The organism is Opitutales bacterium (assembly GCA_013215165.1).
In the GTDB taxonomy this organism is placed as follows: domain Bacteria; phylum Verrucomicrobiota; class Verrucomicrobiia; order Opitutales; family JABSRG01; genus JABSRG01.
In genome coordinates this window covers 1-43,710 of sequence record JABSRG010000027.1, presented here as the reverse complement: position 1 = coordinate 43,710, position 43,710 = coordinate 1, and the positions used below count along the sequence as shown (strand labels likewise).

Here is a 43,710-nt window from a genome sequence, read left to right as displayed (position 1 = left end):
AAGATCATTTCATGCTTCCAACACCCACATGCCAAATACGCCGCATGAAGTCACCTTTTGCATTAGCGGAGTAATAATTGGGCGAGCGGATCTCATTATCAACCGTTTGTTGGAGATTTCAACGGTGATGGCCTTATCGATGTAGGGTTACGAAATACTAGCAATGGCACATGGTATTTTGCATTCCGAAATGCTGGATCGTTTTCATTTTCAAATACATCCAATTTTAATTGGGCAAGTGGATCTCATTACCAGCCATTTGTTGGAGATTTTAATAATGATGGGAGGACAGATATCGGCCTTAGAAATACAAGCAATGGGACCTGGCATATCGCATTCCGTAGCTCCTCTTCTTTTTGGTTTAACAATACTAAAAACTTTAATTGGGTAAGTGGATCTCATTACCAGGCTTTAACTAAAGATTTTGATGGTGACGGCTACTGTGATATTGCCCTAAGAGATCCGAATAATGGTAGATTCTATTTTCGTGAGAACAATGGGAACAATTCGTTTCCGTCACAGTATTCATATCTTTGGAATGTTGGATCACAATATCAGCCATTCTTGATTGATGCGGACGGTGATAACAAGATCGACATTGGACTGCGCGCGACGGCAGATGGGGCCATTTCCCTCAAAAATGGATATAATAATTACCAATTTAATAACGAAGAAGTTTATAGATTTTTATCGGGTGGCAATTTGAGTATTTTCGCCCATTAGTATCATCTTGATCCATTCCGTGGATATCTTTTGCAATTGTATAAGGGTAGGGTCATCTGGCGGTTCTTTAGATCATGGCTTTGATGGAGGGTGTTCGTGAAGAATATCAGTCTCAGATATTCGAGTTAAGTGATTAGGAAGATCTTTGAAGGCACATGAAAATTGTGTGACATGACGTGGCGGATACGGGTGTCCTTATGAATGTCCATGCAATATTAGATCAACTTTAAATCATTGAAAAACAGTGATTGCTCTGTTCGGAAACGTTCAAATCCCTTCTAGTCAGACATTTATGATATAGCAATATGCCAGAATCGGCTTTCGTAGGCGCGATCCCAGCGATAAGAAACCTTAAACAAGATAATCAGCAGAATGCTAAATTCGCATCTTATATTTCTTCTTGACGCAAGGCCCTCAGAGAATTTTCAATTGAGCAGAGCTATAGAGGTCTATTTTGACTTTTATTGAGAAGGTTAAAGTTATCGAATAAAGTCAGCTTCTATTTACGCGCAGTATAGGGTTCTCAATCCGCAATTAAACCAAACTTATTCTAATGAAATATATTCTAGCTATATACATGCTTACTGTCAGTTTACTTCAGGGAGCAACTCATTACATATACACTTACGAAAATGCTACTAATGAGTTCAAAAGTGTGCGATCTGGAGATACAGTTGTATTTAAAAATGGAACACACATAGTAAGTGAAAGAATAGACTTGGTAAATCTGAACAGTGTAGTAATCAAGGGAGAATCTGGATCTAAGATAAATTTAGCCAAGGGAGGGAATAAGCCTGGTGTATTTTACATTCAAGGCTGCACCTCATTGAAGATAAGTAACCTCACGATTGACGGAGGGTTTTCGCCAACGAATGCATCAAACAGTGATCAGTCTACAAAGCACAACCTGCCCTTTATTGAGATTAAAGCTAGCACCGCTACAAGAATTGAAAATAGTTTATTCAGAAACCACTGGAAACCAGCAATTGTGGCGACTCAAGCAAACGGAGCTGTTAAAAATACTACGATTCACAATTGTGATTTTTATTTTGTTGGTAATGGCCATGACGTGACAGGAAATAAATCAGACAGAAAACAGGCGATTGCATTTTCTCGCTGGAATGGAAACGTGGGTGACTCCACAGGTAATGTAGTTTCGCACTGCTATTTTGAAGACATTGGTCTGGACTGCATCAGTTTTAGTGAAATTTATGACTCAGACATTTTACACAATGTTATTCGTGGAAATGATGCAGGGTCGATCTACGTATCTAGGTGTAATGACATCAATATCGAATATAATAATGTGCGAAACGATGAGCAGGGGGGTAATGGGATCGACATCATTAATTCTTCAAATATTCTTGTTTATAAGAATACATGTTACCGTAACGGTGCTGCGGGTATTTTGATCGCTGGTGCCTCTACTAACATCAGCTTAGAATATAATAAATGTTATAACAATTTCCGTAGTAGTCTAACAGCTACCCCATCGGTCCACCGCGGTGGAATAACCATTTCGAAACAGAAGGGTAATTCCTCTACTCCATACAATGTTACCCTTTCAGGTAACAATTCATTTAACACCTCTAGTATTAGCACAACAGCTTCGCAAGAGGCAGGTGTTTATTGGTATTCTGCAGATGGCTTCTCGTTATTTAACAAAATCCTTATCTTATCGGGAAATACGATATCGAATTTCAAAAGATCCGATGGAAAGAATTGCTCTAGCTTAATTGCTTACTAACTATATCTTATTGACTTTAATTTTATAAAAAGCGTGAACGGAATTGTCGGGTTAGGTTCAGAACCTTTTAATAGTCACTGTCTAGTCCGAAACATCGCACATTTCGGAGGGTTGCTGATCCATCACTATCGTGGACCTCTTGATGAAAATAAATCTGATCAGCATAAGGCCGCATGAAAAAGTATGACACGACATGTAAATCCCTGCCAAAAGCGGGTGTCCATATGAGTGTCCATTCGGTATTGATCTGACCTTAAACTATTGAATATTAGCTAGTTGCGGACCTGTAGAGTAAGGTTCAACTCCCGCCACCTCCACCATTTTAGGCTAGTTATAGAGCTTGACTGTCAATAGGATTCAGTGGAATTTTGCGCACAAATGCCAACAAAACCAAAGCGTGCTTCTTTACCCAAACCCTCTGTTTTCAAGCATAATGGGCGCTGGGTGTGCGAATATCATAGCTTTGGTGAAGTGGCCTGACTTTACTGGACAAAGGATTCTTTAGTTTTGTTATCTATTAGTTGTTGTGGATGCAAGCATGCAAGCATCCTCCCTTGCCCCCCATGGGGGGCGCGATTTTTTCCTCGAACTGAATGGGGTTTTGATAGCTCAGCGATGAGTGCTTTCTGTAGCGATTGTAGAACAGTTCGATATATTCAAAGACATGGCTGCGGACAGCCTCTTCGTCTTTGAAAACTACCCCTCTGACGCTGGAGCTCTTGTATCGTCCATAGAAGGACTCTTGAGCTGCATTATCATAGCAGTTTCCTTGGGCACTCATACTTTGAGTGATGCCAAAGCTTGTCAGCAGACGACTGTATTCGTAGCTCGCATACGTGCTGCCACGATCGCTGTGATGTATCAGTCCTTTGAGGATATCACCTCCACCTCCGCGTGTCATCACTGCTGAGTGCAAAGCTGCGCAGATCAAAGCGCTGTTGTTCGAGGCAGACACGCTCTAACCGATGATTCTTCGACAACACAGATCCATAACTGTTGCAAGGTAGCATCAGTGCGCAGATAAGTCGTATCGGCGACCCAAGCTTGATCACAACGATCGGGTTCACCGAGTTTACGCAGTAGGTTGGGGCTATATCCAAAGTCATGATTGCTATCGGTCATCATCGGCTTGAACCGCTTGGACTACTTACCCTCGATACCCATATCACCCATAAGCCTAAGAACACGATCTCGGCCGCAGTTGAAGCCCTCTTCTTGTAGGTGATGGTATATGGGGCGGTAGCCATACCGGCCGCGAGCACGCTTATGCACGCCACGAATCGCCTCTTTGTAAACTGCATCATCTTTAGCACGTCGGCTAGTTCCCCGCCCCCGCCAAGCGTAATAGCCACCACGACTCAGCCCTAGGCACTCGCACAGCTCATGCACGCTGCAATCAGCTTCATGTTCTTGTATGAAGCGATACTGCATCAGTCGGGATTGCTGAAGTAGCCCACCGTTTTTTTTAGAATCTCGTTCATGCGCTTCTGTTTGGCTAGCTCCTTACGAAGCTGATCCAGCTCGGCTGCCATAGCCTTCGGACTACGCTCAGTGCCCGCCAACTCGCCCGAGTGCTCCTCCAAAACATCCAGGTGTTTGCTTTTCCAAGCATACAGCAACCGAGGCGGCACACCCAGTTGCTCGGAAACTTCCTGCGCGCTATTGCCATCGATTAGCAACAGCTTCACCGCCTCACTTTTAAACTCCTTGGAGTATCTCGTTCGTTGTCTCATATCGGTATCCTCTGGTTAAGAGAATCCCGTGTCCATTTTTCTCAGGCCATATCAGATTTTTAAGGGACGACTAAAGTAATCACTTAATAGTTTATGGTTTTAAGCCTTTGCGCGTTGCTTGAAGAGCAGTGGTTGCAATCGACATCCTAGCAATCTATCCAAGCTGTGGAAGATTCACAAGGATGATGGCGGTTAATTTTTTCCAAAATCCACCACATAATATTACAAAATCCACCACTCGAAATTGCAAAATACACCACTTGTCTTGATTTTAAACTCATTTTAGGTCTAAAATGAGAAATATGTATGATCGGCACATTCAAAGCGCAATTTTTGATGCATTAGCAGATACCCCTGTCCTGTTAATCAATGGCGCACGCCAGACGGGTAAAAGCACACTCTGTCAAAGAATTGTAGAACAAAGTACGTTTGACTGGCGGTTTGTTACCATGGATGACCCTGCAACGTTGTCGGCTGCAAAGAATGATCCTATGGGATTCTTGGAAGATTTAGGCTCCCATGTCATCATTGACGAAGTGCAGCGCGCCCCCGAATTGTTTCTGCCTATAAAGAAACTGGTAGATCAGGATCGTGACAATCGCCGGATCATTCTTACAGGCTCCGCTGACGTTATGATGCTCCCTGAAGTTGGGGATTCTCTGGCTGGCAGAGTTGAAATTCATAAGCTGTGGCCACTATCGCAAGACGAGCTTCATGGGGAACCTTCCAGCTTCATAAAAACGCTGACAGATCCTGATGCCTCATTTGTGGCAACTGTTACGCATTGGCCAGATATCGCCGCAAAAATGAGAATTGGCGGATACCCTGAATCGCTTTCTCGAAAAGCTGCAAACAGACGAAGACGGTGGTTCGATGATTACCTAACTGCCATTTTGCAAAAAGATATTCGTGATCTGTCCAACATTGAAGGCCTTAATGATATACCCAATATCTTAAAGCTTTTAGCTACCCGAGTGGGAAGCACGTTGAATATGGCTGAAATCTCGCGCTTATCCGGAGTGAAGAATACGACCTTAAAGCGCTACATTACCATGCTGGAGCATATTTTCATCATTGTGCCAATTCCTGCATGGACGAGAAATGCCGAAGGTGAGTTCGTTAAATCCCCCAAAATCTTTCTTAATGATACGGGATTGCTGGTAAATCTTACAGGCCGAGAGGATGACACATTTCTGGCGCAAAGGGCGCATGCTGGCCCTTATTTGGAAAATTTTGTCGTCATGGAAATCATGAAGCAACTGAGCTGGTCTGAGCAGTCTCTCAAACCTTACCATTTCAGCATGCATCGAGGTGCTGAAGTGGATCTCGTATTAGAGGATAGACTTGGTGGCCTCTATGGTATTGAAATCAAATCGGCAGCCTCCTTGCAGAAGAACGATTTCAAAGGCCTGAAACACCTAGCCGACATCGCAGGTGATAAATTTCAAAAGGGCACAGTTCTTTATTCTGGCAGTGAATGCTTGAGTGGTTTTGGCGAAAAGCTGCAAGCCGTCCCGATTAATGCGCTATGGCAATGAGCCCAGAGATAGCGCTTAATCTTTGGTGCTATACGGCGGAATTGAGCCGGTCAGGAAAAGTTGGACAGTTTTGAGCGGCTGCTAAGATAAAATGCAGCTAGTGAAAAAAAGACGTAGATTTACGCCAGAGTTCAAAAGCAAGATTGCGTTAGAGGCGCTCCGTGAGCGTGAGCCAATCCACGAGATAGCGAAGCGCTTCCCGTATGAATCTATTTTTCACGATAATGAGGCTATTGTCGTGAAGGTAGGGCTGACCCCCTAAGCGAAGAGGGTCAAAGAATCTATTGAAAACCGTTAAGTGATACTTTATGGTTTATACATGAAGTGGAAAAAGCTCAGTGATAAAAAGGCGATATTGGATAGTCATAGACCCCTTCCAGCTGCCTTGGTTGATAATCTGGAACAGTGGTTCTTGATTGAGCTGACCTATACCAGTAACGCGATTGAAGGGAACACCCTGACGCGCAAGGAAACGGCGGTCGTGGTTGAGAAAGGCCTGACCGTGAGCGGCAAATCACTGACCGAGCATCTGGAGGCAACCAATCATGCTGAAGCGTTGCGCAGTGTGATGGCCTTGGTGAATGCGAAAACACAAGACCTTACAGAGCATTCAATATTAGACATTCATAATACGATTCTCAAAGGCATAGATGATGACAGTGCTGGGCATTATCGCTCGATCCCCGTGCGGATTTCAGGCTCAGAGGTTATTTTACCTAACCACCGTAAAGTGCCTGATTTGATGGAGAATTTCATCAAGGAAATGACCTCTAAAAGGTCTTTGCATCCTGTCGAACTTGCCGCTGACGCACATTATGAACTGGTGACGATTCACCCCTTTATTGATGGCAATGGCAGAACCGCACGCTTATTGATGAACCTTATTCTGATGCAGCAAGGGTTCCCGCCAGCGCTGATCCGCAAGCGGGATCGCCTGAAATACATCAAGGCTTTGGAGCAAGCACAGCTTGGAGGCAGTAAGGATGCTTATTACAAGATCATCACAGACGCGGTTAATCGATCTTTGGACATCTATTTGAGCGCCGTATCGGAAGACCAATCTTTTGCTCAAGAGGCTGAACCTTCGGCTGACAGTCTCTTGCGTATTGGTGCGCTCGCTAAAGCAACGGGGGAGAGTAATGCCACCATTCGCTTTTGGACGAAGGAGGGCCTTCTTGAAGTGGCTGAAACCACGGAAGCGAATTACCAGCTCTACTCACCGACTATGATTGAGCGCGTTCGCCGTATTCGTCAGTTACAGAGCGAACGCTTCACAATTAAAGAGATCAAAGAGAAGGTTTGATTCAAAAGTCGGCACAGCATCCCTTATCTACGTTCGTTTTTGCTTATCATAAGGCGCGATTAAAGCTGTCATTGCATCTTTGATATTGCTAGGGAGATGGCTCCTTGTACCGACAGTCTTACGCAACTTGTCCAACACTACGGGGACCAGCTCTTTTGAACGACTGCAATATTTTCGAAATCAGTGATCGAGTTAGCGAAACTGTCGCCATCGCTTCGGAAAGGTGACTTATTAGTTGGCAGAAGATTACCGGCGCTGGTTATGAAAAAGCACGAGCGTTATACCTACTAAATAGACGCCAAAGTGCACTGGACCTCTGCGTCTGGGCAAGAAGGGCGTTGCTAAGCAAATCTTTTTAGGTATCCGATCCTATGATACGGTGGTTGATTGTCTTGAGACATTTCTTAAAACTATTCGAGATTTTTACGAGAAGGCTGAGTCGTAAGCGATATCAGGAATCCTGCAGCCATTCAGCGAAACACTTAGAGCACATTGTGTTGTTTGGCTTGTGATGGGGTTGTTCCGAAGCGTTTACGGAATGCGGTTGCCAAATGTTGGGAAGAAGAGAAACCCAGCTGATGGGCAATCTCAGTGATCGACATAGTTTCATTGCCTAACATACTCGCGGCTCTAGATAAGCGTTGCTCACTAATATAGGCTTGTGGAGACACTGCTAAGTGTTTGGTGAACAACTTATGCAGATGTGCGCGGTGCGTATTTAATTTTTCTGCGAGGGATTCAACGGTAAGAAAAGCAGAGGGTTCGCGTTTGATGAGGTCTAGAGCTCGCACCAGTGTCGTGGGATAATGGTGACATCTGGGTACGCTTGGATATGACCTTATCAATTTGACTAGAAATGTGAGGAGCATGCCTTCCATTAAATGATACGATCCAAGGCTCACGTCTCGGCATTCGTGAATGATAGCTTCATGGTAGGGAATGAGTGTCGAGGCTGCTTGCTCGATTATAGAGGGAAGCTCTGATATTTGAAATTGTAGTTCGGGAGCCTCCAATCGATTGAAATCAATTTGTATCCAGCGAAGTGTGCAAGGATGTAGTCTTTTATCTGGAGTGCCATGGAGCTCGTCCGGCTTACTGATTTGGACGGCGTTGGGGTGAATGGTATAACGCTGCTGTTCGGTGAAATAGTCGATAGATCCATCACTTATCAGGCAGATCTCAAAACAATCATGACGGTGGCCTCCAAATGCTGCGCGCGACAACAGTTGATTGGATACGCCGATGTTCCGTATGGCTGGGTGTTGGGTGTCAGGATATAAAAAAAGTTCTCGCTGAATCGGTCTCTCCATCAAACAGGAACAGAAGCCATTTTGAGGGAACGGTGCAATGTATAAAAATGTCGCCTCTACATCGCTAGGCGCACAGTGGCGTATATTTGGTAGAGTATGGCTCATGGACACGATCAAAATACCCGCATGCGTTACTGAAGATGAAAAATCCCAGTTATTGGCCGATGGTTTTATCCGCCTCAATGACGTCATTCCTCACGAAGAATTAGAGTGGTATCGCTCAATCTATGACGATTGCTTTTCCGATGATTCGAAAATCAAGCAGTTGGGGGGGAGGATGAGCAAGGCCGGGCGTCGCTTCCGCAGATTTTAAGTCCCCACCGTTCGGTAAAAGGCATTAAAGACCAGCCTTATCTAGCTCGGCTAGAAGCCATTGCGCAGTTTATTTTAGGGCCGGATGCATTCTTTAAGACCGATCATATGATTTTAAAACCGGCAGGCCATGGTGCAGCCACCCCGTGGCATCAGGATCAAGCTTATCACGCGCCTGGTCAGCACTACCGAAATATTAATTTTTGGTTACCTCTTGAAGGTGCGACAGTTGCCGGAGGTACGATGCAATATGTGAGCAAGACGCATACCGGCACTCTCCTGCCGCATCGCTATTTGATTCCTGGTGACAGGCAAAGCGCGATGGTTGCTGATAATCAAGATTTCTGGTCGGCCAATGCCACGGCGCTGGATTGTCCAGTGGGGTCGGTCTTGCTTCATCACAGCTACTGTATGCACTACGCGGGGCCAAATCTCACAGATATTCCGCGCAGAGCGTATATCGCGGTGTTTGCCGCTCCAGCCCTGCCGTTAGATGAACCGTATGTCTTGCCTTGGCAGAAGAACCCGAAGTGGCCTAACTAATTTTTTCGAAAAGATCTCTACGAGCCACGACACCTGCCGCTGGATTGTGGACTGGGTTTCATTCCCCCAAAAATTCATACTCGGATGACTCGGGTCGCACGCATGGTGTCGTTGTTTCGAAATCAGGAAATGTGCTGGTGTTTCTTCAAGGCTCGCCCGCAGTCTTAGGTTATACTGCCTCTGGGGAACTCTCGGATGCCTCGGGCGATTTTCCGGGAGCCCACGGCATAACTTTGGTGGAGGAGGCGAGTGTTGAATATTTGTGATTGCTTGATGGGACCACTCAGCGCGTAGTGAAGACCGATTTTAAGGCAGCAGACATAGTCTACAAAGACAGTAAACGCCTTTATGACGAACAGATTATCCGTACTGAGTGATACAACATAAGGTGTAAACTGATGGAGACGAATTTACGCTCAGGTCCTTTTCACGTGTTTTTTCAGGGTCTTTGGTTAGTTGACCAAATTTGCAGTAACCGGGACTTCGAGCTTAATTTCCTTGCCTCCACGGGTTACGACCATGGTGACCACTTGATCGGGCTCGAGCGAGAGCCAAAGATTATGGAACGCGAGTGTGTCGAGCATATCAACATTTTCGATTTGAACGACGCGATCGCCGACCAAGAGTCCTGCTTCAGCTGCTCTGCTGTATTCGGCGAGGCGTCTGATTTCGTATTTGCTCAAAGCCAATTCACCCGGTTCCCATTGAATACCAAATGCCGCCTTTGGAATCAGGACTAGACTGGCCTTCATCGTAAGGGCAGGAGCTTCGATGATCGCTTCGGGCCCGTATGGAGGGAAGTTCACAACGGCTGCGTCCGCTCCGTGTTGTGCGGCGAGTGGACGCAAGGCATCGGCTAAATCGGCATCGCTGAGGAAGGGATTCTCGAAGTCTGAGACAATTCCGATTGGTATGGCTTCAAATCCAGCTCCGGTTGGATCCGTGTAGACGATTACGTCAGTTGTATCCTTCTCAGGGAGTTCGTTCATCCCAGGGAATAGCTGAGCTTTGAGTTCTACGGTGGAGGGATCAAATCTTGAGCTGGACGGGGATACTCCGAGTTCCCATCTTTGAATCAATGTAGCTGCAAGTTCATCTACTTGGAATTCATTTTCGAAAACGGGATGTGGATTGTGTAGAAGGGCGAAAATTGCTGTCGCTCCTTTTCCACCCCATTGAAAAGAAGTATCACCCCCCACGTCCTCACGATCGACGCCTTCAAGTCCTTCTGAGCCCAATATAGCCATATAGGCGTAGCCACGATCAATAGCTATTTCTGCTGCTCGGAGCATGACGAAATCACTCAGCTGGCCTCGTGGAGCGTTTGCGTTGCCCCTTGAAGATACGGCCAACACATTGTGTTCGATGATTTGATCTCGATAGCCTTCACCGCTCCAGACCGAGAATTCTGAATAGGTCGTTTGGCAACCACTCAATATGAGTGAACAGGCAATACATACGACAAACAGGTTTTTATTAGGGGATTTCATCAAAAATTTAGCTGTAGTCGGAATGTGTAAGAGTGAGTTGTCTCAACATGCAATCACTTTGAACGCTGTTTTTGACTTTTTCTCTCGACCCAAGCTTGCGATCTTCTTGCGCAATTAAGCACCGAGGATTTAGCCAAGTCGCTAACTATCTTAGGAGCACGGTCGGCTCTAAGATCCAACGCAGTATCTTGTTGGTCTTTGGTCCTGGAGTAGGCAAGACTGAGGCGATCTATGACTGCCTGGACGGATTAAAAGGGTGTGTGTGGAGCGCATCACCCAGCGATTTGAACGCGGGTCAGTCTTGTATTGGCTAAATCGAGCGCCGTGTCCGAGAAGGGATCGATCAAATTTGAGAGGGGCTCAAAAATGCCCAATAAATGAGATATAGTTATCAACGAAGCGTAAACAGAAGGGATATCTGCGTCTAAGCCAGAAATTCAACACCTAAACTTCGCTCTGCTATATGCCATTCTCTCCTTTCTACGCACAAACTATCAGCCACAATGGCCTTACAATAGCCTTCTATTTGGATAAGGGCCCCGACGATAATCTGAATCAGATATACTACCGGGTTTTTGATCCCAAACCAGGCTTACCCTCGCAGGAGGACGATTGGGATGAATTGATAGAATTGGATCTGGGCGATGACTATCGGTTGGTAGGGAATAGTGCGGCGGATGCATCCGATCAGAACGTAAGTTACTATCCGTATTTATACGCGCTTTCTGAGGCAGGACAGATTTACCTATTCCGTCATATTAAATCGGGTGCTGAAACTGAGAAAATAACCGTAAACCGTTTGCGTGTTTTCAATGTTCCAACGTCACAGGGTTTGGATGATTCCTTGGATGCTGAAGCGGTGACTCAGGACCCGCTCAGTTCCGATATTGCGGATGTCCAAGTCATTCATCGCATCGAGCGCGTTTGGGAAGCGCGTTTCAAAAAAAGCGAATCGCGGACGGTTCCGAGCGGAGATGAGGATTCAATGGATTTCAAGAATGTCCTGGAAAGTCCGTTTTACGAGCCGACGCTCGTGATGACTCATTTGCCCGCGGCGGATAATGGATTCTTTGCTGTAGATATTTTCACAACGGATGATCCTGATCAGAGCATTTGGCATTTCTATCTGAATCAAGAAAACGACAAGGATGAACGAGGGGGGACGGCGCCGCACGATGAGTTGCACATTTTCTACGTGAGGCAGTCGAATGACGGTCTTTTTGATATGCCGGTTCCAGACTTAATCGGGCAATCAAGTTTGAAGCCCGAGTCTCGTATCTTTTTCAAGATGCCTGATAATGGCAGCAATCAGTGCTGCACCATGAAGTTTGGCATGACGTGTCAGCGCTACGGTTATCAGGAAAAAAATCCCGGGGATCCTTGAGCCGAATGCGAGTGAAGACAAACAGGTCAAGAGGCAGCTCCGACAGTTTATTGCATTTTGCGCAGCGCCAACTACGAACTCGGACAAGGACCGCGTGGTTTTCCTTGATTTTGCGGTGACGCGGCGTGGAAAACTTGCACAAGTCTCGCTCCAAACAGGGAGTGACGGTAAACCTAAAGTCGCACCTGCTCCGATCAATCTCGTTCCGATAACGCTCACCAATAACGGAGTTTTGAGTAATAATGGAGAGCCTGAAATTGTAAACTCACTGCGAGAGAATCCTTCCCTCACTGTGACGGCTGGATATTTTGAAAACGGTTACAATGCCGACACCCCCAACCTGATAGCCCCAAAGGCGTCCCCAGTTCTTTTGGATGGTAGCGATGGCTTATTACATTTGTATTTTAGAAACAAGGACGAGCGAATATCGGCAATTCAGTACAGTGCTACAGCCAAACAGTTCGAGTGTCACTTCGAGATCAGTGAGCAGCAGTCTATCGGTGGAGATGATAAGACATTTGAAATGGGCAAACTCGTGTTTGTTGCGAAACAGCCGACAAAGAGCGTGGGAGGCACAGCTACCCCTGTAATTGAGTTCGCATACGCAGGGTCTACAGATGCTTTTGGGCTGCCGGGTCTGCAGCAAATCGGTTGGCGTGATAAGGCAGATACTGTGAGTGGTCTTTATATAGCGAGAATTCGCGATATGAAAAACACCCCAGCTTACTGGTATGGTTTGCCGCGATATTTGCCAAACCTCGTGAAGAGCATCAACGGGCTGTCGAAAAGTGACCCGACGGATGATCAATATTATCTTTCGGAGCAGGCATCTTACTTTGATGGAAGCAACGAGCGCTTTCAGTTATTGGTTCCAGAATATATTGATCCATCGAAGGGCGCTTCGTCGCGTAAAACCTTACTCCTGTCGCCCAAAGCGAAAAAGGAATTTATCAACGTCGCCGAAACCAGTGTGCTACTCGAATCTTCAAGTGCAGCATGTAATCCGTATGCAACGGGTAGATTGACCCTTACAAGTACCTACACGCCTTGGTTCGCCGGGAGTTTTGTCAAAAATGAACAGATAAAGTATACTCAAGATGCAAGTGAGTCTGTTGACTATATTGGGATGGATTTCGATCCATTAGGACACTTGATTTGGGCATATGCTGGGTCTTTGTTTCGCAAGTCGAGCGAGACTGGAGAAGTGAGTGAGACAACGATTAAAACGGATTACACCATTAGTTCTTTTGTTATGAGCAAAGGGGGGAGCGGAACGGTATGGTTGGGAGCGAACAAGGCCGGTTCTGATGGGCGTCTTTACCAATTTGGAAATGATCCGCAATACGGGAGTATTGTAGTGGAGCGCAATCAGATGAACGTTCCAGATGGAATCGGTGATATCACAGCACTCGCTTTTGATGAACGCACTCAGACTCTGTGGGTGGCCTCAAAGAAGGATCAAGTTGCTGCCTTAAGGAAATATTTGATACGCGATGGTCTGAGTTCTCCGGGAGAGTCGGTTGCGGATCCCGAGTTGGCATCTATTGATGCAATGGCAGTGGATGACAATAGTATGCTCTGCATAGCTGGTCTAGACTCAGATGGCGCGGGATACGCGAAACTATTCAATATGAGTTCAGAACAATTTTGCAGCGCGACTACAATTGATATTCCTAATGAGGGGAGTGGTGACGGCGATGGCGATGGTGGCGGTGACAGTGATGGCGTGGATTGTGCCATTGGTGCTGGAGCGATGATATCGTCTGCTTTGGGTATCTTCTATATTGGTCTGAAGAATCAGATACAGATGATCAGTTTTATAGATCCTGAAGCTAATTCCGTGTTACCTATTCCAGGTTTGGCAGAAGGCGCCGCTTGCATTGTTCAAGCCCTTCAAATGGATGAGGATTCGGGACAGCTTTGGTTTGTAGCTGGTAGCTCGTCTGCAGATAGTCAACTGTATGTGCTCGAGCAAGATACAGTAAAATCGGTGGATACTTATCTAGACGACGATACGGTAAGTAATCCTCTGAATAATACGTTTTCCAAGGCCTTGGCTCTTCATGAAAATGGAGGGCTCTGGGTCATGAATACGAGTGGAAACTCTATAAACGCATACCGATTCTCGAAGGACATGTATGGGAAGTTCCAAGAGGTCTGGGATAATATCCCTATGAATGCGCGCGCTTTCACGCGCGTTCTCTCCGGGAAAAGCGCTGAGCCCGGTAAGCTGAGTCTCGATTACGACTACACGCAAAGTAGCATCAAGAGAATTAATGAGGCTGGCACTCCCGTCTCTATGAAAAATCACCTAGGGATCACTGGGAACGAGACCGGGCTGGATCAAGGATCAGTCTTGTTTTCGGTGATACCCATAGATGCTGAAGGCTTTCTACAAGCAGGCACATACGATCAAACACACGGGTATTATAAATCTCAGTCTCCATACTACTGTTATGGGGCGTGTCGTGATTATACGGCGCATCTAGGGCAGGTGAGTGAGGATGCTTATAATGTTGATTTAACTCCAGATGTGGACGGTGACAGACATGGACCGGCCTTCAAAGTAAGCCAGACGGACGGGCAAGCACCTAAATTTTTGCCAGGGCCCAAGGATATTCATAGTATAAGATTTTCGGATACATCAACGGCAGGCCACTCCTATGCAACGAGTGTCGATGCTGTCGTCTCAGATGATGACTTTCCGGTAGGTGAAGATCTTACCATGGAAATGTGGCTGAAGCCTGACGATTCCTCCGAACCCTATGCAAATCTTTTGTCGCGGGGGAATATTGTGACGTCCGCGGACAAAAGAATCGCCTATGGACTCCAGCCGGGAGTCATGGGGCTTGGATTCGGAATGCGGAAAACACTTAATGACGACCCATTCTTGAGTTATGTGGTGCTACCGAGTTTTTCTCTCCCTGAGACCTTTACCATGGAATTTTGGGCACGTCTGAAAGAAACGGCAGAAGGGAGTAACAAGCGTACGATAATCGGCCTGGCCGGTATCGAGAATGATAATAAACAACGGTTTGTCCTTACCTGGCAATATTATAACAATTTCAGGGTTATTCTTTACGGGAAAGAACACGACTTCAATTTCAATGAAGTCATTAAGAGTTCTGACGACCTGATAGGGTATGATTACCGTTACAGAGTTTCAGTGAAGCCGAAAGCTGGTGATTCGAAGAAAGCAATAGTGACTTGCACAATTACTCGAGACGGCGCTCATGCGGACGATCCAGATCGCCCTGCTTCGCAGACGCCTCCCGATAAAGAATTCAGCCTCAGTAATCAATATACCGGCGTGACTCCGTATTATTCCGATGATGGCTCCTCCGAATTCGATCTCAGGGATCATCGGCGACAGGTTTGGCGTCTCGGCATGGACTATCACAATGAGCAGATTGATGATAACTTTATTGGTATTCTGCAGGAATTTCGAATCTGGTCTGGTTTACGTTTGGACGATTTAGATGAGAATAAAGATTTGGAATATGATACCGAACTCCTCAATGGAAATGGGTCTGGCTTGATCGCTTATTATCCGTTGTTTGATGGGCCGGGAGCCAAGCGTATTTATGATGCGTCTGGAAATGGGTATCACGGATTACCCCAGGGACCTGCTGATAAGAAAACTAACAAGGTCAACGTGTATGATTTCGGGGCTGGCTTTGTGTGGACTACGCCTTTGGTTCGATCAAAAGGAACTAGTGATAGTCATAGTCTATATGCTGGTAGTATAGATGCTCCCGGATTTGGCCATGCTCCCATCCTACGTAAGCCTTTCGGTGACTGGAGCCACTTGTCAGCTGTGTGTAAGATGGGCTATCAGTTAGATTTAGGGGCTGGTTCGGAGACCTACATAAACTTCGGCAACCATAGTTCCCTCAACCCGCGAGACAGCATCACGCTGTCGGCGACGGTGCAGGTGAATCTTTCGGAAGTCAGTGATCGGGAAGTCATCGTCAGTAAAATGGGAGATGAACAACAAGGTAGAAGTTACGAATTGTATATCACTCCAGATGGTCGCTTCGGGGCGAAAGTCTACACTCGCTTGGCGGGCACTGCGCCTTCGGACCCGATTCAGGTAGAGACCGAAGATCAGATTCCTTCAAATCAAGATGTAAACCTCGTTGCAACCCTATGGACAGACTCGGAAATTACAGCCGATAGAAAAACCATTTATTCTAAGGTGAGATGGGAGATGGTTCTCTATGTGAATGGAAACGTAAAGAATAGTTCATTAATTAATCGCTCGGTGGGCGGATCCGTAATTCCATCGATAATTCCGTCGTCCGCGAATTTGATTGGAGGTGCGTATTATAATGCCATTACAGAAAAAGCGGAAGATGTCTTCTCGGGTAAAATCTTAGACTTAGCCTATTGGGATCGTGGGTTGAGTCACATGGAGATCGAAAATCTAGCTTATTTTGAGGACTTCGCGGAGGAAGGGCTCGTTTCTCGTTGGCGGTTTAACGAAGGTAACGGGGACGCCGTGCACGATTCAGTCTCTAATAATGAGGGCAGTATTATTCGCGGTGGCATTGATGAGGAGGTCGACTTCTGGTCGAGTTGTCCGCAGAAATCTGAGTGGCAGTTTTATGTAAATGGAGAGGCCATTCGAACTACGAAGATGGATACTCGTGTGGCGGGTGCGACCAACTATGGGAGTGTCAATTCTTTCAACCCGTGGATTGATGATAAGCTCCATGTGGGAGATATAAGATTAGATGAAAAGCTGGGAAAAAAGCTGGTTGGTAATGTGGATGAGATCAGGCTCTGGTCGACCGCACGAACCCAGGAAGAACTCTATACCTATGCTCAAAAACCCCTAAACATAAGTAATCTGCCTGAATCCCTGATCGTCTATTGGAATTTTGATGGGACTCCTGGCTTGCAACCCTCGGACGGAATATACGAGGTCCCAGATACTGGAGAGTGGTATATTCGAAATTGGGCGAGCGAAGATGCAAAGGACGCGGACGAAGATACAATAGAAGCGAGCGAAGATGCAAAGGACGCGGACGAAGATACAATAGACGCGCGTAAAGATGCAATGGACGGACGTATTGCTGGAGATCTATCGTCAGGAAGTCCAGGCGTATTGGAGCTGAGCGGCCCTGCCTCTCCAGAGTCTCCCGATTGTATTATGGCACTGGGTACGCAGTCTTTGGATCAGCTCACGTATCCTCTACCGAAGACAGCAATATCGCCCTTGGTCTATGAATACGGCGATCTAGTTCTTGGTGGTGACTTGAGTGTGAGTAAGGGCTTGATGAAACGTGGATATTTAGCGTTTCCGAACGAGCACCCTCTAGGCAAAGGAAATAATATAGTAGTTGGAGATCTAGAGGTGATATATGTCGGACAGGCTCAGATGAATCCTACATTAATCGGATATATTGAGGGGCCCCCACCGTTACCGAGTGAAAATTTAACGGTTATGGAGCGGACTCCTCGACCGGATGACTATACGGGTACTGCTTCTATTGAACTCTCTGAGTCTAAGAATGTAGACTATTCTTTTAGTGCGAATCGTGACTCTGGATTTACCCTTGATTTCTCCGGGAAAATTGGAGAAGCCACTAAAAGTGAGATCAGTGTCATCAAGTTTTTCATTGAAAAAGAGTTACATGATCATGACGCAGGCCATGGAATAAAGGCGAGTCTAAGCCATGTATTATCCACTCAGAACTCCGCGAGTAAATCGGCGAACTTTAATCAGAGCCAAAGTACGTATTTGGAAAACGTAGGAGCCTATGAAGATGTCGACGCGGACGGAAATGGCTCGGTCCCGTATGTAGGGCGTCGATATGTTCCGAGTAATGTCGGATCTGCACTCGTTAAATCTGCGACGGGTAACTTATACGGCTTACGACTCAAGGATACGGGAGCCTTAGTGAGTTATGAACTCGTTCCCAATCCTGATATTCCAGTTGATTGGAACATTATCGTCTTTCCGATCAATCCGGATTACACGAAGAACGGTACTCTCGACGGAATGATAGGCTTCACGCCGGATCCGAACTATCCGGGTGCGCGTATCGGGAATTTAGGGAGTTATTTTAAGCCCAAAGAAGCCTACCAATTGAAGCGTGAAATTGAGCGCGAGACGAAGTCCTTTCAAGCAGCCTATGAACAGTACGACGCTGTAAAAGTAGGGCAACGTATGGCGAATGGTGGGGTGGCTCATTACCAGGAAGGCGACCCAGGAGATACCGGGCAAAAAATCAGCGAGAGTTTGCCAGATAGCAAAGAACTTGGCTATGACTTCGACCAATCTTTAGCGAGGAAGAGCTTAGTGAATACCTATGTCTGGACTGCGGACGGTGGACTTTTTGCAGAGGAAGAGCAATATCACGCGAGCCGCGTCGAATCGTTTGGAGGTGGATATAGCCTGAGGGGAAGTGCAGGTTATTATTTTGCAATAGATGTTGCCTCCGGATCGGTCGGTGCTGAGGTAGGCTTCGATCTTCTCTTCGGGGGGATACCTGAATGTCAATGTGAGCAAATCTCATGGAAGCTCAGTCACCTTCGGTATTAAGTCCAAAGTTGAGGGTGAAGGTTTTATTAATCAACGGATGACTACGGCTGAGATTGGGGATAAGAAATGGAATGAAGTCTACCCATATACCTCGAAGCTTCAGCCCGGGAAAGTGCGTGGCTACCGTTTTCTATCCTACTACCTGTCGCCAAAATCTGAATACTTTGACGACTTCTTCAATTCGGTGGTCGACCCAGATTGGTTGCGGTTTAGTAATGATCCTGATGCCGCTGCTCTTCGAAACGCGCAACCGCATAGTGTTGGGGTCTGGAGGATGCTACACCGAGTGACTTATGTCTCCCGAGTGCTCCCAGACATCGACGATAAGGATTTTTGGAGCCAGGTGATACCTTCCAAAGAACTTTGGTATCCCGATGCTACTTCAGTGGAAGAGAATGACTGGATAATTTACGCGGTAGAGAACAAGACAAGTCCTACGGTAAATCCTTTGAGCCCAGATTTGGTTTCCATTGGGTATGCCGTGGATAGCTATATTGCTACTTACTTGGAGCCAAAGATGCCTGGATCATTGTCTGACACGGAGAAAGAGGTCTTGCGTGCACGTTTGGTGTTCTTCCTCCAGCGATACTACGGCGTCGAAAGAGAGAAGTTTTCGCGATCGTGATGGCGATTGAAGACTCGTTTGGTTTGGGATCAGTGGCCCTAGTGAGATAGCCAGCCCTGTGCGACTGCGTCATTAATCAGTCCCTGGGCGAATTCCCAAAGCTTCGGTGATCCTTCAGCGATTTTACTATTCACCTCAATAACCTGATCGTAAACAACCCCATGTTTCTTCCAAGCTGCTCCCTCATTGAAGTAGTTATGGAGCAGTGGCATGAGGCGATCGATCGAGCGGGCGAATATGGCTTCAGGGGTTTTTCCGTGCTCAAACTCCTGCCAGAGCGCTTTAAAGTGCTGGGCCTGATCATCGGGGAGCAGGCCAAAAATGCGTTCACATGCGGCCTCTTCGTCATCCGTTTTATTGGCCTGACCCTCTGAGTCGTAGATGAAGACATCGCCCGCGTCGATTTCTACTATATCGTGTATGAGTAAAAGTTTAACGGTATGCTGAGTATTAAGTTCCTCTGGGCAATACTCGGTCATGATCATTGCCAAGAGTGCAATATGCCAACTGTGCTCAGCTGAGTTCTCGTAACGTTCACGACTCAGCAGAAGCGATCGACGGGTGACTCCTTTGAGAGCATCGATCTCTTTGATAAAGGCGATTTGCTGCCTGAGACGTTCCGAAGAATAGAGCCGCATTTGGAAGATCTATCTAAAACCAGTGTTGTCTCAACTGATTTGCCCATAAAGTCATGCGAACGACTCACTCCCAATCCATCAAATCCTTCAGTCTTTCTTTGCGGAAATTGTTCAGTTCGGTCCGGATTTCGGCGGCCGTATCCATATCCATCGCCTTTTTCGCGAGTGCGAGTGTGTCATCGAAGTGTATGGTCCGGACGAGGTATTTGACCTCAGGCAATAAAGCGGGGGTGATGCTCAGCTCATCGATACCCAAGCCCATCAATAATCCTGTGTATAGCGGATCACTAGCCATTTCACCACATACTGACACGTTCAGGTTCCGCTTTTTAGCGTTGTCAACAATGGTCCGGATCGTGCGGAGAACAGCCGGATGACTGGGCTGGTAGAGATGGGCGATCTGATCATTTAAACGATCTGCTGCCATTAGGTATTGAATCAGGTCGTTGGTCCCGATGCTAAAAAAGGAGCAGTGCTCTGCCAGGATATCTGTGGTGTAAGCGGCACTGGGAATTTCGATCATTGTGCCAACAGGAAGATCTTTGCTGTGGGCTTCACCGCGTTTTTCTAGGTCTTGTTTCGCATCTTCCAGGAGTTCGTTGGCTCTCTTGAGCTCTTCGATTCCACTGATCATGGGATACATGATCCGCACCCGACCATGAGCGCTCGCTCTCAAGATCGCACGGAGTTGTTCTTTAAAGAGATTGGTATATTGCAGGCAAAAGCGAATCGCTCGGAAGCCCATAAATGGGTTTTCTTCATGGATGTGATGGATGCCGACACCATGCTTGAGGCTTTTATCACCACCGAGATCCAGGGTGCGGATCGTGACCATGCGGCCCTGGGCGCCCTCGACTACAGCTCGGTAATCCTGGTATTGTTCTTCTTCGCTGGGAAAGCTGTTGGACTTGAGGAAAATACCCTCGGTTCGGAACAAGCCAATACCCCGTGCCCCGTTGCGGTTCACCAGGTCGATGTCCTGGGCACTCTCTACATTTGCACTAAGGATGAACTCGCGACCGTCGGCTGTCTGAGAAGGGAGCGGAATCGTCTTCGAGAAAGTATCTACGATGCTCTTTCGTTTGTCCTTGAGCTTACCGTATTTGAACAGGGTTTCCGCAGTTGGGTGGATGATGACGATGCCATCGTAGCCATCGATGATGACATCATCACCTGGATCGATCTGATCGGTAGCATCATGCAGGCCCACGACAGCTGGTATTCCCAAAGATCGTGCCATGATCACTGAATGACTCGTGTGCCCGCCTTTATCTGTGATGAGACCCAATACTCGGCCCTGGTCCAAGTTGGCCGTATCAGAAGGGGTGATGTCTTCAGCGACGAAGATTCGATCTTCGCTGAATGTGATCATCGTGTCGAAGGCTTGGCCCAGTAAAGTGTGCAACAAACGACGCGCGACGTCGCGGATGTCCGAAGCGCGTTCCTTTAGATAATCATCGTCGATGCTGTCAAAGAAGTCGATGTAGCGCTGAGCGACAGCTTGAAAACAGTGTTCGATGTTGAATCCGGTGTCTCGAAGCTCTCTGATCGTTTCGTCGATGAGCGCTTTGTCTTCGAGGACAAGTTGATGAGCATCAAATATTTGTGCTTCTGCCTCTCCCAGGTTATCCGCGATTTCAACGCGAATTTTTTGAATTTCTTTCCGCGTGGCGATTAAGGCTTTTTCAAAACGATCAATCTCATGATCAAACTGATCTGTCTCGATGGTATATGCCGGAACATCGAGCTCGGAATGCAGGAAAACAAATGCGGGCCCGTGGGCAACACCGGGCGATGCGGGTATGCCAGTTAGGGTCCTTTCTTCCTGTGGGTTCTCAGACATTTAGGTGATTGATATCGGATCGGATACTATGGAAATTTTCGTTGGGGTTTTATGCAAGTGTCGTTTGGGCGATGATCGCGTTCTCTCCGAAAGCCGCTTTAATGACGGCTTCGACGGAGTTTCGTTCAATTGTTTTGGGGATTGTGCAGAAACAAGCTGAACCGCTTCCACTGAGGAGTGGATGGACACCCAGTCGCCTGAGTGAAGAGAATAATGGAGCGTAGATCCGATATTTTTCAAAAATCGGAGTTTCGAAGTCATTGTGTCCGCCGGTGTGAAATAGATACTCAGCGTTTAGTTCGATGAGGCGCGCAGCAGCTTCAGCTTCTTTGGTAGGTGTATGTGCATTCGATTGAGCTAACTTTTGGTAGGCCCAGGGTGTCTCAATGGCAAAAGATGGTTTAAAGATGATGACTGCTTGATCATGAAGGCAGCTCTTAAGCTGCTCTCCAGCCGGTTCAAGGAGTTCACCGCGACCTCGCATCCAGCAGGGCCCTGGGCTCAAAAACAAGGGACAATCTGAACCGAGCTGGGCAGCAATTTTTCTCAATTCCTCTTCTTCAAGAGGCTCCTGAGTCATCCAATTCAATATGCGCAATGTCGTAGCTGCGTTACTAGAACCACCACCAAGACCAGCGCCCATGGGAATTTTCTTGGCGACATGGGCTGATACCGAAGGTAATTCGGGGAAGGCTAAGCGAAACGCGCGGATTGCCTTAAGAATGAGATTGCTCGAGTCGACTGGACAATCTGGATGAGAGGTAGATAGCACGTCCGCGTCGCCTTGGAAGCGCAGGGAAATATGATCTCCGAATCCGAGTTGTGCTACAAGAGAAAGCAACTCGTGAAAGCCATCATCTCTTTTGCCAGTGACCGCAAGATAGAGATTTATTTTGGCCGGCGACAGACCGGACCACTCAGTTGTCCAATTGGATTTCAAGAAAAGCAGAGAAGGTCCTCTTTGCGAAAGTGCAAACGATATCCACAGGCTGCATGGATTCCTCTCATAGCAATCACTACTAGAGCTTATCAGTGTTGCGAACTACGCGGCTATCTCCCTTGCATTTGCGAAGACCCCACATACGTTTCCGAAAATGACACTACCGGCGGCAGCAGCTCAGGCCATTCCGAAAGGGGCTCAAAAGTTAGGTTTCGACCAGCTCTACGCTCCTATCGCTCCGGCGATGGAGACATTGTCTAGACTGCTCGAATCTCAAAAAGATGATTTTGAGCCGGAGATCCGGGAGTTAGTTACCTACACGCTTGCAAATAGTGGAAAGCGGCTGCGCCCGATATTACTGTTCTACACGGGAATGTCGCACGAGGGGCAGATTAGCGGGGAGCTTGTGAAAGCAGCGGCTGTGGTAGAAATGGTCCACGTTGCAACCTTGGTACATGATGATGTCCTCGATAGCGCTGAACTACGGCACCGAAAGGCAACTGTAGCCCAAAAAAACGGTAATGCTGTGGCGGTGCTTTTGGGTGATACGCTCTTTGCTCATGCATTGAAACTTGCATCAGAATTCTCATCCGTTGCGGTGTGTCGCTTAGTTGCTTCTGCTACACAGCAAGTATGCTCGGGTGAGATCAGCCAAACCCTACAGCGTGGCAATCCTGAGATCAGTCGAGCGGGCTATTATCGTATCATCGAATTGAAAACCGCTGAACTCTTCCGAGCTGCATGTGCTCTGGGAGCGGAGCTCGGTGGGTATGGAGACCTCGACGTTCGAGCCGCATCGGATTTTGGGAAACACCTGGGTGTAGCTTATCAAATCTTTGATGATTTTGCTGATCTCTTCGGGCAAGAGTCCAAAATTGGCAAAACCCTGGGCACGGACCTCAGTAGCGGTAAGGTGACTCTGCCGATGATCCTGCTCAAAGAGCAACTTTCAGACGAACGCTTTGTCAGTCTTTTCGATAATGCGCGTAGAGGTGTCGATAGCGCCCAGTCTGAATTTCTTGACGCGTTGCGATGCGACGCGGTCATGACGGGCGTCATCGAGGAGTTCGAAGCTCACATCCTTTCAGCGAAGATAGCTCTCAATCGCTACGACGGACGTTACGCCAGTGATTATCTGAATCTTATCTGTGATTTGGTAACCACCCAAGTCCAGAGCATGGTGGAATAGAGTCCAGGGTCTAATTGAGGGAATGGACAATTCTTCGGGCTGTCGTTTGGACTGGATCTACAACAAGCGTCGCAAAAGATCTTTCAGATCTCGCTTGGGTTCTGCATGTTGAAACTAGGGAATGAACCTATCCAGGACTTTGGCACTCGAGACGACCCCTGGCAGGCCGGCTCCGGGGTGCGTGCCGGCACCTACGAAGTAAAGGTTATCAACGTCCTCGCTTTTATTGTGCGGTCGGAAATAGGCGCTCTGAAGCAGGACGGGCTCAAATTGGAAGGCTGTGCCCATATAGGCATCGAGGTCTGTTTCAAAATCCTTGGGAGTGAATATCCGTTTAGTCACCAGGTGCTTGCGGAGGTCTGGAACGAGGTCTTCACGCTCAAGGGATTCGAAGATGCGGTCGCAATAGGCTTCTTTAATATCTTCCCAATCCTGACCGCCGCCAAGATGGGGCACAGGGCTGAGGACGTAAAAGCTCTCACAGCCTTTAGGAGCTAGGGACGGGTCGGTGCGCGTCGGTGCGTGAAGATAGAGCGAGAAATCTTCCGCAACGATTTTGTTATGGAAGATGTCTTTCAAGAGCCCCTCATACCGAGGCCCCAAGACGATGCTGTGATGCGGGAGGTGCTCATAGGTGCGGTCGGTCCCAAAATAAACGACGAACAGGCTCATGGCATAGCGCATTTTTTCCAGGCGCCGGTCAGTCCATTTTTTACGGTGTTGTGGTGCGATGAGCTTGCGGTAGGTATTGGCCACATCGCCATTCGAAATGACTATGTCGGCTGCAAAGTCGCGACCATCTGCAGTCTTCACACTGGAAACTGCACCTTTGTCGACTACGATATCGGATACACGAGCGTTGAGTTCGATCGTGCCGCCCAGATCTTGGAATAGTTTTACAAGGCCATTCACTAGGGCTCCAGTACCACCCATTGCGAAGTGCACACCCCAAGTCTTCTCCAAGTAATGGATCATGGCGTAGATTGCGCTCGACTCTAGAGGATTTCCGCCGATCAGCAGGGGTTCAAATGAGAAGACCTGGCGAAGATTGGGGTCCTTGATGAATTCACCGACTTTGGAGAAGACTGATTTGTCAGCACGCAGTTTGATGAGATCTGGGGCGACCTTCACCATTTCCCAGATGGAATGGAACGAATGGTCGGCTAAGTCTGTAAACGCACGCCCAAAGATATCCTCACTGTATTTGAGGAAGCGGCGATATCCCTCGACGTCGTTTGGATTGAATTTCGCAATCTCTGCTTCGATGGCTTCTTGCTCACCCCGGTAATCAAATATGCGGCCGTCATCGAAATAGATACGATAGTAGGGGTCGCAGGGAACGATGGTGACGTAGTCTTCTAGCTTGCGCCCTGCTACTTCAAACAGCTCCTCGAAAATGAAAGGGATGGTTACGATAGTTGGCCCAGCATCAAAGACAAAGCCTTGATCTTCATACACATAAGCGCGGCCGCCTGGCTTGTCTCGCATCTCCAAAATAGTGGTTTGGTAGCCCTTAGCTTGTTGTCGAATCGCGGCGGCCAGCCCACCGAATCCGCTTCCGATCACCACGACATTTCGCTCTTTGTTTGGCGCTATCATGGGGGGGAACTAAGCGCGTGATCTGCGACTTGCAAGAAGCTGTGGCGACTAATTTAACTCAGTTATAAGGGCTATGAGCAGAAAGCCTTGTTCACATGATACCAATCGCTGACTCTATCTGGTGGCATGTAGGTATATGCGAAGGTCTCTTTGCGGTCGTTAGCATTGGTTGGGTGCGTCGAAGGTTTCTGCGAGATTTTCTCGTGCAGCAAATTGTGCCTCAGTTGCCGCGATCTATTGCATAATTCGGGTTAGACCTCAGAGGAACCAGACTGCTTCTTACTAGATTATGCGTATGTTCGACATTATGAGTTAGCTCGCAAGAGGGGCGACGCGATTTTGTGGGCGTGGGCGCGTTGAATAGCTTCGGTGAGCGCGCCGGCAAAGATCGGTTTGGTGATGTGATCGTTCATTCCGGCATCCATACATGTCTTGCGGTTTGCCGCATGGACTTCGGCCGTTATGGCGCAGACATAGGTTGTCGCGACCTTGTCGAATTTGCTGTTTCGCATGAACTCAGTTGTCTCAAGGCCATTCATGTGTGGCATGTTGATATCCATGAATACGAGGTCATAGGCTTGCTCATGTATTTTCTCGAGAGCTTTGGCGCCATTTGAGACGATCACCGGTGCGTAACCGATTTTCCTTAAGAGGCGCTCAAGAAGGATCTGATTGTTTTCATCATCTTCTGCGACCAAGATGGAGAGAGGATATTGATCACCCATGTGGGTGATTTCATCTACAGTTGAGCGGGGCGGTAGATTATCAGGGACAGCAGCGTTAAAGCTGATAAGGAAGATACTGCCCTCTCCGTCTTCGGATTCTAGGCTCACCGAGGCATTGATCAGATCGCAGAGCCTACGACAGATGGCTAAACCGAGTCCGATCCCCTCATGTTTGCGTGTTGCTGTTCCGTCTGCCTGAGAGAAAACCTGAAAAAGGCTCTCCATCTTTTCCTGAGAGATCCCAATGCCGGTGTCTTCTACGCCAATCGTGAAATGCCAATCAGAGCCTGTAATCTTTGGCTCTCCCTTTATGAACACACGGATCTGACCCGAGTCAGTAAACTTGATCGCATTGTCGAGAATCTTGTCGATGATCGTGCGGAGATGATCCCAGCAATGGTGAACCAATTCGGGGAGAGAATCATCTGCCTCAAACTCTAGGGTAATTCCCTTTTCTTGGGCTTTTTGCCCAAAACTCTCCGAGAGCTCAAAAACCAGAGCGACTAAATCCATTTCGCTATAGTGAGTTTCAACTTCTCCGGACTCGATCCGTGAATAGGTGAGGACGCTCTCGATAAGCTGCAAGAGTTCATGACTATTCGAATGGATTGCCTCGAGACTCTCAGTTTTCTGGGGGTCTTCCTCAATGGAATGAAGCAGGTCGGTGAAACCGATAATCGAATTGAGCGGGGTGCGTATTTCGTGACTCATCACCGCCAGAAAGTCGTTTTTCAAGCGATTTGCCGCCTCGGCAGCCTCCTTGGCGCGTCGCATCGAGCGTTCACTTTCCACGCGTGCAGTGATATCCTGAACTAAAGACGCGAATCCGATGATGGTCTTATTCTCGTCGATCAGCGGTGTGTTCATCCATTCGCAGGTAATGCGTCGGCCGTCCTTTGATCGGTTTTCGGTAATGTGCTTACTTCGGGTCCGTAACTGTTCAAGGCGGTTCCCTGCTGGGAATAAACTACGACTTTTGGGCTGATCATTATCAAGAATGTCAAAGTCTTCGCCCACCACTTCCTTGGCTTGGTATCCAAAGAGTTTTTCAGCGGCTGGGTTCCAGGCTGTAATTTTGAAATCCGTATCCCATTCGATGAAGGCTAGGGGAGCGCGGTTTATATGGAAGGCGAGACGCTGTTGCGCCCGTCGTTCACGCGCCTCGGCGAGCTTCTTTTCAGTAATGTCGGTGCAGCAGAAGATGATGCCCACGATGTTCCCGCGACTATTCTTCTCCAGAGATATGTTAGACAGGCAATAAATCTCTCTACCACTCCGATGCTTCAGCCTAATCTCAGTTTGATGGAAGCTGCTTACGAGCACGGGCGCGATGATCTTTTGTCGCATCTCTGCATGGCTAGAATCTGCCATGATGTTACGCAGAGAGGCACCCACGAGTTCATTCGAGGTGTAGCCAAAGAGCTTCTCTGCCTGCGGGTTCCAGTTTGTGATCGTACCGTCCAAGTTGGCAGTGAACACGCCCTCATTGATCTGCTGGAGAATACTTGCTTGGGCTTTCAGCTCTTCATTGACCTTTGATCGTTCAATCTCGTTGGCGATACGCGAAGCGAAAATTTGAATGGTCGACTCGATGAGACGTCGGTTCCGCATCGGCTTGGTATCCATCACTGCTATAATACCGACGACTTGTTTGCGCGAGTCACGGAGGGGGATGCCAAAAAAGCTCTTCGCTCCGGTTTGCTGGATATAGAGATCGCTCGGAAAGGCTCTTTCCAAATCGTCTTTTACAAATAGCGATTCGGCGTCCTCATAAATTTTCTGGAAGGGACTGTCTGCCAATGGGATCTCTGTATTCATCGAGGAGAAACCTCGGATCGAAACGGCAGTGGTTTTCAGCGCCAAGGTGCGCTGCTGAATATGTTTGAGTGATTTTTGGGACGACTCACCGATGCGGCCCACCATGGCGATCTCGATTTGTAGGGTATTGGCTAGGTGGTCGGTGATCATCCGCACGAATGTCTCAGCTGCAGTAGTGGCGACCTCACTTGCAGCATTATGCAATGCGGTTTCAGCCGCTTCGCGTGCTTCAGAATTTCTGCGGTATTTGAGAGCGCGATCTAGATAGGCGCTTAAGAGCCCCATGCCGCTATTTGGATGGGTGGCGTCGACACAATAGTCGGCTCCTTTGTCGAGCAGTTGCAACTGATCCACTTCAGATAAGCCCTCAGTAATGACCACTAGGGATACGTAGGGAAATCCAGCCCGAAAGCTTTTGATTTCATTGAGTATTTTGGATGCGTCGCCGCTAAATATAGCCGCGGATCTATGGTCGGTTTCTTCATCCAGAATTTCTGCCAATTGGTCCAAATCGCACGGTTTCAGAGACCAGGAGCCCTGGTCACTGTTGCATCCGCGTGTGTTGCGTAATGGGTCGAGCGTTGTCGGGCTGAGGGAAACCCAGTATGCCCAGTGCCGGGATGGCGATGGCGGCTTGTAGTGCATGCACCCATAAAACTCGGCTACGTCCCCAAAAATTGAGCAGTCGCTCGGGTAAAAGACGCAGTTTTGGCAAGTTTCTACTGCTTGGCACAAGCGATGCTAAAATCCGAAATGTAACAGGAATGTATGGGTTAACATTGGAGTAACTTACTTATCTGCTCTCTTCGGAGAGATAATACGAGAATAGAGCCGGGTGTTTTGGGTTTCGCCCGGCTCTATTTTCGTTACTAAAGGGTTCTGATGTCTTAACCCGGTAACATTTCGATGTTCGTCGATTGTTCCCCGTGGCGAAAATATGCTTCAAACCAAACTTACTCGAACGGCAAGGTGTCCAGGCGATTTGCCCCTAACAAAAAGACCATTGATTACTCGGATTTAAAAGGTAAAGGCGTTTTGGCAAACCGTCTGCGTTCGGAGGATCGACCTGCCTGTGTTTCAGATAGGTTCTCCGATCAAAATCAAAGAACTTTGGCCAAATTGCATATAACACGTTCGATGCCATCCCAAAATGTGGGAAAACTTCTACGTCGTAAGAAATTGCCCAGTGCCCAGACAAAACACATCTGTGCCCATCCGTGTAATCTGAGGTCGCGCTGTGGGTCTTAGAAATGAGCAAAGATTTCTCAGATATATACAGATGTAAAATGAAGTTGAGCCCGACGTGGACACAGAATCCGGGTTTAACTACTTGCTCGCCTCGAGCGCTGCATGCTGTTGAATCTGTTCAAGAAAAGGGGGCAGCATCGTCTTGGCTTTGTAAGGACCGATGCCAGGAAGATCGATCGCATCATCGCGCGTCATTGGTTTTTTGAGTGCGAGTTCGACCAAGGTGGCATTACTGAAGATGGATGGGAGTGGCCGTCGCTTTGCTTTCGACAGGGCGAGACGAATTTCTCGAAGCCTTTCATAGAGAGCATGGTCGTCTGAATTGAGCACATTCTCAGGGGACTCTTTCGCTGAAACAGGTCCCTTTTTTGAGCGTATTGAAGGCCAAAGCATGTTCGGGGGCGCTTCTCCCAACATGACGCGGCTGCCCAATTCGGAAAGCGTGAGCATGGGAAATTTCGGATCCTTTGATTCAGGAACAGCCATCCCGAGTCGTTCGATTTCATCGAAAAGCTGTTTGATGAATGGTTGCGATAGCTCTGAAAGAAGACCAAAGGTGGATTGTTCGCTCAGGCCGCTCTCGGCGAGATCTGCGGAGTTGGAGCCCATCAGCATGCGGATGATTTTACCCTTGCCGAAACGGGCGCGCCATCGGTGTTGATCGAGGCGATAGGATGCGCGTGCTATGCCGCTCAGCGCTTTGCGGAGTATTAGGCTTTGATCTTGGCTCAAGGTGCTGCGTGCACTCAGGTCGATTGTCCGATTGCTGCAGCGATCACAGGTTCCGCAGTCTTCACAGTCCCGTTCTCCGAAGTAGTGGAGGATGAAAGTCTGTCGACATTGGTTGCTTGTCGCGAATCGAAGTATGGTTTCGAGCTTGGCTTCGTCCCTCAGACGTTTGTCTCTCAAGGCACTTTCATCGAGTTGAAGCGCCTCGGGAGCCTCGAAAGGACGAAGTAGGCGCGTGCCTCGGCTGCGACTTCCCGGAATATCATAACGCTCGATGATAGACTGACGTCGAAGGAAAGAGATCGCAGAGTTGAGTGCCATGCCGACGCTTCGCCCTCCGAGTGCTTCGGTCATATCTGCGAGAGTAGCGGTAATCTCGTGGCGTTCGTTTTTAAGCTCATGGAGTAGGCCATAGAGCTCGCGGATAAACTCGGGAGTCGGGTTGTTCCCATCGATAAAGAACTCCTGAGTGCGCTTGTCGGCATAATTGTAATAAAGCTCGCAAACTGAATCCTGACCATCGCGACCGGCACGGCCGACTTCTTGATAGTAGGCCTCAAGGCTTCCGGGTATTTCGTAGTGGGCGACGAAGCGGATGTCTGAGCGGTCGATACCCATGCCAAAGGCGTTGGTCGCCACGGCAACATCCACTTTTCCCTGCATGAAGAGCTCTTGTGCGTTTTTCCGTTCATCATCGCTCATGCCAGCATGGTACGCGACGTGAGGCGTGCTCCACTCCTCTAGATGTTCAGCGACTTCCTCGACGCGCTTGCGTGTCGCACAGTAGATGATGCCGGTGCGGTTCTCGACGATGAGTTTGTCGAGTGAGCGTAACTTGTCTCCTTTGCCACCAGTCGGCACGACACGTAAGGAAAGGTTTTTCCTAGAGAATCCTGATACAAAAACCTGCGGATCATCAATTCCGAGGTGTACGAGGATGTCGTCCCGCACTTCTGGAGTCGCAGTAGCTGTGAACGCGGCGACTGTCGGACGTTTGGGAAGGGCAGCCAATGCCTTGCCCAGAAAGAGATAATCCGGCCGAAAATCATGTCCCCATTGAGAGAGGCAATGCGCTTCATCGATGGCGAACAGACTGATCGGCACTGATTGAAGTACCTCGACGAAGGACTTTTGGCGGAAGCGCTCGGGTGCGATATAGAGTAGTTTGATCGACCCCGTTTTCAGTTCATCCAAAATACGCCGCTGTTCCGCGACGGGAACCGTCGAATTGATCATGGCGGCGGGGATGCCTCGGCGAGTCAGGCTATCGAGCTGATCTTGCATCAGAGAGATCAGAGGCGAAATGACGATGCCCACACCGTCCATCGCCATGATCGGGAGTTGATAACAGAGCGATTTGCCGCCCCCGGTGGGCATCACTGCCAGCGTATCGTGACCCGAAGTGATCGAATCGATGATTTCCCGCTGTCCCTCGCGGAAAGCCTCTAGTTGGAATCTTTCCTGAAGTATTTTATCCAAACTCGACCCTGCCATGCCCGAAGGATTCGACTGCTTGAGCAGTTTAAATCAAGCAGAAATAACTGAAAATTTGTTTACTGCCTATTGGGGATGCATTATTGGCTCGGCCCAAAACTACGCTCGGCGAGACAAGTGAGCGGCTCGCTGACAAGAACAATAACTCAGCGTGGACTATTCTTCGGGTCGAGGGCGTCACGAAGGCCATCTCCCAGAAAATTCAAAGCGAGCAGCGTTGTTGAGAAAAACGCAGCGGGGTAGAGTAGTTGCCAGGGGAAGACTTCCATGCTCTCTGCGCCATCTTTAATGAGGGTGCCCCAGGATGACGCGGGCGGTTGGACACCCAGACCAAGAAAACTCAGGAAGGACTCAAGCATGATGACGGATGGCACGGTGAGTGTGGAATACACGATGACTACGCCCAGAACATTGGGAATGATGTGCCGGGTGATGATTACGCGTTGTTTTTGCCCCATGGCCACCGCAGCTTCGATGAACTCTTGGCGCTTGAGTGACACCACCTGACCGCGGACGATGCGAGCCATGGTGAGCCACTCGACAGCGCCAATAGCGAGAAAGAGCAGCCATATATGTCTGCCGAAGAGCACCATGAGAAGGACGACAAAAATCGTGAATGGCAGGGCATAGAGAATGTCGACGATCCGCATCATGACAGCATCTACCCGGCCTCCGATATAGCCAGCAGTGGCACCATAAAGGACACCGATGATTAACGAGACAGCGGTTGCCAGAAAACCCACCATCAGCGAAATACGTCCACCGGTCATGATACGGGTCAGCAAATCGCGCCCGAGGCTATCAGTGCCTAGGATGTGGACACGGTCGGCGATGGTGTAGGTAAAGCCGTTTTGGACGAAGTTCTCTTCGGTCTTTAAGGCGGTTAAGATTGCCTCGGCATCGAGAGAGGAGTCCAAACGAGCACGCCGTATCAAGTCCGTCTCAGATGTGTATTCAACGCGCTCGCGCCCACCGCGGATCCCCTCGCTTTTGATGATCTTCGCCATAGGAGCGGAGCTGCCCAGGGAAGGTTCTTGCTCGCGTTCGGAGTAGGGCGTTAGAAATGGGCCCACAAGGCAAAATAAAGCGATGCCCATGAAAGTGATTAGCCCAATGAATGCCGCCTTATTTTTGAGTAGTCGGTGCCAAGCATCCTGAGCTAGGGAGGTAGGTTGGGCTAGGGCGACCGATTCCAGCGTCGCTGCTTTTTCGTGTTTGGAAGTCATCCCCATCGCTTAGTCGAACTTTGCTCGTGGATAGAGCCAGACGACTGCGACGTCGACCGCTATGTTTACAGAAATAATCAGCACTTGGTAAAAGAGAACGGTTCCCAGCACCAAAAAGTAGTCCCGATTGAGCGCAGATTTTACAAACTCCTGGCCTAAACCCGGAATCACAAAAATGGTCTCTACCACGAAGGAACCGGATATAAGCCCTGCCAAAGCAGGCCCCAGAAACGAGACTACCGGCATGATGCCGCCACGGAAGGCGTGTTTGAAGACGACTGAGAATGTCGAGGCACCTTTTGCCCAAGCCGTGCGAATGTAGTCCTGGCCCAAAATTTCGAGCATGCCGCCACGGGTTAATCGAGCAATGTAGGCTGCATAGGCAAGGCCCAGCGTGACTGTCGGTAAGACTTTGTATTCCGCGCCACCTGACCAACCCAGGACGGGTAACCAGCCTAGCCAGACGCCAAATATGAGGGACAACACCGGACCAATAACGAAGGTGGGGAGGCAAATCCCGATCATTGCCGAAGTCATCGGAATATAGTCGAGCCAACTGTTTTGCTTCAGGCTGGCGATCAACCCGGCAGGCACGCCCACACAAATGGCAAACAGCAAGGAATAGAGTCCGAGTTGAAGTGAATTAGGAAATTTATCGGCGATGATATCTTGAACCTTGCGACCGGGAGAAGAGAGGGACGGACCGAGATCACCCTGGAAGACACCTTTTAGATAGTTGCCAAATTGGATAATGAGTGGCTTGTCCAAACCATACTGCTTATTGATTGCCTCTTTAGCCGACTCAGAAATCGCTCGCTCTTGATCAAAGGGTCCACCCGGCGCCAAGCGCACCATAAAAAACGTCAGCGTAATAATAATCAGCACCACCGGTATCGCCTGAAGGATACGACTGAAGATGAAGGAGCTCATGGGTGATGTGTGGGCAATTTTTTCAATTTAGCTGAAGGATGGGGCTCTGTCCCCGTTCCTTGGATGTCTCCTTTTGCACAATCCTGAACCTCCGCAAAGAGCGCGACGATTTCACAAGGCGTAGGAACAAGACCGTGCATATAAAACTAGAAGTGCAAATATTTGTAAGGGCGGTTGTCGAGGAGCTTGGGGTAGAAGCCCTTCAGGCGTGGGTCGCGCAGGTATTTGCGTGTATACCAGTAGATCGGTGCGACGGGAGCCTCGTTCAGTAAAATTGTTTCGGCGCGGTGAAGGATCTCTAAACGTCGTTCCAAGTCTGTCTCTGCGACAGCATCCTCGAGGATAAGACGGTCGAATTCGGCATTGGACCAGCCCGTGTTGTTGTTGCCATTACCCGTGGTCCACATGCTGAGGAATGTGGTCGGATCCATGTAGTCTCCGATCCAACCGGCTCGGGAAACGCTGTAATCTAGGGTCTGCTGACTGTTGATATAAACTTTCCACTCCTGATTCAGAATCCCGACTTGGATACCAAGCTCAGTCTCCCACATAGACTGAATGGCCGTGGCGATGTCGCGATGGGATTCGAGAGTATTGAAGAGGATTTCCACACCCTCGGGCCATCCCTCGCCACCGGCATAACCAGCTTCGGCAAGCAGGGCGCGTGCGGCCTCTGGATCGTAGGGTATCAGGCGTGGCGGTTCATACCCCTTAATGCCCGGAGGAGTGAATCCGTCGGCCGGTTGCTCGCCCCCTTGGGAAATGCGTCGCACGATCACCTCGCGATCAATCGTCATTGCCAAAGCGCGTCGCACCCGCACGTCATCAAACGGGGGCCGCTCGATATTGAAACGATAGAAATAGACGCCAAGCCAAGGGTCCAGATGGATGAGTTCTGGATTTTCATCGAGGTAGACTGAGATTTTTTCCGGCGGTATTTTATCGGTCGTGTGGAGCTCGCCAGCAGCGAAGGCACGCTCTTCGGTATTCAGCTGTGTAATAGGAAAAAAATGGATCTCGTTGAGCTGAACGGTTTCGCTGTCCCAATAGGTTGGGCTCTTTGCCACGCGGATAATTTCGTCGGGGGTCCATTCTGCCAGGACGAAGGGGCCGTTACCCACATAGTTTTCCCGAGTCCAAGCGCTATCGAGTTCCAGCATGCCACCGAATTTTTCGATCGTTTCGGGATGCACCGGAAACCAGCTGTAGTGCTTGAGCTTGGATAAAAAATAAGGTGTCGGCCCATTAAGAGTCACTTCCAGGGTGTGGGCATCAAGAGCTTTTACGCCCACCTCAGAGAAGTCTTTGACCCGCTCCTGATGATAAGCTGCACCATTTTCTAAAATGTAGAGCATATCCGCGTATTTGGCCCCGAAAACTGGATGCAACATGCGGTTCCATGAGTAGACGAAATCCTTTGCTGTCACTGGATCACCATTGCTCCAGAGCGCGTCCTTTCTCAGATAAAATGTCCACTTCGACCCATCTTCATTCGATTCCCAGCGTTCTGCGACACCCGGTTCTGGCTCGTTGTCGTCCGTCGGGTGGTAGGAGATCAAACCCTCCATCAGGGCTGAGATGATCTTGTTTTCCGGCACTCCCGTGACGACGTGAGGATCAAGCCCCTGGGGCTCGTTACCATTCCCGCGTAGTAAAATGCCCGTTGCTGCCGCCTCATCGGCTTTGGTCTTACGTCCTGAATCCAAATCATCGCCCGAGGGCCCGCCGCAATGGGTAAGAAAGGGAATGAGCGTGAGTGCGAGTAGGGCGCGGAGACGTGGGAGCATGATGTAATAAAAAATGTATAGGGGTCGTGAGAAAGCGAAGTAAGTGGGTGAGTTGCTTGGATTCAAGCCGAGCTGTCGTTTGAAGCTTAGATTCGAAAAACAGCACCAAGTTTCCTACCCAGCAGAACACTTGCTCCGCCGATAGCAAGAGCAAGCAGGACCATGGCCCAGACCCCCAGAGCTGAGGCTATGAATTTACCATCTCCCAAAAAGCCGAGCAGGTCGTAGATGGCTTTGGTGATCGGATAGTGTTCTTGTTTGGAGGCGAGAATCAGTGAGTCAGACACTTCGAGCATGGATTGGGAGAAAGCCAGAAGAGCACCAGCTAAAATACTCGCCGTGATGAGCGGGAAGGTGACGAGCAGCAACGCGCGTAATCGGGTAGCTCCCAGGCTCATGGCGGCTTCTTCATAGGTTTCACTGGTCTGCTCCAGTCCTGCTACCACAGAGCGCACCACGAACGGTAATTTCCGCACCGCATAGGCAATGATCAGCAGAACAATGGGGTTGGGCGCGTCGGGTGGATTGAGAAAGGAAAAGAAGTCGCCGTGTTGAGTCATGGCAAGGTAACCAAAAGCCACGACGATGCCTGGCACTGCCAAGGGCAGCATGGTGAGCGCATCGAGGAACGCGCGTCCCGGCACGCGCGTCCGAACGACCAGAAACCCAACAATGAGCCCAATCGCCACATTGAGTGCGATCGCTAAGAGTGAATAGATGAGGCTATTTTGGATGGACGCCAACGTGAGTCGGTGTCCCAGCGCGAGTTCGAAATTCTGTAAGGTCCATCCGGTTGGAAAAATGCTCCCATACCAATCGCTTGAGAATGCGATGAAGATGACGCCAATATGCGGCAGCAAGGCAAGGGCCGTCACCAAACTGAAGCCAGTTACGCACAGAGCCTGCGCCGCCTTGGATAACCGCGTTTCCGTCACTTGGCTGGAAGCTTTTGCCATCATAGCGTAACGTGCTTTTCCCAATGTCCCCTTGCCGAGTAAGTAGAGGAGGGTTGTGATAACAAAAAGAATAGTAACCAAGGCATAGGGGAGCGGGCTGCTTCCCATGTCTTTAAGTCCGTCGAAAATTTGGACTGGCGTCACTACGCGATAATCAAAGATGAGCGGAACACCCAGTTCGGTGAAGGTCCAGATGAAGACGATTGTGCCACCCGCAAACATACCCGAGCGCGCGAGGGGCACATGCACGCGCCAAAATTTTTGCCATCCGCTACATCCGAGATTCGCCGCTGCATCGTCCAGCGATGTGTCGATGTTGGAAAATGCCGCCAGCTGATTGAGATAGAGAATGGGGTATAAGCTTAGAGCATTGAGGACGACAATGCCCCAAAATCTTTGGGCGCCCAACCAGTCTATGGTATGTCCCTCGGCGAGCACCCCGATGCTTTGAAGCAGGGAATTGAGCGCTCCATATTGTCCGAGAATGTGCTTCACCCCGATTGCCCCGACGAACGGCGGCAGCATGATCGGCAGTAGAATGAGCAGGCCAAAAAAGCTTTTACCCCAAAATGCATACCGGCTGCTGGCCCAGGCCATCGGCGTTGCAATGAGGAATGTTAACAGAGTCGAAGCACAGGCCAGTTTGAAGGCGTTCATCAGACCAGCACGGTAGAGTGGGTCCGCGAAAATTTCTTTGAAGTAAGCGACTGAAAAGGCCCCAGACGTATCAACAAAGGCATCTTTGATAACCTCGAAAATAGGATAGATGAAAAATAGCCCCAAGAAGGCTAAGACCAGCCCCATCAATCCATAAGCTCCAGCAGATCGCATGGCTGATGAGCTAGGAGTCGCAATGCAATTTTGTCACTATTGAAAAGCCTTCTGGCTTGTGGTGAAACGGCTCGGTTGGCCTGTGTAGCTGCAGCACCCAATCGCTGCTTTAGTCTTGAATCGATTACGATGTGGACTGCCTCAAAGCACAGTGAGTATTTTGTCTTCCGCTAATAGACGCGAATGAACGCTAATTTTTGTCTGAGTATTGTTTTGTCCAAAGTAGGTTTCTCGAAAAAAAGTTGGGGCGATTCGACGTAACTGGCGTCGCGACGATGAGGACCAGTCCATGGATTTCAATGATTCCCGGGGATATGATATCCCTGGATCTACTCAAACCCATATTATGCAATAGGTCGCGGCAACTGAGGCACAATCTGCTGCTCTACAAAGTCTTGCAGAAACCTTCGACGCACTAAACGGGTGGGCATTCATGCTTCTTCAATCCCTTTCGCATCAACATCTCGCACCTCCTAGCTCGCTACGATCGCATAATCCGGATTAAAATATTCGCGTTCATTCGCGTGTATTAGCGGATCCTTGTTCATGCTTCGATTCTCGGATGCAAGACGCACGCATTTCACTTCCCTTGAGCGCGGTTGACATCGAAATTTCCCTTTGAGTTACTGGATCGTTTATGAATCCGTTCACGCTAAGGTTTCTCTGGAAGGGGCTATCGGGTCGTAGCATGGTGTTTTCCTTGCTCTTCGCGACGGCTATTTTGGGCTACTCAGGTGCTGGATTTATTCGGAGTGCATTCGGGAGTGTGGGGATCCCTTGGTGGATCGTATGGATTATCCCATTTATCCTAATCGGGACCGTGGCGAAGAAAGAAGAGGCGTGGTTCCCTCGTGAGCGTTTTCGTAAGATCGTCAGCTACAGCGTCATCGCCTTTTCGATCGTGCTCAGTTACCTATTATGGAAGATCGACAGTGCGACCCCGGAGTATGAATCGTCCGAGGAGCCGCGCTTTATGCGGGAGCAGGCTGGGCCACGAGGGAAGTGATCCATGAGCGAGGAGCGCGTGTCAGGTTTTTGGGCTAAAGTGTCTTCGTGGCTTCGGTTGAAATTCAGCGACTCAGAGCGATTTCTTATCCTCTGCATCGTTGCCGGTGTCGCCTGTGGACTCACTGGGGTAGCGTTGCACTATGCGATCGGATTTATCTACGAATTGTTTTTCCGTCCGGATAGTGGGCATCGTCCCGCCTGGTGGGTGCTTTTGTTCGCACCGGCTCTCGGTGGGCTCGTCGTTGGAATCGTAATCCATAGATTTGCTCCACGGGCGGCGGGCTCGGGCATACCTCAGACGAAAGAGGCTTATCATAATCATTTCGGGATGATTCGGATTAAGGACGGCCTGTTCCGTTTCCTAACCTGTACCATCTCAGTGGGTATGGGCAACAGTGTGGGCCGTGAAGGGCCGACAGCGCATATCTGCAGTGCGATCGCGGCAAAGATCGGTCAAACGATGGGCCTCGCTAAAATGCGTCTCAAGGCCATGGTGCCGGTGGGCATGGGGGCGGGGATTGCCGCCGCCTTCGATACTCCGTTGGCTGCCATCTTCTTTGTGTTTGAAGAGCTGTTGGGGGATTTCTCTAGCAAAGCCCTGGGTGGGCTGGTGGTGGCCGTGGTAGTTGCTGCCGCAGTGGAGCGCACCTTTCTCGGCGAAGCTGCCGTATTGCAAGTCGATACGGCGGTGTTTGAAATCGATACGTGGATGCTGGTGAGCATTCCGCTCGGGCTTGTTGCTGCCCTGCTTGGAACCCTATTCGTGAAGTCCATACTCGCGCTGCGGCAGCGCTTTAAGGAATGGACGTTGCCGCCCTGGCTCAAGCCGGCTGTCGGTGGCTTGGGGGTGGGGCTGATTGGAACGAGTGTTTTCTTCATTCTACAACAGCAGCATCTGGGTGTCTTCGGGGTAGGGTATCAGGATCTGAATGCGTCGCTTCAGGGCAGTCTGACTTTCTGGGTAATGGTCATCTTGTTTGTGGGGAAATTTATCGCCACACTGTTTTGTTATGCAGCGGGCGGAACGGGCGGTATTTTTGCACCGGTTCTATTTTTGGGAAGCATGTTGGGCGGGATTTTCGGGGTGGCTCTGGTCGAGGTCGTGGGTTTCGATTCACGAATTGCCGACGCCTGCGCCTTGTTAGGGATGGGCGCTTTTTTCGCCGCAGTGATCCGCTGCCCAATGACGTCGATTCTGATCATCTTTGAGATGACTCAAAATTATTCGCTGATTCTTCCGCTTATGGCTGGGAACATGATCGCCTATTTCCTAGCGCGGCGACTCCAAGGCCTCTCGATCTACGATGCATTGCTTGTGCAGGATCGCGTGAGTTTAAAGAAACTGCCGACTTATCGGGGTGACAAAGACTGGCGCAACTTACCGGTCACGACCATTACCACCTATGAGCTGGTATGCGTTGCCGGAGATCAAACGATGACCGCCGCATTTGAAGCGGTGTGCGAAAAGAAACATCATGCCTATCCGGTGATCCGGCTGAACGAGGATGGCCTAAATCGTTTGGTGGGGATGATCACATATCATGAGTTACGTGACGCCTGGCAGAAGCAGTCTGAAGTCACCGTGGCAGATTTCATTGCCGATCAGCAACTGGTGTATGTGCATCCAGACCAATCGATCCGAGACGTGGCGAACACCCTTGTGGTCCAGGATAAGATGCAGGTGCCCGTAGTCAGTCAGTCAGACCCCGAGCGCCTAATTGGGATTGTGACATTGCACGACGTGGCCAGGCAGCAAAATGCGATAGAGGACCAGATCGAACGAGGAGAGTAGACGCTATCGGCTGAAATAAATGAGCGGAACCTTCGCTGCGCCTCACGCCGCCAACGGAGTGGGCAATGCTGCGCCAGGTTTCGCCATCACATGCAGATAGACTTGCGTCGTGCAGATGTCCTTGTGTCCCAATAAGTCCTGCACCGTTCGGATATCCGTTCCCTGCTCCAAGAGATGTGTCGCAAAACAGTGCCGCAATACGTGGGTGGTGACACGCTTAGAAATCCCCGCGCGTTCTTTCGCAGGGCGGAATTGATTCAAGTAGACATCTGGGTGGATGTGGTGACGCCGACGCACCTGAATCTGCCCTCGTTCCAAGTCCAGATCCTTCACGCGCAGCCGCACGCCTTCTGTGTTTTAAATTCCTTTAGAGAAACCACTGTATCCAACGAAGATAGATCGATCCCTTCTGGAAGATCTGTGCTCAAACAGCAATCACCTCACGCCCGCTTCGCTCAAGACACAGAGGCGCAAAGAATATACCGAATGACAATTAGTTCATAAGTAGCTCAATTGCGGTATAGTTTGGCCAGCAACAGACCAATTAAATTAGTCGAAATATGGATGATTTGGGCTGAATTCTCACGGTATGAAGATAGCAGGAAAACTTAGCGTTAATTCGCGTTCATTAGCGGATAGACCCAAATGCCAGAAACCCCAACTAGCCACTACTGACCCGTCGCAATCCCGCGCATTCCTATCCAAGCGGACTCTTACCCCAAAGGCCTCAACCCACTATCTTTTTCCTCGCCCCAATATACCAAAGTACTTTTAAAAGCTATCCATCCGCGCACGCGAAGCACACAACCAAGCACATGATGTTCAGCCACTTCCATCTCGCCATCCCAACCAACATGAATCCCCAGAATTATCAGGATTATTCATTGATATAATATTAACTGTTCTGAAAAATAAATATGAATGAGCCTATCTGGAGAAAACACTTAAGCACAATAATAGTAGCGACTTGTGCCACTATTGTGATAATCGCCTCCTTTATTAAAGAGGCAGTCGGCGGTAATAATGTAGCACTTGCTATCGGCCTAATTGCACTGATTACATTTATTTCAGTTTTTGTTCAAATTCACTTTTTTGTAACTTCAAACGAAAAACGACTTTCTGATATAGCTACCCGTTATAAAGAAGAACTGCATGGCTCTCGAATGCGCGTTTTCTCGTCACCGAAATCGGCACTTGAATATTTCACTAGTCGAGTTACAGAGATGATTCGTATTCGAAACACTTGCGTGTGTGCTATGGACCAAATTCCTCAGGTGAAAAATGAATACATGGAGCAACCTTGGTATAAGGATTATATTTCCAGTGTGTTAGATCCATTAAAGAATAGCAGACTAACTTACCGCGACATCTTGACCCCAGGTATAATGAAGATACGAGAGCATCGTTTTTTTTATTCAAAGACGCTAATCTTGGGACTGCTTACACCGCAAAAGAGTTGAAGGCCGACGTCAAATTTACGGAGTTCACGATTGTCGAATATAGAGATGATCGACCAAAAGAAGTTTTGTTTGGCTGGGATCACGCAGTCCCTAGGGGGAAAGCGAGTGTTTTTTTGTCAGATGAACCAGACTTAGTAGAGTATTTCGACAACCTTTTCGAGTATTTGTGGACAAAAAGCGAAGAACGATAATGCAAGCGAATTACGCATCGATAAGTAGTTAAAAAAACCAGAACCAGTCGCTTCTGGACAACGTCTAACGGCGCGCCAGAGCTCTACGTTCGGCTTCACACCGAGTAGACCACAACCACAAATTATGGAGGACTACATCATGAAACACTTCTTCGCACCACTACATCCAATCAACATACATTCAGGAAACATAGATGAGCATAAACAACCCGATTGGCGACAATCGATTAGAAACGTATTCATGTGAACTATACGACAAGAGTGACAGCTATACCAATGACGTCCAATTCATAGTTGAACTACTCAAAGGCAAGGGGTGCACCCGAATTCTTGAGCCGTTCTGCGGCTCTGGTCGAATACTCACCCCACTTCTTAGCGAAGGCTATGAGGTGCATGGACTCGACTATTCTTCCTGCATGCTGAGGCGTGCGCAGGAAAGGATTTACAGAGCCACATTTGATAGACCACCGAAGTATCAATTGGTTTGCCAAAATGTCGTAGACGAGTCTTGGCCCATAGGCTATTCAGCCGTAATTCTTGCAGCCAATTGCTTTTGGCAACTCGGGAGCCAAGAGGAGCATCTAGCGATGGTATCTAAATCGTGGAGCTCTCTCCAGAAAGGCGGGTATCTCTATATTGAGAACGACAATATGGATGGAGAATTACCCGATTCTTGGTGTAAGATCGACCCAGAACCACGACCTTGGAAATCCCCCAAAGGGAGATGTGATGATGGCACTGTCATTAAGTCGATGATCCAAGTTGTTGATTACGACAAAAAGGCTAGAATATGGCACGCAAAGAAGCAGGTGAGCGCCACCATGCCTGATGGCGAAACACTCGATTCTGAGTGGTTTGATGTGTACACTCACACTAGCAGCGCCATTGACATTCGTGAAATGCTTAAGAAGTCGGGCTTCGTCATCTTAGGCGAATTCAAATCCACCGATGGTGAGCCTTATGAATATGGTTGTGGTAGAGCCATACTCTGGGCCAGAAAGGAATAGCCGAACAAGAATGAATGAGAAGGCGGCACAGAATCTGATCCCTTCTCATCATGGAAAACGCTAACAAAGACACCTACACCCTCGGCCTCGATCTTGGAAACGCTACGCATGCCCTATGCGTTTTAAATTCCACTGGAGAGATCGTAGAAGAGAACACGATAGCCAACGAGAAAGAATCTATACTCATTCCAGAAATCCACGCTCAAACAGCAATCACCTCACGCCCGCTTCGCTCAAGACACAGAGGCACAAAGAATATACCGAATGACAATTCGTTCACAAGTAGCTCAATCGCGATACAGTTTGGCCAGCAACAGACCAATCATCGGCGATTCTGGGAATCAGTCGAAATATAGATGATTTGGGCGAAATCCTCACGGCATGAAGAAAGCAGGAAAAATTAGCGTTAATTCGCGTCCATTAGCGGATAGATCCAAATGCCAGAAACCCCAACTAGCCACAGCCTATGCGTAGCAACACAGCCCCTCCCGATCGAAGTGGACTCTTTCCTAAAAGGCCTCAACCCACTATCTTTTTCCTCGCCCCAATATACCAAAGTACTTTTAAAAACTATTAACCCGCGCACGCGAGGCACACAACCAAACACATCATGTTCAACCACTTCCATCTCATCACCCCAACCAACATGAATCCCCGGAGATATCAGGACGATTCGTTGATATAATATTAACTGTTGTGCAAAAAGAATGAAACGAATCACCTTACTAATCTTACTCTCCGTTTCGTTTCTTTCCGCTGAGACTGCGGATGACCTAGCGAAGCGTATCATTTCGCAAGAGTTTGCCGCAGGCTACAATCCAGTTGACTCATCAAAAGAAGAGGAAATCCGAGCTGCTGCAATCAATTCACAGCTCAGGCTCAAATGGCTCATGCAAAGTGACGAAGTAACAGAAGAATTAAGAATCTGCTACGCCATCAAAGTTCTGAATGAAAGAATCGCTCTAGTGAGTCGAATCGACTCTGGGATTGACCCAACGGGCGAACACTCTGCGCTACAGAAAGAGAAAGAAATCTTAGCCC

Annotated in this window: 33 protein-coding genes and 1 pseudogene; 17 read left to right on the top strand and 17 right to left on the bottom strand. The window is 48.7% G+C overall.

From position 1 onward, the window contains the following. Window positions 1-114: 114 nt before the first annotated feature. From HRU10_07490 to HRU10_07480, 3 genes and pseudogenes are all read left to right on the top strand, one after another. Window positions 115-297 (top strand): annotated as a pseudogene (locus HRU10_07490) (VCBS repeat-containing protein). Next, on the top strand, window positions 295-723 hold the full coding sequence (locus HRU10_07485) for a VCBS repeat-containing protein (protein NRA27074.1): 429 nt from the start codon (window positions 295-297) through the stop codon (window positions 721-723). Before HRU10_07490 ends, HRU10_07485 begins: the two are co-directional and overlap by 3 nt. Before the next feature lie 553 nt (window positions 724-1,276). Continuing rightward, window positions 1,277-2,470 carry a right-handed parallel beta-helix repeat-containing protein gene (locus tag HRU10_07480; protein NRA27073.1) on the top strand — a complete coding sequence of 398 codons (1,194 nt, stop codon included), beginning with the start codon at window positions 1,277-1,279 and terminating at the stop codon, window positions 2,468-2,470. A 517-nt stretch (window positions 2,471-2,987) separates the two neighbouring features. Here HRU10_07480 and HRU10_07475 read toward each other — a convergent pair. The 3 genes from HRU10_07475 to HRU10_07465 form a co-directional block, all read right to left on the bottom strand. After that, window positions 2,988-3,425, bottom strand: a complete 438-nt coding sequence (locus HRU10_07475; GenBank protein NRA27072.1) for a DDE-type integrase/transposase/recombinase — start codon at window positions 3,423-3,425, stop codon at window positions 2,988-2,990. Between the two features lie 188 nt (window positions 3,426-3,613). Next, entirely contained in the window at window positions 3,614-3,859 is a 246-nt protein-coding gene (locus HRU10_07470) for an IS3 family transposase (GenBank protein ID NRA27071.1), read from the bottom strand. 41 nt (window positions 3,860-3,900) lie between these two features. After that, on the bottom strand, window positions 3,901-4,203 hold the full coding sequence (locus tag HRU10_07465; GenBank protein NRA27070.1) for a transposase: 303 nt from the start codon (window positions 4,201-4,203) through the stop codon (window positions 3,901-3,903). A gap of 302 nt (window positions 4,204-4,505) precedes the next feature. Here HRU10_07465 and HRU10_07460 point away from each other — a divergent pair, with 302 nt between their 5' ends. Both HRU10_07460 and HRU10_07455 read left to right on the top strand, forming a co-directional pair. After that, complete coding sequence (locus HRU10_07460; GenBank protein ID NRA27069.1) at window positions 4,506-5,741, top strand: ATP-binding protein; 1,236 nt, start codon at window positions 4,506-4,508, stop codon at window positions 5,739-5,741. A 319-nt stretch (window positions 5,742-6,060) separates the two neighbouring features. Then, window positions 6,061-7,044 (top strand): Fic family protein, encoded by a 984-nt coding sequence (locus HRU10_07455; GenBank protein NRA27068.1) that lies wholly within the window; start codon window positions 6,061-6,063, stop codon window positions 7,042-7,044. A 482-nt stretch (window positions 7,045-7,526) separates the two neighbouring features. On the opposite strand, the gene HRU10_07450 is transcribed toward HRU10_07455, so the two are convergent. Continuing rightward, window positions 7,527-8,459: an AraC family transcriptional regulator gene (locus HRU10_07450; GenBank protein ID NRA27067.1), complete on the bottom strand. Its 933-nt coding sequence runs from the start codon at window positions 8,457-8,459 to the stop codon at window positions 7,527-7,529. Here HRU10_07450 and HRU10_07445 point away from each other — a divergent pair. Together HRU10_07445 and HRU10_07440 are read left to right on the top strand one after the other, a co-directional pair. After that, entirely contained in the window at window positions 8,458-8,667 is a 210-nt protein-coding gene (locus HRU10_07445; protein NRA27066.1) for a hypothetical protein, read from the top strand. The two genes, HRU10_07450 and HRU10_07445, sit on opposite strands and share 2 nt — an antisense overlap. Beyond that, entirely contained in the window at window positions 8,661-9,209 is a 549-nt protein-coding gene (locus HRU10_07440) for a phytanoyl-CoA dioxygenase family protein (protein NRA27065.1), read from the top strand. Before HRU10_07445 ends, HRU10_07440 begins: the two co-directional genes overlap by 7 nt. Window positions 9,210-9,661: 452 nt before the next feature. Here the strand turns inward: HRU10_07440 and HRU10_07435 are convergent, their stop codons facing one another. After that, window positions 9,662-10,699 carry a PDZ domain-containing protein gene (locus HRU10_07435; GenBank protein NRA27064.1) on the bottom strand — a complete coding sequence of 346 codons (1,038 nt, stop codon included), beginning with the start codon at window positions 10,697-10,699 and terminating at the stop codon, window positions 9,662-9,664. A 463-nt stretch (window positions 10,700-11,162) separates the two neighbouring features. Between HRU10_07435 and HRU10_07430 the strand changes: the two genes are divergently transcribed. The 3 genes from HRU10_07430 to HRU10_07420 all read left to right on the top strand — a co-directional run bounded on the left by HRU10_07430 (window position 11,163) and on the right by HRU10_07420 (window position 19,258). Further along, entirely contained in the window at window positions 11,163-12,083 is a 921-nt protein-coding gene (locus HRU10_07430) for a hypothetical protein (protein ID NRA27063.1), read from the top strand. Between the two features lie 94 nt (window positions 12,084-12,177). Next, window positions 12,178-18,633: a hypothetical protein gene (locus tag HRU10_07425; GenBank protein ID NRA27062.1), complete on the top strand. Its 6,456-nt coding sequence runs from the start codon at window positions 12,178-12,180 to the stop codon at window positions 18,631-18,633. Then, a complete protein-coding gene (locus HRU10_07420) occupies window positions 18,593-19,258 on the top strand; it encodes a hypothetical protein (protein NRA27061.1) in 666 nt (221 codons plus the stop codon). Before HRU10_07425 ends, HRU10_07420 begins: the two co-directional genes overlap by 41 nt. 38 nt (window positions 19,259-19,296) lie before the next feature. Here the strand turns inward: HRU10_07420 and HRU10_07415 are convergent, their stop codons facing one another. The 3 genes from HRU10_07415 to ispE form a co-directional block, all read right to left on the bottom strand. Continuing rightward, a complete protein-coding gene (locus HRU10_07415) occupies window positions 19,297-19,896 on the bottom strand; it encodes an HD domain-containing protein (protein ID NRA27060.1) in 600 nt (199 codons plus the stop codon). 64 nt (window positions 19,897-19,960) lie between these two features. After that, window positions 19,961-21,739, bottom strand: coding sequence for a phosphoenolpyruvate--protein phosphotransferase (gene ptsP / locus HRU10_07410; GenBank protein NRA27059.1), 1,779 nt, complete (start codon window positions 21,737-21,739; stop codon window positions 19,961-19,963). A 49-nt stretch (window positions 21,740-21,788) separates the two neighbouring features. Next, entirely contained in the window at window positions 21,789-22,679 is an 891-nt protein-coding gene (gene ispE / locus HRU10_07405) for a 4-(cytidine 5'-diphospho)-2-C-methyl-D-erythritol kinase (protein NRA27058.1), read from the bottom strand. A gap of 154 nt (window positions 22,680-22,833) precedes the next feature. On the opposite strand from ispE, the gene HRU10_07400 reads away from it, so the two are divergent. Next, complete coding sequence (locus HRU10_07400; protein ID NRA27057.1) at window positions 22,834-23,868, top strand: polyprenyl synthetase family protein; 1,035 nt, start codon at window positions 22,834-22,836, stop codon at window positions 23,866-23,868. A 114-nt stretch (window positions 23,869-23,982) separates the two neighbouring features. On the opposite strand, the gene HRU10_07395 is transcribed toward HRU10_07400, so the two are convergent. The 8 genes from HRU10_07395 to HRU10_07360 form a co-directional block, all read right to left on the bottom strand. After that, window positions 23,983-25,467 (bottom strand): phytoene desaturase, encoded by a 1,485-nt coding sequence (locus tag HRU10_07395; GenBank protein NRA27056.1) that lies wholly within the window; start codon window positions 25,465-25,467, stop codon window positions 23,983-23,985. A gap of 305 nt (window positions 25,468-25,772) precedes the next feature. After that, window positions 25,773-28,520, bottom strand: a complete 2,748-nt coding sequence (locus HRU10_07390) for a PAS domain S-box protein (protein NRA27055.1) — start codon at window positions 28,518-28,520, stop codon at window positions 25,773-25,775. 31 nt (window positions 28,521-28,551) lie between these two features. Further along, entirely contained in the window at window positions 28,552-28,725 is a 174-nt protein-coding gene (locus tag HRU10_07385; GenBank protein NRA27054.1) for a hypothetical protein, read from the bottom strand. Between the two features lie 611 nt (window positions 28,726-29,336). After that, on the bottom strand, window positions 29,337-31,481 hold the full coding sequence (locus tag HRU10_07380) for a RecQ family ATP-dependent DNA helicase (protein ID NRA27053.1): 2,145 nt from the start codon (window positions 31,479-31,481) through the stop codon (window positions 29,337-29,339). 146 nt (window positions 31,482-31,627) lie between these two features. Beyond that, window positions 31,628-32,707: an ABC transporter permease subunit gene (locus tag HRU10_07375; GenBank protein ID NRA27052.1), complete on the bottom strand. Its 1,080-nt coding sequence runs from the start codon at window positions 32,705-32,707 to the stop codon at window positions 31,628-31,630. 9 nt (window positions 32,708-32,716) lie between these two features. Further along, complete coding sequence (locus tag HRU10_07370) at window positions 32,717-33,637, bottom strand: ABC transporter permease (protein ID NRA27051.1); 921 nt, start codon at window positions 33,635-33,637, stop codon at window positions 32,717-32,719. Between the two features lie 146 nt (window positions 33,638-33,783). Next, window positions 33,784-35,424: a peptide ABC transporter substrate-binding protein gene (locus HRU10_07365; protein NRA27050.1), complete on the bottom strand. Its 1,641-nt coding sequence runs from the start codon at window positions 35,422-35,424 to the stop codon at window positions 33,784-33,786. An 86-nt stretch (window positions 35,425-35,510) separates the two neighbouring features. Then, window positions 35,511-37,211: an iron ABC transporter permease gene (locus tag HRU10_07360; GenBank protein NRA27049.1), complete on the bottom strand. Its 1,701-nt coding sequence runs from the start codon at window positions 37,209-37,211 to the stop codon at window positions 35,511-35,513. A gap of 637 nt (window positions 37,212-37,848) precedes the next feature. Here HRU10_07360 and HRU10_07355 point away from each other — a divergent pair. Both HRU10_07355 and HRU10_07350 read left to right on the top strand, forming a co-directional pair. Continuing rightward, window positions 37,849-38,217 (top strand): hypothetical protein, encoded by a 369-nt coding sequence (locus HRU10_07355; protein NRA27048.1) that lies wholly within the window; start codon window positions 37,849-37,851, stop codon window positions 38,215-38,217. 3 nt (window positions 38,218-38,220) lie between these two features. Next, entirely contained in the window at window positions 38,221-40,011 is a 1,791-nt protein-coding gene (locus HRU10_07350) for a chloride channel protein (GenBank protein ID NRA27047.1), read from the top strand. A 42-nt stretch (window positions 40,012-40,053) separates the two neighbouring features. Here the strand turns inward: HRU10_07350 and HRU10_07345 are convergent, their stop codons facing one another. Continuing rightward, entirely contained in the window at window positions 40,054-40,356 is a 303-nt protein-coding gene (locus HRU10_07345) for a tyrosine-type recombinase/integrase (protein ID NRA27046.1), read from the bottom strand. 572 nt (window positions 40,357-40,928) lie between these two features. Between HRU10_07345 and HRU10_07340 the strand changes: the two genes are divergently transcribed. The 4 genes from HRU10_07340 to HRU10_07325 all read left to right on the top strand — a co-directional run. Then, window positions 40,929-41,471, top strand: coding sequence for a hypothetical protein (locus HRU10_07340; protein NRA27045.1), 543 nt, complete (start codon window positions 40,929-40,931; stop codon window positions 41,469-41,471). A 385-nt stretch (window positions 41,472-41,856) separates the two neighbouring features. After that, entirely contained in the window at window positions 41,857-42,669 is an 813-nt protein-coding gene (locus HRU10_07335; protein NRA27044.1) for a class I SAM-dependent methyltransferase, read from the top strand. A gap of 50 nt (window positions 42,670-42,719) precedes the next feature. Further along, entirely contained in the window at window positions 42,720-43,025 is a 306-nt protein-coding gene (locus tag HRU10_07330) for a hypothetical protein (protein ID NRA27043.1), read from the top strand. A 351-nt stretch (window positions 43,026-43,376) separates the two neighbouring features. Continuing rightward, on the top strand, window positions 43,377-43,710 hold a 334-nt coding region (locus HRU10_07325), incomplete at its 3' end, for a hypothetical protein (protein ID NRA27042.1).

Excerpts from the sequence above, each read along its gene's own strand:
- HRU10_07365 (NRA27050.1), bottom strand. The coding sequence starts at position 35,424 with ATGCTCCCACGTCTCCGCGCCCTACTCGCACTCACGCTCATTCCCTTT.
- HRU10_07355 (NRA27048.1), top strand. The coding sequence starts at position 37,849 with ATGAATCCGTTCACGCTAAGGTTTCTCTGGAAGGGGCTATCGGGTCGT.
- HRU10_07480 (NRA27073.1), top strand. The coding sequence starts at position 1,277 with ATGAAATATATTCTAGCTATATACATGCTTACTGTCAGTTTACTTCAG.
- HRU10_07460 (NRA27069.1), top strand. The coding sequence starts at position 4,506 with ATGTATGATCGGCACATTCAAAGCGCAATTTTTGATGCATTAGCAGAT.
- HRU10_07375 (NRA27052.1), bottom strand. The coding sequence starts at position 32,707 with ATGACTTCCAAACACGAAAAAGCAGCGACGCTGGAATCGGTCGCCCTA.
- HRU10_07340 (NRA27045.1), top strand. The coding sequence starts at position 40,929 with ATGAATGAGCCTATCTGGAGAAAACACTTAAGCACAATAATAGTAGCG.
- HRU10_07445 (NRA27066.1), top strand. The coding sequence starts at position 8,458 with ATGGACACGATCAAAATACCCGCATGCGTTACTGAAGATGAAAAATCC.
- HRU10_07330 (NRA27043.1), top strand. The coding sequence starts at position 42,720 with ATGGAAAACGCTAACAAAGACACCTACACCCTCGGCCTCGATCTTGGA.
- HRU10_07350 (NRA27047.1), top strand. The coding sequence starts at position 38,221 with ATGAGCGAGGAGCGCGTGTCAGGTTTTTGGGCTAAAGTGTCTTCGTGG.
- HRU10_07360 (NRA27049.1), bottom strand. The coding sequence starts at position 37,211 with ATGCGATCTGCTGGAGCTTATGGATTGATGGGGCTGGTCTTAGCCTTC.
- HRU10_07400 (NRA27057.1), top strand. The coding sequence starts at position 22,834 with ATGACACTACCGGCGGCAGCAGCTCAGGCCATTCCGAAAGGGGCTCAA.
- HRU10_07465 (NRA27070.1), bottom strand. The coding sequence starts at position 4,203 with ATGAGACAACGAACGAGATACTCCAAGGAGTTTAAAAGTGAGGCGGTG.
- HRU10_07435 (NRA27064.1), bottom strand. The coding sequence starts at position 10,699 with ATGAAATCCCCTAATAAAAACCTGTTTGTCGTATGTATTGCCTGTTCA.
- HRU10_07430 (NRA27063.1), top strand. The coding sequence starts at position 11,163 with ATGCCATTCTCTCCTTTCTACGCACAAACTATCAGCCACAATGGCCTT.
- HRU10_07455 (NRA27068.1), top strand. The coding sequence starts at position 6,061 with ATGAAGTGGAAAAAGCTCAGTGATAAAAAGGCGATATTGGATAGTCAT.
- ptsP (NRA27059.1), bottom strand. The coding sequence starts at position 21,739 with ATGTCTGAGAACCCACAGGAAGAAAGGACCCTAACTGGCATACCCGCA.
- HRU10_07380 (NRA27053.1), bottom strand. The coding sequence starts at position 31,481 with ATGGCAGGGTCGAGTTTGGATAAAATACTTCAGGAAAGATTCCAACTA.
- HRU10_07370 (NRA27051.1), bottom strand. The coding sequence starts at position 33,637 with ATGAGCTCCTTCATCTTCAGTCGTATCCTTCAGGCGATACCGGTGGTG.
- HRU10_07415 (NRA27060.1), bottom strand. The coding sequence starts at position 19,896 with ATGCGGCTCTATTCTTCGGAACGTCTCAGGCAGCAAATCGCCTTTATC.
- HRU10_07450 (NRA27067.1), bottom strand. The coding sequence starts at position 8,459 with ATGAGCCATACTCTACCAAATATACGCCACTGTGCGCCTAGCGATGTA.
- HRU10_07335 (NRA27044.1), top strand. The coding sequence starts at position 41,857 with ATGAGCATAAACAACCCGATTGGCGACAATCGATTAGAAACGTATTCA.
- HRU10_07395 (NRA27056.1), bottom strand. The coding sequence starts at position 25,467 with ATGATAGCGCCAAACAAAGAGCGAAATGTCGTGGTGATCGGAAGCGGA.